General features: G+C 73.7%; 51 protein-coding genes, 1 tRNA gene and 1 pseudogene (2 of these 53 running past the window's edge). 25 read left to right on the top strand and 28 right to left on the bottom strand.

The genetic code is table 11. From position 1 onward, the window contains the following. Both ACFY23_RS30210 and ACFY23_RS30215 read right to left on the bottom strand, forming a co-directional pair. Positions 1-538 carry the beginning of a HAMP domain-containing sensor histidine kinase gene (locus tag ACFY23_RS30210; protein WP_350676847.1) on the bottom strand. Its footprint begins 737 nt before the window's first position, so only the first 538 of its 1,275 coding nucleotides appear in the window; the start codon lies at positions 536-538; the stop codon falls past the left edge of the window. Further along, positions 535-1,227, bottom strand: coding sequence for a response regulator transcription factor (locus ACFY23_RS30215; RefSeq protein ID WP_350676845.1), 693 nt, complete (start codon positions 1,225-1,227; stop codon positions 535-537). The genes ACFY23_RS30210 and ACFY23_RS30215 overlap by 4 nt, the downstream gene beginning before the upstream one ends. A gap of 103 nt (positions 1,228-1,330) precedes the next feature. Between ACFY23_RS30215 and ACFY23_RS30220 the strand changes: the two genes are divergently transcribed. The 3 genes from ACFY23_RS30220 (at position 1,331) to ACFY23_RS30230 (ending at position 4,424) form a co-directional block, all read left to right on the top strand. Beyond that, entirely contained in the window at positions 1,331-1,819 is a 489-nt protein-coding gene (locus ACFY23_RS30220; protein ID WP_350676842.1) for a septum formation initiator, read from the top strand. 278 nt (positions 1,820-2,097) lie between these two features. Next, a complete protein-coding gene (locus tag ACFY23_RS30225) occupies positions 2,098-2,502 on the top strand; it encodes a cupin domain-containing protein (protein WP_387038605.1) in 405 nt (134 codons plus the stop codon). 128 nt (positions 2,503-2,630) lie between these two features. Beyond that, positions 2,631-4,424, top strand: a complete 1,794-nt coding sequence (locus ACFY23_RS30230) for a glycoside hydrolase family 15 protein (RefSeq protein WP_350676837.1) — start codon at positions 2,631-2,633, stop codon at positions 4,422-4,424. 64 nt (positions 4,425-4,488) lie between these two features. Here the strand turns inward: ACFY23_RS30230 and ACFY23_RS30235 are convergent, their stop codons facing one another. Together ACFY23_RS30235 and ACFY23_RS30240 are read right to left on the bottom strand one after the other, a co-directional pair. Continuing rightward, positions 4,489-5,682, bottom strand: coding sequence for a threonine synthase (locus ACFY23_RS30235; protein WP_350676967.1), 1,194 nt, complete (start codon positions 5,680-5,682; stop codon positions 4,489-4,491). A gap of 98 nt (positions 5,683-5,780) precedes the next feature. Beyond that, on the bottom strand, positions 5,781-6,830 hold the full coding sequence (locus ACFY23_RS30240) for a DNA polymerase ligase N-terminal domain-containing protein (protein ID WP_350676835.1): 1,050 nt from the start codon (positions 6,828-6,830) through the stop codon (positions 5,781-5,783). Between the two features lie 96 nt (positions 6,831-6,926). On the opposite strand from ACFY23_RS30240, the gene ACFY23_RS30245 reads away from it, so the two are divergent. The 5 genes from ACFY23_RS30245 (at position 6,927) to ctaD (ending at position 12,432) form a co-directional block, all read left to right on the top strand. Beyond that, the gene (locus ACFY23_RS30245) at positions 6,927-7,715 is read left to right on the top strand and encodes an aldo/keto reductase (RefSeq protein WP_350676832.1); all 789 of its coding nucleotides are present in this window, start codon (positions 6,927-6,929) and stop codon (positions 7,713-7,715) included. 186 nt (positions 7,716-7,901) lie between these two features. Next, positions 7,902-8,066 (top strand): hypothetical protein, encoded by a 165-nt coding sequence (locus ACFY23_RS30250; RefSeq protein WP_350676831.1) that lies wholly within the window; start codon positions 7,902-7,904, stop codon positions 8,064-8,066. Beyond that, positions 8,066-9,028: an N-acetylmuramoyl-L-alanine amidase gene (locus ACFY23_RS30255; protein ID WP_350676828.1), complete on the top strand. Its 963-nt coding sequence runs from the start codon at positions 8,066-8,068 to the stop codon at positions 9,026-9,028. Before ACFY23_RS30250 ends, ACFY23_RS30255 begins: the two co-directional genes overlap by 1 nt. A 384-nt stretch (positions 9,029-9,412) precedes the next feature. Continuing rightward, complete coding sequence (locus tag ACFY23_RS30260) at positions 9,413-10,519, top strand: FAD-dependent monooxygenase (RefSeq protein ID WP_350676826.1); 1,107 nt, start codon at positions 9,413-9,415, stop codon at positions 10,517-10,519. Positions 10,520-10,674: 155 nt separating this feature from the next. Next, positions 10,675-12,432, top strand: a complete 1,758-nt coding sequence (gene ctaD, locus ACFY23_RS30265) for a cytochrome c oxidase subunit I (protein WP_350676823.1) — start codon at positions 10,675-10,677, stop codon at positions 12,430-12,432. Positions 12,433-12,957: 525 nt separating this feature from the next. On the opposite strand, the gene ACFY23_RS30270 is transcribed toward ctaD, so the two are convergent. From ACFY23_RS30270 to ACFY23_RS30285, 4 genes are all read right to left on the bottom strand, one after another. Then, positions 12,958-14,178: an MFS transporter gene (locus ACFY23_RS30270; protein WP_350676821.1), complete on the bottom strand. Its 1,221-nt coding sequence runs from the start codon at positions 14,176-14,178 to the stop codon at positions 12,958-12,960. A gap of 65 nt (positions 14,179-14,243) precedes the next feature. Then, positions 14,244-14,825: an isochorismatase family protein gene (locus ACFY23_RS30275; RefSeq protein ID WP_350676818.1), complete on the bottom strand. Its 582-nt coding sequence runs from the start codon at positions 14,823-14,825 to the stop codon at positions 14,244-14,246. Positions 14,826-14,838: 13 nt separating this feature from the next. After that, positions 14,839-16,125, bottom strand: coding sequence for a nicotinate phosphoribosyltransferase (locus ACFY23_RS30280; protein ID WP_350676816.1), 1,287 nt, complete (start codon positions 16,123-16,125; stop codon positions 14,839-14,841). A 16-nt stretch (positions 16,126-16,141) separates the two neighbouring features. Further along, complete coding sequence (locus tag ACFY23_RS30285) at positions 16,142-18,817, bottom strand: LuxR C-terminal-related transcriptional regulator (protein WP_350676813.1); 2,676 nt, start codon at positions 18,815-18,817, stop codon at positions 16,142-16,144. A gap of 202 nt (positions 18,818-19,019) precedes the next feature. On the opposite strand from ACFY23_RS30285, the gene ACFY23_RS30290 reads away from it, so the two are divergent. The 9 genes from ACFY23_RS30290 (at position 19,020) to rdgB (ending at position 25,885) form a co-directional block, all read left to right on the top strand. After that, on the top strand, positions 19,020-20,573 hold the full coding sequence (locus ACFY23_RS30290; protein ID WP_350676810.1) for a hypothetical protein: 1,554 nt from the start codon (positions 19,020-19,022) through the stop codon (positions 20,571-20,573). A 148-nt stretch (positions 20,574-20,721) separates the two neighbouring features. Continuing rightward, a complete protein-coding gene (gene clpS / locus ACFY23_RS30295) occupies positions 20,722-21,012 on the top strand; it encodes an ATP-dependent Clp protease adapter ClpS (protein WP_350676808.1) in 291 nt (96 codons plus the stop codon). A gap of 2 nt (positions 21,013-21,014) precedes the next feature. Further along, on the top strand, positions 21,015-21,509 hold the full coding sequence (locus ACFY23_RS30300) for a DUF2017 domain-containing protein (protein WP_176737528.1): 495 nt from the start codon (positions 21,015-21,017) through the stop codon (positions 21,507-21,509). Between the two features lie 53 nt (positions 21,510-21,562). Beyond that, positions 21,563-22,051: a M67 family metallopeptidase gene (locus tag ACFY23_RS30305; RefSeq protein ID WP_350676806.1), complete on the top strand. Its 489-nt coding sequence runs from the start codon at positions 21,563-21,565 to the stop codon at positions 22,049-22,051. 73 nt (positions 22,052-22,124) lie between these two features. Then, on the top strand, positions 22,125-22,460 hold the full coding sequence (locus ACFY23_RS30310; protein ID WP_350676803.1) for a MoaD family protein: 336 nt from the start codon (positions 22,125-22,127) through the stop codon (positions 22,458-22,460). Between the two features lie 10 nt (positions 22,461-22,470). Continuing rightward, positions 22,471-23,436: a pyridoxal-phosphate dependent enzyme gene (locus ACFY23_RS30315; RefSeq protein ID WP_350676800.1), complete on the top strand. Its 966-nt coding sequence runs from the start codon at positions 22,471-22,473 to the stop codon at positions 23,434-23,436. Positions 23,437-23,729: 293 nt separating this feature from the next. Beyond that, the gene (locus tag ACFY23_RS30320) at positions 23,730-24,476 is read left to right on the top strand and encodes an MBL fold metallo-hydrolase (RefSeq protein WP_350676798.1); all 747 of its coding nucleotides are present in this window, start codon (positions 23,730-23,732) and stop codon (positions 24,474-24,476) included. Positions 24,477-24,542: 66 nt separating this feature from the next. Further along, positions 24,543-25,268 (top strand): ribonuclease PH, encoded by a 726-nt coding sequence (gene rph / locus ACFY23_RS30325; RefSeq protein WP_350676796.1) that lies wholly within the window; start codon positions 24,543-24,545, stop codon positions 25,266-25,268. Then, positions 25,265-25,885, top strand: coding sequence for an RdgB/HAM1 family non-canonical purine NTP pyrophosphatase (gene rdgB, locus ACFY23_RS30330; protein ID WP_350676793.1), 621 nt, complete (start codon positions 25,265-25,267; stop codon positions 25,883-25,885). The genes rph and rdgB overlap by 4 nt, the downstream gene beginning before the upstream one ends. 49 nt (positions 25,886-25,934) lie before the next feature. Here the strand turns inward: rdgB and hutH are convergent, their stop codons facing one another. The 6 genes from hutH to ACFY23_RS30360 are packed head-to-tail and all read right to left on the bottom strand — an operon-like array spanning position 25,935 to position 33,881. Then, positions 25,935-27,473, bottom strand: a complete 1,539-nt coding sequence (gene hutH / locus ACFY23_RS30335) for a histidine ammonia-lyase (protein WP_350676791.1) — start codon at positions 27,471-27,473, stop codon at positions 25,935-25,937. Next, positions 27,470-28,672: an imidazolonepropionase gene (gene hutI, locus ACFY23_RS30340; protein ID WP_350676789.1), complete on the bottom strand. Its 1,203-nt coding sequence runs from the start codon at positions 28,670-28,672 to the stop codon at positions 27,470-27,472. The genes hutH and hutI overlap by 4 nt, the downstream gene beginning before the upstream one ends. A 58-nt stretch (positions 28,673-28,730) precedes the next feature. Next, entirely contained in the window at positions 28,731-30,113 is a 1,383-nt protein-coding gene (locus ACFY23_RS30345) for a formimidoylglutamate deiminase (protein WP_350676787.1), read from the bottom strand. After that, entirely contained in the window at positions 30,104-31,324 is a 1,221-nt protein-coding gene (locus ACFY23_RS30350) for an allantoate amidohydrolase (RefSeq protein WP_350676784.1), read from the bottom strand. The genes ACFY23_RS30345 and ACFY23_RS30350 overlap by 10 nt, the downstream gene beginning before the upstream one ends. A gap of 11 nt (positions 31,325-31,335) precedes the next feature. Next, a complete protein-coding gene (gene hutU, locus ACFY23_RS30355; RefSeq protein WP_350676782.1) occupies positions 31,336-33,015 on the bottom strand; it encodes a urocanate hydratase in 1,680 nt (559 codons plus the stop codon). 14 nt (positions 33,016-33,029) lie between these two features. Then, the gene (locus ACFY23_RS30360) at positions 33,030-33,881 is read right to left on the bottom strand and encodes a MurR/RpiR family transcriptional regulator (protein WP_350676779.1); all 852 of its coding nucleotides are present in this window, start codon (positions 33,879-33,881) and stop codon (positions 33,030-33,032) included. A 197-nt stretch (positions 33,882-34,078) separates the two neighbouring features. On the opposite strand from ACFY23_RS30360, the gene ACFY23_RS30365 reads away from it, so the two are divergent. After that, entirely contained in the window at positions 34,079-35,431 is a 1,353-nt protein-coding gene (locus tag ACFY23_RS30365) for a hypothetical protein (RefSeq protein ID WP_350676777.1), read from the top strand. A gap of 272 nt (positions 35,432-35,703) precedes the next feature. Here ACFY23_RS30365 and ACFY23_RS30370 read toward each other — a convergent pair whose 3' ends face one another. From ACFY23_RS30370 to ACFY23_RS30390, 5 genes are read right to left on the bottom strand one after another with little or no spacing between them, the layout of a single operon-like run. Next, positions 35,704-38,379, bottom strand: coding sequence for an O-antigen ligase family protein (locus ACFY23_RS30370; RefSeq protein WP_350676774.1), 2,676 nt, complete (start codon positions 38,377-38,379; stop codon positions 35,704-35,706). Further along, positions 38,379-39,575: a glycosyltransferase family 4 protein gene (locus tag ACFY23_RS30375; RefSeq protein WP_350676772.1), complete on the bottom strand. Its 1,197-nt coding sequence runs from the start codon at positions 39,573-39,575 to the stop codon at positions 38,379-38,381. The genes ACFY23_RS30370 and ACFY23_RS30375 overlap by 1 nt, the downstream gene beginning before the upstream one ends. Then, positions 39,572-40,831 (bottom strand): glycosyltransferase family 4 protein, encoded by a 1,260-nt coding sequence (locus ACFY23_RS30380; protein ID WP_350676769.1) that lies wholly within the window; start codon positions 40,829-40,831, stop codon positions 39,572-39,574. The genes ACFY23_RS30375 and ACFY23_RS30380 overlap by 4 nt, the downstream gene beginning before the upstream one ends. A gap of 2 nt (positions 40,832-40,833) precedes the next feature. Further along, on the bottom strand, positions 40,834-42,030 hold the full coding sequence (locus ACFY23_RS30385) for a glycosyltransferase (protein WP_350676767.1): 1,197 nt from the start codon (positions 42,028-42,030) through the stop codon (positions 40,834-40,836). Continuing rightward, the gene (locus tag ACFY23_RS30390; RefSeq protein ID WP_350676765.1) at positions 42,017-43,072 is read right to left on the bottom strand and encodes a glycosyltransferase; all 1,056 of its coding nucleotides are present in this window, start codon (positions 43,070-43,072) and stop codon (positions 42,017-42,019) included. Before ACFY23_RS30390 ends, ACFY23_RS30385 begins: the two co-directional genes overlap by 14 nt. 351 nt (positions 43,073-43,423) lie before the next feature. On the opposite strand from ACFY23_RS30390, the gene ACFY23_RS30395 reads away from it, so the two are divergent. Both ACFY23_RS30395 and ACFY23_RS30400 read left to right on the top strand, forming a co-directional pair. Continuing rightward, positions 43,424-44,692: a DUF1800 domain-containing protein gene (locus ACFY23_RS30395; protein ID WP_350676762.1), complete on the top strand. Its 1,269-nt coding sequence runs from the start codon at positions 43,424-43,426 to the stop codon at positions 44,690-44,692. Between the two features lies 1 nt (position 44,693). Continuing rightward, positions 44,694-45,941 (top strand): DUF1501 domain-containing protein, encoded by a 1,248-nt coding sequence (locus tag ACFY23_RS30400; protein ID WP_350676760.1) that lies wholly within the window; start codon positions 44,694-44,696, stop codon positions 45,939-45,941. A 61-nt stretch (positions 45,942-46,002) separates the two neighbouring features. On the opposite strand, the gene ACFY23_RS30405 is transcribed toward ACFY23_RS30400, so the two are convergent. Together ACFY23_RS30405 and ACFY23_RS30410 are read right to left on the bottom strand one after the other, a co-directional pair. After that, a complete protein-coding gene (locus tag ACFY23_RS30405; protein ID WP_350676758.1) occupies positions 46,003-47,553 on the bottom strand; it encodes a sugar transferase in 1,551 nt (516 codons plus the stop codon). Positions 47,554-47,664: 111 nt separating this feature from the next. Next, entirely contained in the window at positions 47,665-48,618 is a 954-nt protein-coding gene (locus ACFY23_RS30410; protein WP_387038641.1) for an LCP family protein, read from the bottom strand. Positions 48,619-48,859: 241 nt separating this feature from the next. Between ACFY23_RS30410 and ACFY23_RS30415 the strand changes: the two genes are divergently transcribed. The 3 genes and pseudogenes from ACFY23_RS30415 to ACFY23_RS30425 all read left to right on the top strand — a co-directional run bounded on the left by ACFY23_RS30415 (position 48,860) and on the right by ACFY23_RS30425 (position 51,309). Next, positions 48,860-49,693 (top strand): class I SAM-dependent methyltransferase, encoded by an 834-nt coding sequence (locus ACFY23_RS30415; protein ID WP_350676755.1) that lies wholly within the window; start codon positions 48,860-48,862, stop codon positions 49,691-49,693. 4 nt (positions 49,694-49,697) lie between these two features. Beyond that, a pseudogene (locus ACFY23_RS30420) lies at positions 49,698-49,811 on the top strand (MOSC domain-containing protein); the annotation flags it as partial. A gap of 268 nt (positions 49,812-50,079) precedes the next feature. Next, positions 50,080-51,309: an acyltransferase gene (locus tag ACFY23_RS30425; protein WP_350819483.1), complete on the top strand. Its 1,230-nt coding sequence runs from the start codon at positions 50,080-50,082 to the stop codon at positions 51,307-51,309. 45 nt (positions 51,310-51,354) lie between these two features. On the opposite strand, the gene ACFY23_RS30430 is transcribed toward ACFY23_RS30425, so the two are convergent. The 7 genes from ACFY23_RS30430 to ACFY23_RS30460 form a co-directional block, all read right to left on the bottom strand. Continuing rightward, positions 51,355-51,873: a GNAT family N-acetyltransferase gene (locus ACFY23_RS30430; protein ID WP_350676750.1), complete on the bottom strand. Its 519-nt coding sequence runs from the start codon at positions 51,871-51,873 to the stop codon at positions 51,355-51,357. A gap of 92 nt (positions 51,874-51,965) precedes the next feature. Further along, positions 51,966-52,048 (bottom strand) — tRNA-Leu (locus ACFY23_RS30435). A 99-nt stretch (positions 52,049-52,147) separates the two neighbouring features. Then, a complete protein-coding gene (bcp, locus tag ACFY23_RS30440; RefSeq protein WP_350676747.1) occupies positions 52,148-52,624 on the bottom strand; it encodes a thioredoxin-dependent thiol peroxidase in 477 nt (158 codons plus the stop codon). A gap of 120 nt (positions 52,625-52,744) precedes the next feature. After that, positions 52,745-53,827: a hypothetical protein gene (locus ACFY23_RS30445; protein ID WP_350676745.1), complete on the bottom strand. Its 1,083-nt coding sequence runs from the start codon at positions 53,825-53,827 to the stop codon at positions 52,745-52,747. Further along, entirely contained in the window at positions 53,824-54,540 is a 717-nt protein-coding gene (locus ACFY23_RS30450) for a thioredoxin domain-containing protein (protein ID WP_350676742.1), read from the bottom strand. The genes ACFY23_RS30445 and ACFY23_RS30450 overlap by 4 nt, the downstream gene beginning before the upstream one ends. Beyond that, positions 54,533-55,060, bottom strand: a complete 528-nt coding sequence (locus ACFY23_RS30455) for a MauE/DoxX family redox-associated membrane protein (protein WP_350676740.1) — start codon at positions 55,058-55,060, stop codon at positions 54,533-54,535. The genes ACFY23_RS30450 and ACFY23_RS30455 overlap by 8 nt, the downstream gene beginning before the upstream one ends. A gap of 43 nt (positions 55,061-55,103) precedes the next feature. Then, the gene (locus ACFY23_RS30460) at positions 55,104-55,685 is read right to left on the bottom strand and encodes a sigma-70 family RNA polymerase sigma factor (RefSeq protein ID WP_350676738.1); all 582 of its coding nucleotides are present in this window, start codon (positions 55,683-55,685) and stop codon (positions 55,104-55,106) included. A 107-nt stretch (positions 55,686-55,792) separates the two neighbouring features. Here ACFY23_RS30460 and ACFY23_RS30465 point away from each other — a divergent pair, with 107 nt between their 5' ends. Together ACFY23_RS30465 and ACFY23_RS30470 are read left to right on the top strand one after the other, a co-directional pair. Continuing rightward, positions 55,793-56,437: a zf-HC2 domain-containing protein gene (locus ACFY23_RS30465; protein WP_350676735.1), complete on the top strand. Its 645-nt coding sequence runs from the start codon at positions 55,793-55,795 to the stop codon at positions 56,435-56,437. A gap of 108 nt (positions 56,438-56,545) precedes the next feature. After that, positions 56,546-57,039 carry the 5' end (the start) of a copper resistance protein CopC gene (locus tag ACFY23_RS30470; protein ID WP_350676733.1) on the top strand. Its footprint extends 1,171 nt past the window's final position, so only the first 494 of its 1,665 coding nucleotides appear in the window; it begins with the start codon at positions 56,546-56,548; its stop codon lies beyond the right edge, outside the window.

Below are 57,039 nucleotides of genomic sequence, written 5' to 3' on the forward strand. Positions count from 1 at the left end.
ACACCGTGGACAGCTCGCCGATCGGCCGGACCAGGGTGCGGGCCAGCCGGTCGGCGACGGCCATTCCGATCAGCACCAGCACCACGCCGAGCAGGGCCAGGACCAGCCAGGAGCGGGTCACCCCGGCGGTCAGCTCCTCGGGCGGGACCACCGTGCGGATCACCCCGGTGCCGTCGGGGCGGCCCTGCACCGCGATCACCACCTCGCGCCCCCGCCCCGACTCGGCGGTGAAGCTCTGCCCCCGGGCGGCCAGCGCCACCGCGGGCGTCCGCGGGGCCGGGGCGCCGAGCACGGTGCCGTCGGGCAGGAAGACGCTGACCGGGCGGTCGGACTCCGCCGCCAGTTGCTCCACGGTCAGCCGGATCGCCGCGGCGTCGGCGGTGCCGACGACGGTGACGAGACTCTGCGCGTCGGCCGTGGCCCGCACCGTGGCCCGGTCCTCGGCGACGGTACGCACCAGCAGCGCCAGCGGCACCAGGAAGGCGACCAGGGTGAGCACGCTGACCGCGGCGACCAGCAAGGCCATCCGCGCCCTCATCCGGCGCTCCCGGGCGCCTCGAGGCGCACCCCGACGCCCCGCACCGTGTGCAGGTAGCGGGGCGCCTGGGCGCTCTCCCCGAGCTTGCGGCGCAGCCAGGACAGGTGCACGTCCACGGTCTTGTCGGCACCGCCGTACGGGATCTGCCACACCTCGGCGAGCAGCTCCCGCTTGGTGACCACCTGGCCCGGCCGGCCGGCGAGGTGGTGCAGCAGGTCGAACTCGCGCGGGGTCAGCTCGACGGGCTCGCCGTCCAGGGTGACCTGCCGCGACCTCGGGTCCACCCGCAGCCCGCCGACCACCAGCGCCGGGTCCTCGGGGACGGAGCCCGCCCCGCGCCGGAGCACCGCCCGGATCCGCGCGTCGAGCTGCGCCGCCGTGAACGGCTTCACCACGTAGTCGTCGGCCCCGGCGTCGAGCACCCGGACGATCTCGGTCTCGTCGTCGCGGGCGGTGGCCACGATCACCGGTACGACGCTGACGGCGCGCAGCATCCGCAGCAGCTCCCGGCCGTCCAGGTCGGGCAGGCCCAGGTCCAGCACGACGAGGTCGGGTCGGTCGTCCAGCGCGTCGCGCAGGCCGGCCATCGCCGTCGAGGCGGCGGCTACCGCGTGCCCCCGTTCGCGCAGCGCCCGCAGCAGCGGCGTACGGATCGTCAGGTCGTCCTCGATGAGCAGCAGGCGGGCCACAGGTGGCAAGGCTAGCCGCCGCCGGATGCGCCGGCCCGGTCCTTAACCGTCTCTTAGCGTCGTCCATAGCTCGGCCCAACCCGGGATCGGGGACACTCGGTGGATGCGCCGCCGTTCGTTCCTCGCCGTCGCCGGTTGGTTGGCCACCGCCGTCGTCGCCACCCTGATCGGAGTGGCCGCGATCCGGTGGGTGGGGGAGAGCATCGCCGGCACCCCGGGCGGCGTCGTGCTCAGCCAGGAGGAGGTCGAGCGCGCTCTGGCGTCGCCCGAGTCGACCGCCACCGGTGCGGGGCCGTCGTTCCCGGCACCGACCGCCACCGGCGCGGCGCCGTCGTCGCCGGCACCGACCGGCCCCGCCCCGCAGGGCGAGCGCCGGGCCCTCTCCACGACGGGTGGCACGGCGGTGGCCGAGTGCAGGCCGGACGGGGTGTGGTTGGTCTCCTGGACGCCGGCGCAGGGCTACCGCGTCTCCGACGTCGACCGGGGGCCGGACGACGACGTGGAGGTCACGTTCGCCGGCCCGGCCGGCGAGTTCGAGCTGAAGGTGCGCTGCGTGGGCCGGGAGCCCGTGGTGGAGGCCGACGACGACTGAGCGCGGCGGCCGGGCGACCGCCGACCGGCCCTCCCACCCGGCGGTGCTCCGGACACGAGCGCGCGGCGCCGCTCGGATCCCTCGGGATCGGAACGTCGCCGCGCTCTGGCCGTCTCCCACCACCGCAGCCGTACGGCGGTACGTCAGCGGGGACCTGGCTCGACCGGCGCCATGCGCCCGTCCCTGTCTCGATCCCCGTCCACGGGGGCACCAAACCTGCGATCAGTGGGGAATTCCACCATCTGCACGTCTCGGCGTGGCGTCGCGCCGGAGCGGGTATGTGCGTCGGCATGGAGCATTACACGATCGCGACCGTCGCCGAGAAGAGCCCGGATTTCCGGCGGGTGCTGTGGACCGGTGAGCACACCCAGTTGGTGATCATGACGATTCCGCCGGGCGGTGAGATCGGCGAGGAGGTCCACGAGGACATCGACCAGATCCTCACCTTCGTCAGCGGCACCGGCGAGGCCCGCGTGGCGGGGGAGAAGCGCGAGGTCGTCCAGGGCGACCTGGTGGTGGTGCCGGCCGGCACGAAGCACAACTTCGTCAACACCGGCCCGAACCCGCTGGTGCTCTACACCGTCTACGGTCCCCCCGAGCACGCCGACCAGGCGGTGCACCGGACGAAGGAGGAGGCCGACGCGGCGGAGGAGGCCGGCGAGGACGAGCCGCCCACCTCCTGATCCCGTCCACCGGCGGTGCCGCCCGCCCGGCCGCCTGCCGGCGGCGCCGCCCGCCCGCCTGCCTGACGGGCCGATCGGCGCGCCGGCGGTGCCCGTCTGAGGCGGGCCGAACGGGGTACCCCCGGCGGGTGGACCAGCCGGCGATCTCCGACTACGGATTCCTCTCCGACTGCCGCTCGGGCGCCCTGGTCAGCCGGGACGGCTCGATCGACTGGTGGTGCCCGGACCGGTTCGACGCCCCGTCGGTGTTCGGTCGGCTGCTCGACCCGGCGGCCGGCCACTGGCGGCTGGCGCCCGTCGCGGCCGGGCTGCCCGGGCACCGGGCGGAGCGGGCGTACTTCGCCGACACGCTGGTGCTGCGCACCGTGCACCACACCCCGGAGGGCAGCGTCGCGGTCACCGACGCGCTCGCCGCCGAGCACGGCGCCCGGGGCCACGAGTTGGGGATGAACTCGCCGGCGGTGCTGCTGCGGGTGGTGGAGGGGCTGACCGGGCGGGTGCGGATGTCGCTGGACTTCCGCCCCCGCCCGGAGTACGGCCTGCTCACCCCCTACCTGCACGAGCGGCCCGACGGGGTGCTCGCCGCGGCCGGCCCGGTGGTGCTGGGCCTGCGCGCCGGCGGGATCCCGCTGACCGTCGAGCGGGACCGCGTCCGGCAGGACTTCGAGGTCGCCGCCGGGCAGGTGGTCGGCTTCGACGTGGCGTACGGGCGGGCGTACGGGGCGGCTCCGGTCCGGCTGGACCCGGTGACCGCGCTCGCCGAGACGGTGCGGGCGTGGCAGGCGTACCGGGAGGCGCACCACTACGACGGCCGCTACCCCGACCAGGTCCGGCACAGCGCGACCGTGCTCACCGGCCTCACGTACGCCCGCAGCGGCGCCGTCGCCGCGGCCCTGACCACGTCGCTGCCGGAGCGGATCGGCGGCGACCGCAACTACGACTACCGCTACTCGTGGCTGCGCGATTTCGCGATGACTATGCGTGCCCTCTGGGTGGCCGCGTGCCCGACGGAGGCGTCCCGCCTCTTCGCCTGGGCGGCCCGGTCGATCGGCCGCGTCGGCCCCGACCCCGTGCCGGTGCTCTTCGGGCTGGAGGGGGAGCGGGACGTCTCCGAGTACGAGTGCCACCACCTGCGCGGCTACGCCGACAGCCTGCCGGTCCGGGTCGGCAACGACGCCTGGCGGCAGCGCCAGCTCGACGTGCCGGGCGAGGTGGTCTCGGCGGTCTGGCGGCTGCGGGACCGCCTGGGCGAGACGTTCGACGAGGAGCTGCGCGAGATGGTGCTCGACCTGACCGAGCAGGTGGCGGCCACCTGGCACCTGCCCGACCGGGGGATCTGGGAGACCCGGGACGCCGACCGGCACTACCTGTCGTCGAAGGTGCTGTGCTGGGTGGCGATGGAGCGGGCGGTGACGCTCGCGCCCCGGCTCGGCGACCGGGCCGACCCGCGGCGCTGGGCGGGCATCCGCGACGAGATCCGCGCCGCCGTGCTGCGCGAGGGCTGGGACGAGCGGGTCGGCGCGTACACGGGGGCGTTCGGCTCGTCCGAGCTGGACGCCTCCGCGCTGCTGCTGCCGTTGGTGCGCTTCCTGCCGGCGACCGACCCCCGGATGCGCGCCACCATCGAGGTGGTCGCGCGGGAGCTGGGCGCCGGCGACGGTCTCCTCCGGCGGTGGGGCACCGACCCGGCCGGCTTCCTGCTCTGCTCGTTCTGGCTGGTGGAGTGCCTGGTGATGGTCGGCGAGCGGGGGCGCGCCGAGGCGCTCTTCGAGCGGCTGCTCGGGCACGCCAACGACGTCGGCCTGTTCAGCGAGCAGATCGACCCGCGTACGGGCGCGCAGCTCGGCAACACCCCGCAGGCGCTGTCGCACATCGGCCTGGTCAGCGCCGCCTGGCGCCTCACCGACCCCACCACCGACTGACGGCGGTGTGAGGAAGGGCCCCCTCCTGTCGCAGTTTGTAGAGGAAGGGGCCCTTGCTGCACCGTCAGGCCGGTAGCACCGGGACGTCGGCGACGTCCACGGTCTCCGGGTACTTCAGCCCGGACCCGGTGTTGAGCACCACCACCCGCTCGCCGGCCCGGATCCAGCCGCCGGCGCGCAGGTGTCGGGCCGCGGTCAGGCAGGCGGCCCCTTCCGGGCAGAGCAACAGCCCCTCCCGGGCCGCGAAGTCCCGCAGGTCGGCCAGGATCTCGGCGTCGTCGACCGCGATCGCGGTGCCGGCGCTGGCCCGCAGCGCGTCGAGGATCAGTTCGTCGCCGAGCGGGGCGGGCACGGTGATGCCGAACGCCACGGTGTGCGCGTCGGCCCAGGGCCGCGCGCGCTCCTCCCCGGCGGCGAAGGCCCGGACGATCGGGGCGCAGCCGGTCGACTGCACCGCGACCAGGCGGGGCAGCCTGTCCTCGATCCAGCCCAGCTCGCGCAGCTCGTGCAGCGCCTTGTGGATGCCGATCAGGCCGACCCCGCCCCCGGTGGGATAGACGATCACGTCCGGCACCTGCCAGCCGAGCTGCTCGACGATCTCGTACCCCATCGTCTTCTTGCCCTCGAGCCGGTACGGCTCGCGCAGCGTGCCGGCGTCGAAGACCGCGCCGCCGGAGTCGGCGACCAGCCCCGCGACGTGCCGGCCGGCGTCGCCGATCAGCCCGTCGACCAGGCGCAGGTCGGCCCCGGCGGCCACGCACTCCCGCCGGCAGATGGCCGGCGCGGACAGCGGCATGACGATCGTCGCGCCGAGCCCGGCCCGCGCGGCGTACGTCGCCCAGGAGGCGCCCGCGTTGCCGTTGGTCGGCAGGGCGATGTGCTCCACGCCCAGTTCCCGGGCCCGGCTGACGCCCACCGCCGCGCCGCGCGCCTTGAACGAGCCGGTCGGCGTCAGACCCTCGTCCTTGACCAGCAGGTCCGGGATGCCGATCTCCGCGCCGTAGGCCGGGGTGCGCAGCAGCGGCGTCCAGCCCTCGCCCAGCGTGGTCGTGTGCCGCGGATCGGCGACCGGCAGCAGCTCCCGGTAGCGCCAGAGGTCGGCCGGGCGCAGCGGGAACCGCTCGGGGGTGAGCACCTTCGCCACCGCGGCCAGGTCGTAGCGGGCCAGCAGCGGCGAGCCGCAGTCGCAGAGGTTGACCAGCTTGCCGGCGTCGTGCTCGCGCCCGCAGCGCGGGCACTCCAGGTGGGTCAGGTACACGCTGCTCCTCACCGTCTCGACTCGTGTCGCGGATCGTGGCCCGCTCGTGTCGCGGATCGTGGTCCCGCTCGTGCCCGGCTTCCGGCCGCCCCCGTTCCTCAGCCCGCGTCGATGCTCAGCCAGCGTCGGCTGCGGCGGCCGGGCTCGTAGGTCGAGTCCAGCCGCTTCGCCACCACCCCGGGCAGCCCCTGCTCCCGGCCGGCCCGCAGCGCCTCGGGGCCGGCGCCGGGGAACCAGGGCGGAGTTTGCCAGTGCGGGCCGGCGAGCGCCAGACCGTCGAGCAGCTCCCGGCGCTGCGCGTACGGCAGGTCGGTGCTGGTCACGCCCTCCAACCAGAGCAGGTCGAAGATCAGGTACTGCGCGTCCGGGGTCCGGCGTCCGCCGCGCGCCGGGCGTACCCTCCCGGCGGTGTCGATGCGGACCAGGACGCCGTCGAGCACGGCCTCCGTCGGGGCCAGCTCCTCGGCCATCTCGCGCAGCCAGGGGTACGTCCCGGAGATGTCCTCGTCGTCCTCCGAGACCAGCCGCAGGCGTCCCCCGGAGACGTACGCGACCGCGCGCACGCCGTCCCAGCGCAGCTCGTAGCCCCACTCCGCCTGGTCCCTCGGCAGCTTCGCCGCCGGCGTGGGGCGCATCGGGCGGACCAGCTCCGGCATGCTCGCCCAGCCCTCCGGCGGCGGGTCGGTGCGCCGGACCATCCAGTCCCGGCCACCCTTGCCGCCGGTGGCGAAGAGCACGTACCGCCCGGCGGTGCGCTCCCCGTCGAGCACCACGATGACCTCGTCGTCGCGCCACTTCTCCAGGCGGTACGTGCCCCGGTCGTGGATGGTCATCCGGCCGCCGCCGTACTCGCCGGCCGGGATCTCGCCGTGGAAGTCCAGGTATTCCATCGGGTGGTCCTCGGTGTGCACGGCGAGGTGGTTGCGGCCGTTGTCGCGGGGCAGCCCGCGCGGCACCGCCCAGGAGGCCAGCACGCCGTCGTGCTCGAGCCGCAGGTCCCAGTGCAGGCTGCGGGCGTGGTGCTGCTGGATGACGAACCGGGCCGCCCCCTCGGCGGCCTTCTTCCGCCGCGGGGGCCGCTTCGGCACCGGCTCCGGGGTGCGCGCCGCGTCCCGTTTGCGCCGGTACTCCTCCAGCCGGTCAGCCACCCCCGCATTCTCCGGCAAACCGCGCCGGCCCGCTGGGTGCCCGGTTGTCCGGATCGGCGGAGCATGCCGGGGGTCAGCACGGGTAGACCCGTCGGCATGGACCACCAGGAGCAGCCCTCCGTTCCGCTCCCGGGCGAGGTGCGGATGCCTCTGCTCGGCTTCGGCACGTGGCAGGCCACCGGCCAGGCCGGGTACGACGCCGTGCTCGCCGCGCTGGACGCCGGCTACCGGCACGTCGACACCGCCACGATGTACGGCAACGAGAAGGAGGTCGGCCGGGCGGTACAGGAGAGCGGGCTGCGCCGCGAGGACGTCTTCCTCACCACGAAGCTGCCGCCGGACCGGGTCGGCCGGGAGCGGGAGACCCTCGAGGCGAGCCTGACCGCGCTCGGCATCGACTGCGTCGACCTGTGGCTGGTGCACTGGCCGCCGTCGAACCCGGCCGACAGCATCCCCGTGTGGCGGGAGATGCTCGCCGCCCGGGACGAGGGGCTCGCGCGGGCGGTGGGGGTGAGCAACTACAGCACCGCCGAGATCGACGAGCTGATCCAGGCGACGGAGGAGAACCCGGCGGTCAACCAGATCCGGTGGAGCCCGTCGCTGTACGACCGGCAGCGGCACCGGGAGCACCGGGACCGGGGCGTGGTGCTGGAGGGTTACAGTCCGTTCAAGACCAGTGACCTCGCCGACCCGGTGCTGACCCGGATCGCCGTCGCGCACGACGTCTCCCCGGCCCAGGTGGTGCTCCGCTGGCACGTCGACCACGAGATCGTGGTCATCCCCAAGTCGGTGACCCCGGATCGGATCCGCGCCAACGCCGACATCTTCCACTTCTCGCTCACCGCCGAGGAGATGCGCGACATCGACGCCCTCGGCAACCCCTGACGCCCCCCTCGGCACCCCTTGATCGCGGGCCCGCGGGGCGCCGCACAGGGTTCGACGTTGCCAAATTCCTTCAGCCTGAATAGGGGCGATGAAGGGTATCGACATAGATGCTCGTGACGATATAGCGTGCGCGTCACCAGTTCATCGGTCGGTCGGAACCCCTCCGCCCTCGCTGAAGGAGCCCCCATGAACGCGTCACGACCCGCCCGCCTGCGCCGCCGCAGGCTGCTGGGCATGTCGGCCCTGGCGGCCACCGCGGTGGCCGTCGCCGCCAAGCCCGCCGCGGCCAGCGCCGCCCCGATCGCCGCGCCGAAGGCCGAGTGCCTCGCCGACCTGTTCGGGGAGTCCTGATGGCCACGATCCCCTGGCTGGTGGACGTCCTTCGGGGGGCGGGCGTCCAGGTCGTCACCCATGGCGACTGGCTCAACCGGATGCGCCCGGGGGACTTCAACCCGATCGGCGTGCTCTGGCACCACACCGCCGCCACCTCCAGCGCCACCAACCCGCACCCGGCGCTCAACGTCTGCATCAACGGCCGCTCCGACCTGCCCGGCCCGCTCTGCCAGGCCCTCGTCGACTACCACGGCGTCTTCCACGTCATCTCCGCCGGCCGCTGCAACCACGCGGGCGTCAGCGGCGGCAGCGGGCCGATCCCGGCCGGCGACGGCAACACCCTGATGATCGGCTGGGAGATCGACTACAACGGGGTCAGCCAGGAGATGACGGCGGCGCAGTACAACGCGTCGATCGCCGCCACCGCGGCCGTGCTCAAGCGGCTGGGCAGGGACGCCAGCTACGCCCGCGGGCACCGCGAGACGAGCACCACCGGCAAGATCGACCCGTCGTTCATCGACCTGAACAAGATGCGCTCCGACGTCGCCGCGAAGATGGCGGGCGGCACCGCCTGGACCTCCACGGTGGACAACTCCACCGCCGGCCGGTTCACCGCCAGCGCCAACTGGGGCACCTCGACGTACTCGACGCAGCGCTACGGCGCCGACTACCGGTACGCGAACCCGGTCGCCGCCAGCGACGCCGCCTGGTACAAGTTCAACGTCCCGGCGACCGCGAGCTACCGGGTCGACGCCTGGTGGCCGGCGAACGCCGGCTACAACGCCGCGACGCCGTACATCGTGTCCACCACCACCGGTAACCGGACGATCATCGTCGACCAGCGGATCACCGGCGGGCAGTGGCGCACGCTCGGCACCTTCACCCTGCCGGCCGGCGACGCCAACCGGGTCGCCGTCAGCCGGTGGAGCTCCGCCAGCGGCCTGATCATCGCCGACGCCGTCCGGCTCACCCGGGTCTGACCGCCGGTCCGATCCACGCGGCGTCCGCCAGGCCCCGGGGGAGGCATGGCGGACGTCGCGCGTCCGGCGCGGTGCTCAGGAGCGCCGGCAGGCGACCCCGCCGGGTGTGAAGCTCGTCGGTGACGCGCGGGGCGCGGGAACCTGCGGTGCCTGTCGGCGCATTTACGTCTTTGAAACCTGCACGTCCCAGGGCTGGGGTATTGGGCGGGTAGGTGAGGTTTGTCACGCCCGAGCCCTGCGGTGGGCAGGTGGTCCCCCGTGCAACGTGGTGCGCCCTCCGAGGAATGTTTCGGAGTGGGACGATTGACTCTGGTGTGTGCCGATTGCGCCGAGTAGTGTCTTGCCTCCAACGCGTTCCGCACCCCTCCGGAGGCGTACACCACCATGGGTGGCTTCCCCCTGCGCATCCTCGTCGTCGGCGCGGGCATCGCCGGCCTGGCCGTGGCCCGGGCGCTGCGGATGGTGGGCTTCCGGCCCGACGTCACCGAGCGGCTGCCCCCGGGCGAGAACCCCGAGACCGGGCTCTACCTGCCCGGCAACGCGGCCCGGGCGCTGCGCCGGCTGGACCTCGACGGGCCGGTCCGCCCGCTCGGGCAGGTCATCCACCGCCAGCGGTTCCTCGACGCGGCCGGGGCGCCGCTGTGTGAGGTGGACCTCGACGCCCTCTGGGCCGGCGTCGGCGAGTGCCGCGCCCTGCCCCGGTCGGAACTGCACCGCGTGCTGCTCACCGGGGCCGGCGGCGCCGTCCGGCACGGCGCCGAGGTGCGCACCCTCGACCTGCTGCCGCGGTCGGTCGGCGTCACCTTCGTCGACGGCACCGCCACCGAGTACGACCTGGTGATCGGCGCCGACGGGCCGCGCTCCACCGTCCGCGCCCTCGCCGCGCTCGGCGGCCCGCCCCAGCCCGCCGGCCAGGTCGTCTACCGCAGCGTGGTGTGCGGCGGCCCCCGGCTCGCGGAGTGGACCGCCCTGCTCGGCCAGCGTGCCGGCTTCCTGGCCGTGCCGCTCGGCGCCGGGCGGCTGCACTGCTACGCCGACGAGGCGGGCACGCTCGCGCCGGCCGACCCGGTGGCCCGGCTGCGCGAGCTGTTCGGCGACTACGGCGGGCCGGTGCCGGAGGTGCTGGAGGTGCTGGACCGGGTGCACGTCGGGGTCACCGAGGAGGTGGAGCTGGGGCGCTGGTCCCGGGGGCGGGTGCTGCTCGTCGGGGACGCCGCGCACGCCACCGCCCCGACGCTGTCCCAGGGCGCGGCGATGGCGCTGGAGGACGCCGTCGTGCTCGCCGAGTCGCTGCGGGCGGCCGGCGACGTCGAGGCGGCGCTGGCCGCGTACGAGAGTCGTCGTCGCCCGCGTACGCGATGGGTGCGGGACCGGACCCGCGACCGCAACCGGACCCGGGACGTGCCGCCGGCGCTGCGCGACCCGCTGCTGCGCGGGCGCGGCGGGCGGATCTTCGGCGAGCACTACCGGCTGCTGCTCGGCCCGCTCTAGGAGCGGTGTGCGCGCGCCCTCCGGACCGGGTGGCGCAGGTTACCCGACCACCCCACGCGGCGCAGCCACCTGCCGGGGACTATCCTCCTTGCGGATGACGGCCCGCCGATAACCAGCGCGTGCCGAGCGGGACAACCCAGAACCGGAGGCCACTCGTGACCACCGTCGCACCCAAGCCGGTCGTGACCCGGCCCTGGCCGGTCCGAGCACCGGTCAAGGGGTCGGCCATCGCGCGGCTGCTGCGGACCACGGACGCGAAGCAGATCGGGATCATGTACATGGTCACCGCGTTCGCGTTCTTCATGATCGGCGGCCTGATGGCCCTGATCATGCGGGCCGAACTCGCCCGACCCGGGCTGCAGTTCCTGTCGCCCGAGCAGTACAACCAGCTGTTCACGATGCACGGCACGATCATGCTGCTGTTCTTCGCGACGCCGATCGTGTTCGCCTTCGCGAACTACATCGTGCCGCTGCAGATCGGCGCGCCCGACGTGTCGTTCCCCCGGCTGAACAGCTTCGCCTACTGGCTGTTCCTCTTCGGCGGCACGATGGCGACCCTCGGCTTCATCACCCCGGGTGGCGCCGCCGACTTCGGCTGGACCGCCTACACGCCGCTGAGCAACGTCGAGCACTCCCCGGGCGTCGGCGGCAACCTGTGGGTGGTCGGCCTCGTCATCTCCGGTCTGGGCTCGATCCTCGGCGCGGTCAACCTGATCACCACGATCCTGACCCTGCGCGCGCCCGGCATGACCATGTTCCGGATGCCGATCTTCACCTGGAACATGCTGGTCACCAGCCTCCTGGTGATCCTGGTCTTCCCGCTGCTGGCCGCCGCGCTGATGGCGCTCGCCGCGGACCGCATCATGGGCGCCCACGTCTACGACCCGGCGACCGGCGGGCCGATGCTGTGGCAGCACCTGTTCTGGTTCTTCGGCCACCCCGAGGTGTACATCATCGCGCTGCCGTTCTTCGGCATCATCAGCGAGATCATCCCGGTCTTCTCCCGCAAGCCGATCTTCGGCTACAAGGGCCTGGTCGCCGCGACCATCGCCATCGCCGCGCTGTCGATGAGCGTCTGGGCGCACCACATGTTCTCCACCGGCCAGGTGCTGCTGCCCTTCTTCAGCTTCCTGAGCTACCTGATCGCCGTGCCGACCGGTATGAAGTTCTTCAACTGGATCGGCACCATGTGGCGGGGCCAGGTCAGCTTCGAGACGCCGATGCTCTTCTCGATCGGCTTCCTGGTGACGTTCCTCTTCGGTGGTCTCACCGGTGTGCTGCTGGCCAGCCCGCCGCTCGACTTCCACCTGCACGACTCGTACTTCGTGGTGGCGCACTTCCACTACGTGCTCTTCGGCACGATCGTGTTCGCCGTCTTCGCCGGCATCTACTTCTGGTTCCCGAAGATGTTCGGCCGGATGCTCGACGAGCGGCTGGGCAAGGTGCACTTCTGGCTGACCATGATCGGCTTCCACACCACGTTCCTGGTGCAGCACTGGCTGGGCAACGAGGGCATGCCGCGTCGGTACGCCGACTACCTGCCCACCGACGGTTTCACGACGCTGAACATGATCTCCACGATCGGCGCGTTCATCACCGGTATCTCGACGCTGCCGTTCATCTGGAACTGCTGGAAGTCGTACAAGGCCGGGCCGGTCGTCGAGGTCGACGACCCGTGGGGCCACGGCAACTCGCTGGAGTGGGCGACCACCTCGCCGCCTCCGCTGCGGAACTTCGACCGGATGCCGCGGATCCGCTCCGAGCGGCCGGCGTTCGACCTCAAGTTCCCCGAGCTGGCCGCCGGGCAGACGCTGGCCGGCCCGCCGGAGGGCGGCGCCAAGCCGCTGACCAGCGAGTCCGACGGCGGCGCGAGCTACCAGGAGGACATCGCCTCCGACATCGACCGCCGCTGACGATCGAGCACCACGTACGACGGGCGCCACCCCCACCGGGGGTCGGCGCCCGTCGCCGTTGTCGGGGGTGACGCCGTCCGGTGCGGCAGCGGCGCGGACAGCCGACCGGACGGAGGTACGGTCCGCAGCGCCGTTCGGCGGCCGACCGGACGTGCGGGCCCGGCCGCCGGGAACGCCGTACCGATCCGGCGCCGAGATCGAGGCGGGAACTCGAACGGGATCATGCGGCCCCGCCCGGCCCACAGCACGAAGCCGTCGGCGACGGTCGCCTGGTGGGACTGCGCCGGGCGGATGGACGTGGGGTGCGTCGACGCCGAGTACGGCGGCCGGCCGCCGCATGGGGCATCCCGTTCCGACGGCCCGTCGACGGAACCCGAGCCGCACCGGCAAGAGGTGCCGCCCGGCGTCGAGGGACCACGGACCGCTGCGCCGGGGGAGGCCCTACAACCCGTCCGCGCCGTACACGGCAGGATTCCGCCGTGTCGCCGGGCGGAGGGCACACCGACGGCGGGGCCGCCGGGTGGGTCAGTTGGCGGTGGCCGGGGCCAGGTCGGGCTCGGGGGCGACGACCGGGGCGGTGGTCCGGCGGCGGCGCAGCTCGATCGGGAGCACGGCCAGCGCGACCAGCGCGCCGATCGCGCCGGTGACCGCGAACCCCCAGGCGGGGGCGGAGGCGTCGATCACGGCGCCGGCGAGGGGGGCGCCCACCGCGATGCCGACGGTGACGGCCGAGCCGTGCAGGCCCATCGCCTCGCCGCGGACGGACGCGGGGACGAGCCGGCTCACCGCGTCGGCGGTGGCCGCGAGGGTCGGCGCGCAGAGCGCCCCGGCGGGGATCAGCGCCAGGCAGAGCAGCCACCAGTGTGCCCCGCCCAGCCCGACCGGGATGGTGCAGAGACTGAGCGCGGCCATCAGGGCCAGCGGCGAGAAGGAGCGGCTGACGGCCCCGTACGCGAAACCGCCGACCAGCGAGGCGACCGCCCACCCGGCGAGTACGGCGCCCGTCCACCCGACGTCGCCGCTCTCCCGGAGCACGGCGACCACGGCCACGTCGGTGCCGCCGAGCACCAGCGTGCCGGCGGCGCTGATCGCCAGCACGGCGAGCAGCCGCGGGGTGAGCCACGCCCGGCGGGGCACCTTGAGCTGTGGCCCGGTCGGCTCGTCGCCGCCCCGGGTGGGCGGGTTCAGCAGCCAGAACACAACGGCGGTGGTGACGATCCCGGCGCCGACCAGGTAGAGGGTCGTCCGGGCGGAGATCGCGGTGACCGCCGCCACGGCCAGCGCCGGGCCGACCATGAACGACAGCTCCACCGACATCGAGTCCAGCGCGTACGCGGGGCGGCGCCGCTCCGGCGGCACCATCGCGGCGATGGACTGCCGGACCACCGAGAAGATCGGCAGGGCCAGCGAGCCGGCCAGGAACGCGGCCGGCAGCAGCAGCGGGTAGGGCAGCGTCGGGGCGGTGGACCAGAAGAGCGCCTCGGCGACCCCGGTCAGCACGAGCACCGGCCGCAGGCCGCGCCGGTCGACCAGCCGGCCGAGCAGCGGGCCGCCGATCGCGGCGCCCACGGTGACGGCCGCGCCGACGAGCCCCGCCGCCCCGTAGCCGCGCCCGAGGTCGAGCACGACGTAGAACGTCAGGGTCACCCCGGTCGCGGTGAGCGGGACGCGGGCGAGCACCGACACCAGCAGCAACGACCGGAGACCGGGCAGGGCGAGCGCCTCCCGGTAAGGCTTCAGGTTCATGTCGGTGCGTACCTCCGCGGGACATCCTCGGCCCGGGGTACGACACCCGCCAGCGATTTACCGCCTCATGCGGCCCTGATCACAGGCTTCCCGCGCATGGCGACCCCGGCCCCCTCCAGCGACCGCAGCGCCACGTCGGTGGTCTCCGCGGCGACGGCGGCGGTGAGGTCCAGCAGCACGGTGGTGGCGAAGCCCTCCCGGGCGGCGTCCAGGGCGGTGGCCCGGACGCAGTGGTCGGTCGCGATGCCGACCAGCTCGACCGTGTCGACCCCGTGCCGGCGCAGCCAGTCGGCCAGGCACTCGCCGTCGTCGGCGTGCCCCTCGAAGCCCGAGTACGCCGCCGCGTGCTCGCCCTTGTGGAAGATCGCCTCGATCCGGTCGGTCGCCAGCTCGGGGTGGAACTCGGAGCCGGGGGTGCCCACCACGCAGTGCCGCGGCCAGGAGTCCACGAAGTCCGGCGGGTCGCCGAAGTGCGCGCCCGGGTCGACGTGGTAGTCCTTCGTCGCCACCACGTGGTCCCAGCGGTCCGGCTCGGCCGCGAGCAGCCGGGTGATGCCGGCCGCCACGCCGGCCCCGCCGCCCACGGCCAGCGAGCCGCCTTCGCAGAAGTCGTTCTGCACGTCCACGATGATCAACGCGTTGCCCACCGGAGTGCTCCTTTCAGTCGGCCGGTACGACCGTGACGGGGACGGCGGGGTCGCCGCCGGAGAGCTTCAGCCCCTCCCAGGGGATGGAGATGAGGCACTGCCGCAGGTGCTCCCGCGACTCGTCCAGGGTGGGCCGGTCGACCGGCTCGCCCCCGACCAGGAACGGCCGCTGCAGCAGCCGGTCGTTGGGCTGCCGGTCGGGCACGCCCTGCGGCACGATCACCTCTTCGGTGGCGGTGCCGGTCGGCTTGTGCCGGCGTACGGCCACCTTCCGGCCGCCGATGGTGCCCTTGCGCTCGGAGCGCTTCACCACCGCGCGGCCGTCGACCTCGACCAGCTTGTAGACGAGACCGGCGGTGGGCGCGCCGGAGCCGGTGACCACGGAGGTGCCCGCGCCGTACATGTCGACGGGCTCGGCGGCGAGCGCGGCGATGGCGTACTCGTCGAGGTCGCCGGAAACGATGATCTTCGTCTCGGTGGCGCCGAGCGAGTCGAGCAGCTCGCGGGACTGCTGGGCGATCACCGCGAGGTCGCCCGAGTCGATCCGGATGGCCCGCAGGTCGGGCCCGGCCACCGCGATCGCGTTGCGGATGCCCTGGCTGATGTCGTACGTGTCGACCAGCAGCGTGGTGTCCTTGCCCAGCGTGGCGACCTGCGAGGCGAACGCGGCCCGCTCGTCGTCGTGCAGCAGGGTGAACGCGTGCGCGGCGGTGCCGGCGGTCGGGATGCCGTACCGCTGCCCGGCGGCGAGGTTGGAGGTGAACCGGAACCCGGCCAGGTACGCGGCCCGCGCCGCGGCCACCGCGGCCTCCTCGTGCGCCCGCCGGGAGCCCATCTCGATCAGGGCCCGGCCGCGGGCCGCGGTGACCATCCGCGCGGCGGCTGCCGCCACGGCGCTGTCGTAGTTCAGCACCGAGAGGACCAGCGTCTCCAGCACGACGCACTCGGCGAAGCCGCCGGAGACGGTGAGGATCGGCGAGCCGGGGAAGCACAGCTCGCCCTCGGCGTAGCCGTCGACGTCGCCGGTGAAGCGGTAGTCGCGCAGCCAGGCGGCGGCCTGCTCGTCGACCACCCCGGTGCGGCGCAGGAAGTCGATCTCGTCGGCGTCGAAGCGGAAGTCGCGGATCATCTCGACCAGCCGGCCGGTGCCGGCGACCACGCCGTAGCGGCGGCCGGCGGGCAGCCGGCGGTTGAACACCTCGAAGACGCAGCGGCGGTCGGCGGTGCCGTCCCGCAGGGCGGCACTGACCATCGTCAGCTCGTAGTGGTCGGTCAGCAGCGCGGGGCGAAGGGTGTTCACCGCCCCAGCCTAGAGTTCACTCGGACGACCCGCCCTCGTGGCCCGGGATCGCCCGCAGGGCGGCCCGCAGCTCGGCCCGGCCGGTCACGCCGAGCTTGCTGTAGATCCGTTGCAGGTGGTTCTCCACGGTGCGGGCGGAGAGGTAGAGCCGCTCCGCGATGACCCGGCTGGTCACGCCTTCCGCCGCGAGCCGGGCCACCTGCCACTCGCGCTCGGTCAGCGCGGGCGCCCCGGCCTGTAGCGCCGGCGTGCGGATGAGGTCGCAGCGGCCGAGCAGGGCCGCCAGGCGCTCCCGGGCCGCGCCCGCCGCCGGGGAGCGCTGCCGGCGCAGCCGGTCCAGGGCGGCGGCGGTCGCCTCCGCCGCGTAGACGGCCAGGTCCAGCGCCTCGAAGCCGTCGGCCACCGCCAGCAGCTCGTCGGCGGAGCCGGCCGCGGCGGCCCGGGCGTGCCGGGCCAGCAGCGGCGGGAGCAGGCCGTCGACGCGTTCGGAGAGCTCCGCCAGCCGCTGCGTGACGGTGCGCCGGCTGCCGTCGGAGCAGGTCGGGCCGATCGGGGCGGTCGCCCGGTCCAGCCGGACCAGCTCGTGCAGCACGTGCACCTCGTGGCCGGCGAAGCCGTCTGCCCGGAGCCGGTCGGCGAGCTGGACGAGGTGTTTGGCGGCGCCCGGCACGTCGCCACCGGCGGCGAGCACCGCGCCGCGCGCCTGCTCCAGCCACGGGTACAGCACGGCCATGCCCGGGGCGTGGGTGCGGTCGGCCTCCGCCATCGCCTCGGCCGCCTGCGCGGCGTCGCCGCGCAGGGCCGCCGCCTGGGCCCGTTCGGCCTGGGCCAGCCCGGCGTAGACCCGGCTGGTCGCGAGCACCGCGCACGCCTCGAGGCTGGTCCGCAGCGCCGCGTCGCTCTGGCCGCGCAGGCGGGCCGCGTACGCCTGGAGGATGGCCAGGTAGCCGGTGCCGAGCCGGAAGTCGCCGGCGCCGGCCAGGTCGGCGAACTCGTCGGCCACGATCGCGTCGATGCCGGCCAGGTCGCCGGCGAGCGCCAGCCGGGTGCCCCGGGCCAGCTCCAGGGCCAGTTGCAGGTACGGCATGTCGGCCCGCCACCGGCCCGCCTCGGCCTGCACCTGGTCGATCGCGGCGGCGCTGCGGTGCAGCTGCCCCTGCGCCGCCTGGAGGTATGCGATGGTGCTGCGCGCCAGCTCCCGGGCGGAGACGCTGGCGGCCGGCCGGTCCAGCACCGTCTGCCCGAGCCGCAGCGCGAGGCCGGTGTCCAGCCGGTGCAGCCGCATGATGCCCTCGAAGGCCAGCACCCGGGCCTGGTCGGCGGAGTCCTCCAGCGTCGAGCCGCGGGCCGCGATCTCCTCCACGGTGGACTCGCGGCTCAGGCCCCAGTAGCTGACCATGCCCCGCACGGTGAGCCAGCGGCTGAGCCGCCGGTCGCCCCGGATCTCGGCGGAGACCGCGTCGAGGACGGCGACCGCCTCCTCCGGCCGGTCGGCGAACATCAGGATGGTGGCCAGCAGCTCCGCGGCGTCGAAGCCGCCGCCGGCGTCGAGCGCCGCGCGGGCCAGCCGGGTCGCCAGCGGTACGTCGTAACGGGTGAACGCCTGCCCGGCCGCGTCGAGCAGCAGGGTGGGGTCCTGGGCGGTGCCGGAGTCGAGTCGCCAGACCGCCACCCGGAGCAGGTCGTCGCGGCGTCGCTTGCCGACCTGCTCCAGCAGTTCGGCGAGGCGGGCCTCCAGGCGGCGGGTCCGGCTCACCGGGCAGCGGCGGCGCATCACCTCGCCGTAGAGCGGGTGCGCCAGCCGCACGTTGGCGCGCCGGTCGTCGCGCACCACGACGATCAGCCCGCGCTCCTCGGCGTGCTCCACGTCCGCCGGGTCCACGGCCTGGTTGAGCAGGTGCAGGCCGAGCGGCTCGCCGAAGGCGACCAGCTCGACCACCGCGCGTACGCCCGGGGTGAGCTGCCCGATGCGGGTGTCGATCAGGTCGGTCAGGTTGGGCGCCAGCTCCAGCCGGCCGGTCCACTTCCAGATCCCGTACGTGCGGGTCAGCTCCCCGCGGTCGGCGGCGAACACCAGCTCGCGCAGCAGCAGCGGGTTGCCCGCCGAGAGCCGGCCCAGCCGGTCGGCGGAGGTGGCGTCGACCGGGCCGTCGAGGATCTCGGAGAGCAGCCGGGTGGTGTCGGCCGGCGCCAGCGGGTTCAGCTCGACGTGGTCGACGAGGTCGTCGGTCCACAGCGCGCGGATGGGCAGCGGGAGCTGCTCGCCGTCGCGCAGCGTGCCGATGACCGTGGCGTTCTCCGAGCGGGCGACGAGGTGCACCAGCGCGGCCGAGGGCGGGTCGAGCAGGTGCGCGTCGTCGATCGCGAGGACGATCCGGCGACCGGCCGCCTGCTGTTTCAGCACGTCCACCGCCCAGCGCAGGATGCCGGCGGGGGACAGGCCCTGCGGCTGCTCGGCCGGGAGCACCTGGACCAGCCCGCCGAACGGCAGCGCGGCGGTGGTGGCGCTGGCCGCGATCCACCACACCGCGTACCCGTCGCGGGGCAGCGCCGCCACCCCCTCGCGCAGCAGGCGGCTCTTGCCGATGCCGGCGCTCCCGCTGAAGAAGAGGCCCCGCCCCTCCGTGCCGGTCACCGCCGACAACAGGCGGTTGAGCTCATCCGTCCGGCCGACGAAACTCCACCGACTCATCGAGGCAGCATATCCATCGAAATCCGTCCGCGCCCGCATCGTCACGCAGCGAAGTTGAGTAATCTCGTGATTACTCCTAAGTATCCGAGGTGTTCGGGTCGGGGCCCTGGTCGCCCGTAATCTTCCGGCAGCCGGGGGTGCGACCCGGACGATTCCACGCGACCGGCGGCGCCGGTCGCCCGCCCTGGGAGGCCGCCCTCGAATGCAGTCCGGTCCTCTCCCCGCGGTCGACGTGCCCGACGACATTCCCGACGCCGCGAAGCTGCCCCGCCGAGGTCCCCTGCCCACCAGGCTCGGGGTGACCGAGCCGGGGCTCGGGGAACCGCTGGCCGTGGTCGCCGTCGGCCCGGCCGGCGCGGGCCGGCCCGAGGTGCTCGCCGACGTGCTCCGGCTGGATCCCGGCATGCTGACCGTGCCGGCCGGGAGCTGGCTGGTGGTCCGGCACTCCCGGGTGCCGACCCGGGCCGCCTACGTGCCCGGCTACCGCCAGCCGCATTCGTACGGGGCCGACCGGTTCGCCGCCGGGCCGGCGCTGGCCCGTCCGCCGCGCCGCGTCGAGCTGAGCGTGCCCGAGCCGCTGCTGCGGCACTTCAGCCTCGTCGACACGCCGGACACGGGCGCCCTCGGGACGGCCGGCACCCGGCTGCTGCTCGACGCGGTGGGCCGGTCCGGGGCGGTGCTCTTCGTGATCGCCGCCGACCAGGCCTTCACCGCCGTCGAGCTGAACCTGCTCGCCGAGGTGGCCCGCGCCCGGGTGGAGGTCTTCTTCGCGGTCACCCCGGGCGCGGCCGGCTGGTCGCCGGTGTCCGACGTGCCGGCGTCGACGGAGGGCACGGGGGCGTCCGTCGCACCGGTCGGGTCGGGTGCCGCGCCGGCCCCGGTGGACCCGGTCGCGATCACCGTCGAGGCGCACCGGGCGGCCCTGCTCGCCGCGGTTCCGGGGCTCGCCCGCGCCCGCTGGTTCGCGGCCGCCGACGGCGACGGGGCGGACCTGCGCCGGGCCCTGGTGGGCTGGGCCGCCGACGAGGGGCTGTGGCGGGCCAGCGCCGACCCGCCGGTGCTGCCCGGGGCGCACGGCCGGGTGCCGGTGGCCGCCGACCCGGGCAACTGGTCCGAGCGGCTCGACGGCCAGGCCCGCTCGTGGGCCCAGCGCATCCGCCAGCACCTCGCCCTGGAGTTGGCCAACGCCCACCTGCGCGTGGTGCAGGAGATCGTCTTCGGCGTCGGCTGCGCCGGCCTGCCGCAGCTGCTCGACCGGGAGATGGAGGCGCTGTCACTGCTGGCCACCGCCCAGTGCGACCACGCGGTCAACCGGCTCGTCGAGGACGCCGCCGGCCGCGTCCTCGGCGCGCCGCTGTCCGCGGGCGTACGCCGGCGCCTGTCCTTCGCGGTGCGCTGGGGCCTGGCCGACCACCCCGCCGGTCACGAGCTGGACCGCGTGCTGCTGGTCACCAGCACCGGGGGCGTGGCCGGGCTGACCGGCGCCGGCGCCACCGACGCGCTGGCGAGCTGCCCGGGCGCCGAGCGCGAGGAGGTGCTCCCGCCCGTCGCGGTGGCCCTCTCGGGCGGCTGCTGGCAGCACTGGCGCAGCCCCGGCAACCACGATCCCAACGCCGCCCGCGCCTGGGCGCAGCGCGCACTGCGCGAGATCGAGCTGGAGCTGGCCCGGGAGGTGTCCCGGCGGCTCGAGGTGGTCCGCCTCTCGCTGGACGGGGTGCTCTCCGATGCTGTCGACCACGGCATCCTGCTCGCCTGACGGCGACCGGGCCGACCGCGCCACCGGCCCCGCGCCGGGGCCGCCGCGGGCTGCCTCCGACGCGCCCGGCCAGGCCGGACGCGGTGATCCACGGCGGGCCGGCGTTCCGGTTCCTCGGTTCGCCGGATCCGGTGGCACGATGGGGGGCATGGCGGCTCCGCAGGTTGCACCGGTCGAGACGCCGGACACCGAAGAGGTGCCGGCGTCCGACCGGCCGTGGGTGACGATCGTGTGGGACGACCCGGTCAACCTCATGACCTACGTGACCTGGGTGTTCCAGAAGCTCTTCGGCTACAGCCGGGAGAGGGCCGAGCAGCTCATGCTCGACGTGCACCACAAGGGGCGCGCCGTCGTCTCCAGCGGCGCCCGGGAGCGGATGGAGCACGACGCGTCGCAGTTGCACGCGTACGGGCTGTGGGCGACGGTGGACCGGTCGTGAGCATGTTCCGTCGCCAGGGCGACCGCTACGTCGCCACCTTCGCCGTCGACGAGGTCCGGGTGCTGCGCAAGGTCGCCTCCGAGGTGGTCGGCCTGCTCACCGACGGCTTCGACCACTCCGACCCGGTGGTCGGCCGGCTCTTCCCCGACGTCTACCCGGAGGACCCGTCCGGCACCGCGGAGTTCCGCCGCTACACCGAGGGCGACCTCAAGACCGGCAAGATCGACCAGGCCGGGGCGATCCTCGCCGCGTTGCCCGACTCCGCCGGCGGCGAGGTGCGCCTCGACGCGGAGGCGGCCGAGGCGTGGCTGCGGGCGCTCAACGACGCCCGGTTGGCGATGGGCGTGCGGCTGGAGATCAAGGACGGCACGGACCTCGGCGAGGAGCTCGACGACGCGGTCGCCGAGGATCCGACCTCCAGCCGGGTGTTCCAACTGTCGGTCTACGCGTACCTCGGGTATCTCCAGGAGTCCCTGCTCAACGCCTTGATCGACTAGGGGTGACCGGCACCACCTTAAGCTGCTGCCCCACACGCGTTAGGCTGGAGCACGTGCTGAGCATCGACCGGTCGATCGTCGACGCGATCGTCGCCCACGCGCGTCGGGACCACCCCGACGAGGCGTGTGGCGTGGTCGCCGGTCCCGCCGGCAGCGACACCCCCACCCGGCACATCCCGATGGACAACGCCGCCCGCTCCATGACGTTCTACGAGTTCGACTCGATGGAGCAGTTGCGGGTGTGGCGCGAGATGGACGACCGGGACGAGGAGCCCGTCGTCATCTACCACTCGCACACCGCCACGGAGGCCTACCCGTCCCGGACGGACATCTCCTTCGCGGGTGAGCCGGGCGCGCACTACCTGCTGGTCTCCACGCGCGAGCCCGACACGGAGGAGATCCGCTCCTTCCGGATCGTCGACGGCGTGGTGACCGAGGAGCCGGTGCGCATCCTCGACGCGGGGGTGGACCCGCACGCCGTGCAGTCCTACATGTTCGGGCAGAGCCCGGCGACGGTCGACTACGAGTGTTCCGGCCGCTGACCCAGCGCCGCGTCACCCGTCCACGTCCCGTCACCTTCCGGCACACCCGATCATCACCGAGGAGCACGACATCATGGCCATCGAGGTTCGCATCCCCACCATCCTGCGCAGCTACACCGGCGGCGCGAAGGTCGTCGAGGGCGCCGGCGACACGCTCGGCGACCTGCTCGCCGACCTGGACTCCCGGCACGCCGGCCTCCGCGCCCGGCTGGTCACCGACACCGGGGCGCTGCACCGCTTCGTCAACGTCTACGTCAACGACGAGGACGTCCGCTTCCTCGGCGCGCTCGACGCCAAGCTCAACGACGGCGACAGCGTGACCATCCTGCCGGCCGTCGCCGGCGGCGCGTTCGGCTTCGCCGCCGCCGCGGCGATCGCCGGCCAGCGCGCGTCCGTCGCCGCCGGCTGAGGCGGCCGCGATGGCGCGGTACGACAGCCTCCTCGACGCGTGCGGGGGCACGCCCCTGGTGGGCCTGCCCCGGCTCTCCCCGACGGTGCCCGAGGGGGCGCCGCCGGTGCGGCTCTGGGCCAAGCTGGAGGACCGGAACCCGACCGGCAGCATCAAGGACCGGGCGGCCCTGTTCATGGTCCGCGCGGCCGAGGAGGCCGGCCGGCTCCGGCCCGGCGACACCATCCTCGAACCGACCAGCGGCAACACCGGCATCTCGCTGGCCATGGTGGCGAAGCTGCGCGGCTACCGGCTGGTCTGCGTGATGCCGGAGAACGTCTCGACCGAGCGGGTGCAACTGCTCCGGATGTACGGTGCGGAGATCATCTTCTCGCCGGCGGCGGGCGGCTCGAACCAGGCGGTGGCCACGGCGAAGCAGATCGCGGCTGAGCACCCCGACTGGGTGATGCTCTTCCAGTACGGCAACGAGGCGAACGCCCGTGCGCACTACGAGACGACCGGCCCCGAGCTGCTGCACGACCTGCCCACGATCACGCACTTCGTGGCCGGCCTCGGCACCACCGGGACGCTGATGGGCACCGGGCGCTACCTGCGCGAGAAGGTCGACGGGATCCAGGTCGTCGCGGCCGAGCCGCGCTACGGCGAGCTGGTCTACGGGCTGCGCAACATCGACGAGGGATACGTCCCGGAGCTCTACGACGCCACCGTGCTGTCCCGGCGCTTCTCCGTCGGCACCCGGGACGCGGTGCTGCGGACCCGGCAACTGGTGGAGGTCGAGGGCATCTTCGCGGGCTTCTCCACCGGCGCGATCCTGCACGCCGCCCTCGCGGTGGCGCACGAGGCGGTCCGCGACGGCCGCCGCGCCGACGTGGCGTTCGTGGTCGCCGACGGCGGCTGGAAATACCTCTCCACCGGCGCGTACGGCGGCACCCTGGCCGACGCCGAGGAGGCGTTGGAGGGCCAGCTCTGGGCCTGAGGAAGCCGCCGCAGGGTCACCGCCGCGCGCCGGTGGCCCTGCCGGCGGTTGCCGGCCGCGGTGGCCGCCCCGCTCACGCAGCGCTACCGTCGGGTCCCGGCTCGTCACGCACCGGGAGCGCGTGGCGCGGCGGGCGCGGGGCGGGTGTCACGTTGGTGACAACTTCCTGTGGATGATTCTTGCCGCCCCGCGTGCCGGCGTAGGCTGCGCAGCGTGGCGCACGCGTCGGTAGAGATCATCGAGAGAGTGGCCGTCGGCGCGATCACTACGCAGTGTGACAGCGAGACCACTCGATGCGCCTGACCGTGCTGGGCTGCGCCGGCAGTTTTCCCGGCCCCGAGTCCCCCTGTTCGGCCTACCTGGTCGAGGCCGACGGGTTCCGACTCCTGGTCGACTTCGGCTCCGGGTCGCTGTCCAACCTCCAGCGCTACGCCGGGCTGCACGCCCCCGACGCCATCCTGCTGACCCACCTGCACTGCGACCACATCCTCGACGCCGCGTCCTACGTGGTGGTCCGCCGCTACGCCCCGGACGGGCCCTACCCGCCGCTGCCGGTCTACGCCCCGTCCGGCGCGCCCGACCGGCTGGCGGCCGCGTACGGGCAGGAGGACAGCACGGTCGAGGACGTGTACCAGTTCTACGCCCTCCAGCCCGGCACCTTCCCGATCGGCCCGTTCAGCGTCACCGTCGACCGGGTCAACCACCCCGTCGAGACGTACGGCGTCCGGCTGGAGCACGACGGCCGGGTGCTCTGCTACTCCTCGGACACCGCGCCCTGCGACGCGCTGCTCCGGCTCGCCCAGGACGCCGACGTCTTCCTGTGCGAGGCGAGCTACCTCGACGGCGTGGACAACCCGCCGGACCTGCACCTGACCGGCCGGGAGGCCGGCGAGGCGGCGACCAAGGCGAGCGTGGGCCGGCTGCTGCTGACCCACCTCGTGGCCGCCTGGGGCAGCGAGGCGCACACCGTCGAGACGGCGGGCGCCGCGTACACCGGCCCGCTCGAGGTGGTCCGGCCCGGCGCCAGCTACGAGATCTGACCGCGCGTGCCCGCGCGTCGGGACACCGCGGGGCGGTTCGATCACGGCATTGCATAGGGTGCAGGCATGGCGCGACCTGACGGGCGGCGACCCGACGAACTCCGACCTGTGACGTTGACCCGGGGCTGGAGCACCCATCCGGAGGGCTCGGTGCTCGTGGAGTTCGGCGGCACCCGGGTGCTCTGCACCGCCAGCGTGACCGAGGGGGTGCCCCGCTGGCGCAAGGGCTCCGGGCTCGGCTGGGTCACCGCCGAGTACGCGATGCTGCCCCGCGCCACCAACACCCGCTCCGACCGGGAGAGCGTGAAGGGGCGCGTCGGCGGGCGTACGCACGAGATCTCGCGGCTGATCGGCCGGAGCCTGCGGGCCTCGATCGACCTGAAGGCGCTCGGCGAGAACTCGATCGTGCTCGACTGCGACGTGCTCCAGGCCGACGGCGGCACCCGCACCGCGGCGATCACCGGCGCGTACGTGGCGCTGCACGACGCGGTGACCTGGCTGGCCGGGCGCAAGGCGCTGACCGGCAAGCCGGAGAAGGTGATGCACCGCTCGGTGGCCGCCGTCAGCGTCGGCGTCATCGGCGGCGAGCCTCGGCTCGACCTCGACTACGCCGAGGACGTGACCGCCGAGGTCGACATGAACGTGGTCTGCACCGGCGCCGGCGAGTTCGTCGAGGTGCAGGGCACCGGGGAGGCGGGCGTGTTCGCCCGCGAGCAGCTCGACGCCCTGCTCGACCTGGCCGTGGCCGGCTGCGTGGAACTGGCCGAAGCCCAGCGGAAGGCTCTCTCATGAACAAGGTGCTGCTCGCCACCCGTAACCGCAAGAAGCTCATCGAGCTGCAGCGGATCCTCGACGGCGCGCTCGGCGCGCACCGCGTCGCCCTGCTCGGCCTCGACGACGTCGAGGAATACCCGGAGCTGCCGGAGACCGGCCTCACCTTCGGCGAGAACGCCCTGATCAAGGCGCGGGAGGGCTGCCGGCGCACCGGCATGCCGACGATCGCCGACGACTCCGGCCTCGCCGTCGACGCGCTGAACGGCATGCCGGGGGTGTTCAGCGCCCGCTGGGCCGGCCGGCACGGCGACGACCAGGCCAACCTCCAGCTCGTGCTGGACCAGATCGCGGACCTCGCCGACGAGCACCGGGGGGCGTCCTTCGTCTGCACGGTGGCCCTGGTGCTGCCCGGCGGCAAGGAGCACCTGGTCGACGGCCGGCAGACCGGACGGCTGCTGCGTTCGCCGCGCGGCGACGGCGGCTTCGGCTACGACCCGATCTTCCTGGGCGACGGCCAGGACCGGACCAACGCCGAGCTGACGCCGCAGGAGAAGGACGCGGTCAGCCACCGCGGCAAGGCGCTGCGCGAGCTGGCCAAGCTGGTGGCGAAGGTGCTGCCCCCGGCCACCGCCTGAACGCCGGACGGGCGGGCCACCGGCCCGCCCGTCCGTCAGCTTCCCCGATTCAGGCGAGGGGCCCGGTCTCGCGCTCGATGGCGGCGCGCAGCTCGGGCCCGGCCACCACGGCCCGGGCGGCCTCCATCAGCGGGGCGAGGAACACGTCCGGCCCCGGCTCCCCGGCGATCCCGCCGAGCGCCGCGACAGCCGCCCGACCCGCCGGCGACGGGTCGAGCGGGGCGCGTAGCTGGAGACCGCGTACGGCGGCGAGCAGCTCGACCGCGAGCAGGCTGGTCAGGTTGTCCAGCACCGTGCGCAGCTTCTTGGCCGCCGCCCAGCCCATCGAGACGTGGTCCTCCTGCATGCCGCTGGTGGGCAGCGAGTCCACCGAGGCGGGCGCGGCGAGCCGACGGTTCTCCGCGACGATCCCGGCCGCCGTGTACTGGGCGATCATCAGCCCGGAGTTGACCCCGGCGTCGGGGGAGAGGAACGCCGGCAGCTCCCGGGACCGGGTGACGTCGAGCAGCCGGTCGACCCGGCGCTCGGCGATCGCGCCGACCTCGGCGGCGGCGATGGCCAGGAAGTCCGCGGCGAAGCCGAGGGGCGCGCCGTGGAAGTTTCCGGTCGACTCGACGCGGCCGTCCGGCAGCACCACCGGGTTGTCCACCACCGAGACCAGTTCCCGGTCGGCCACCGTGCGGACGAAGTCCAGCGTGTCCCGGGCCGCCCCGGCCACCTGGGGGGCACAGCGCATCGAGTACGCGTCCTGCACCGCGTGCGCCAGGTCGTCGCGGTGCGAGTCCATCACCCGGGAGTTCTGGAGCAGCCGGTGGATGTTCGCCGCCGAGGCCGACTGCCCGGGGTGCGGCCGGATGGCGTGCAGCTCGGGCAGGAACGGCCGCTCCGAGCCGAGCATCGCCTCGATGGCGAGGGCGGCGGTGACGTCGGCCATGGTGAACAGGTGCGCCGCGTCGTGGATCGCCAGCAGCAGCATGCCGAGCATGCCGTCGGTGCCGTTGATGAGCGCCAGCCCCTCCTTCGCGGCCAGCTCGATCGGCGTCAGACCGGCCCGGCGCAGCGCGTCGGCGGCGGGGACGCGCTCACCGGCCGGGCCCAGCACCCAGCCCTCGCCCAGCAGCACCAGCGCGCAGTGCGCCAGCGGCGCCAGGTCGCCGGAGGCGCCCAGCGAGCCGTGCTCCGGCACCCACGGCGTCACCTCGTGGTTGAGCAGGTCGACCAGCGCCTCGGCGACCAGCGGCCGGACCCCGGAGCGGCCGAGCGCCAGCGAGCGGACCCGCAGCAGCATCATCGCCCGCACCACCTCGCGCGGCATCGGCGCGCCCACGCCGGCGGCGTGCGAGCGGATCAGCGCGTGCTGCAGCTCGGCCCGCCGCTCCGGCGCGACGAAGGTGTTGGCGAGGGCCCCGAACCCGGTGGAGACGCCGTAGACCGGCCGGCCGGCGGCCTCGATGTCGTCCACGATGGACCGGCTGGCGGTCATCGCGTCCACGGCGGCCGGGTCGAGCACGACCTTGGCGGTGCCGCGCGCCACGGCGAGCACGTCGGCGGGGAAGATCCCGGTGGGCTGGATGGAAACAGACGTCATTGCGGTGCTCCGTTGTGCAGGACCTGGCGGATCAGTGGCACACCCGGCCGGTAGGCCAGGTGCAGGTGGGACGGGGCGTCGAGGATCACCAGGTCGGCCCGCGCCCCGGGCCTGAGCACCCCGACGTCGTCGCGGCGCAGCGCCCGCGCGCCGCCGGCGGTCGCGGCCCAGACGGCCTCCGCCGGGGTCATCCGCATCTCGCGTACGGCGAGCGCGACGCAGAACGGCATCGACGAGGTGTACGACGAGCCGGGGTTGCAGTCGGTCGCCAGCGCCACGGTGACGCCGGCGTCGAGCAACCGGCGGGCGTCCGGGTACGGCGAGCGGGTGGAGAACTCGGCGCCCGGCAGCAGGGTCGCGACGGTGGCGGTGTGCCCGCCCTCGGCGCACCCGCCGTCGACCCGGCTGGAGGCCAGCGCGTCGACGTCGGCGTCGGTCAGGTGGGTGCAGTGGTCGACGCTCGCCGCGCCCAGCTCGACGCCGAGCTGGACGCCCGGCCCCGGGCCGAGCTGGTTGGCGTGCACCCGCACGCCGAGCCCGACGGCCTGGCCGCAGGTCAGGATCGCCCGGGTGTGGTCCGCGTCGAACGCGCCCCGCTCGCAGAACACGTCGATCCAGCGCGCGTGCGGGGCGGCCGCGGCCAGCATCGGCCCGCAGACCAGCCCGACGTAGTCGTCGGGGCGGTCGGCGTACTCGGCGGGGACGACGTGGGCGCCGAGGAACGTGGTCTCGTCGCTGACCTCGGCGGCGATCGCCAGGGAGCGGGCCTCGTCGGCGACGGTGAGGCCGTACCCGCTCTTGATCTCGATGGTGGTGGTGCCCTGCCGCATCGCCTCGTCGCGCAGCCGGCGCACCGTGGCCCGCAGCTCGTCGTCGGAGGCGGCCCGGGTGGCGCCGACCGTGGTCCGGATGCCGCCGCCGGTGTACGGCTGCCCGGCCATCCGGGCGGCGAACTCGGCGGCCCGGTCCCCGGCGAACACCAGGTGGGCGTGGCTGTCCACGAAGCCGGGGAGCACGGCGGCGCCCCCGGCGTCGACGCGCCGGTCGGCGGCCGGCGCGTCCCGGGCCGGCCCGACCCAGGCCACCCGGCCGTCCTCGACCAGGAGGGCGACGTCGCGGCGGATGCCCAGCGGGCCGCCCTCGCCGCCGCCGTCGTTGGTCACCAGCTCGCCGATGTCGTCGACCAGCAGACTGCTCACGCGGTGCTCCCCTCCGGTCGCGACTGCGGGGCTCGCAGGACCGGCTCACTCCTCGCGCTCACCGCGTCACCTCCTCGATGGCCGCGGTCAGCTCGGCCGGCACGTCGATCGTCAGGTGGCGGCCGTCGCGCACCACCACCCGGCCGTCCACCACGACCTGCGCGACGTCCGCGGCGCCCGCCGCGAACCAGACCCCCACCGGCGGTACGCCGGCCGTGCGCGGGCTGTCCAGCCGTACCGTCACCAGGTCGGCGCGGGCTCCCACGGCGAGCCGCCCGGCGTCGCGCCAGCCCAGCGCGGCGTGGCCGCCCACGGTGGCCGCGTCCCGCAGCTCGGCGGCGCCGAAGTGGCCGCGGCGGCGGGTGCGCAGCCGCTCGTCCAGCTCGACCGCGCGCGCCTCCTCGAAGAGGTCGACCACGGCGTGGCTGTCGCTGCCCAGGCTGAGCGGCAGCCCGACGTCGACCATCCGCCGGGCCGGACCGATCCCGTCGGCCAGGTCCCGCTCGGTGGTCGGGCAGAGGCAGACGCCGGTACCGGCGTCGCCGAGCAGCGTGAGGTCGCCGCCGGTCAGGTGGGTGGCGTGCACGGCCGTGGTGTCCGGGCCGAGCGCCCCGTGGTCGGCGAGCAGCCGGGCCGGGGTGCGGCCGTGCACGGCCCGGCAGGCGTCGTTCTCGGCGGGCTGCTCGGACAGGTGCACGTGCAGGGGCGCGCCCCGCCGGTCCGCCCAGTTGGCCACCGTGGCGAGCTGCCCGGCCGGCACGGCGCGCACCGAGTGGATCGCGGCGCCCACCCGGGCGTGGTCGTCGGCGGGCGTGAACGCGCCGGCCCGCTCCGCCCAGCGCAGCGCGTCGCCGTCGCCGAACCGCCGCTGCGGCCCGGTGAGCGGCCGCCCGTCGACGGTGGCGGTGAGGTAGCAGGTGTCCAGCAGGGTGATCCGGATCCCGGCGTGCGCGGCGGCCTCGACCAGCGCCGCGCCCATCGCGTTCGGGTCGGCGTACGGGGTGCCGTCCGGGCCGTGGTGCAGGTAGTGGAACTCGCCCACGCAGGTGACGCCGGCCAGCGCCATCTCGGCGTAGACCGCCCGGGCCAGGGCCAGGTACGAGTCCGGGTCCAGGCGGGCGGCGACCGCGTACATCCGGTCGCGCCACGTCCAGAAGTCGCCGCGGCCGCCGTGGGTGCGCCCGCGCAGCGCCCGGTGGAAGGCGTGCGAGTGCGCGTTGGCGAGCCCGGGCAGGGTCAGCCCGGGCAGCCGGACCGCGTCGCCGAGCACCTCCACGCCGGCGGGTGGTTCGCTCCCGGCGGTCAGCGGCGTGACGCCCGTGATCCGCCCGCCGGCCGTCTCGATCAGCACGTCGGCGGTCGGTTCGGCGTGGTCGGGCAGCCACGCGTACTCGGCGAGCCAGCGGGTCCCGGTCGTCTCGTGCGCCCCGCTCACCGGCATGCCAGCTCCTCCAGCACCCGGGCCAGGGCGGTCACCCCGGCGGCGCAGTCGGCGTCGGTGGCCGACTCGGCCGGGGAGTGCGACACCCCGGTCGGGTTGCGCACGAACAGCATCGCCGTGGGCACGTGCGCGGCGAGCACCCCGGCGTCGTGGCCCGCCCCGGTCGGCAGCACCGGCGCGTCGAGCAGGGCCGCGAGCCGGCCGGCCAGCCCGCCGTCGAAGGCGACCAGCGGGGTGGCGGACTCCTCGGTCAGCGCCACCTCCGTGCCGTCCCGGCGGGCCCGCTCGGCGGCCTTGGCGCGCACCGCGTCGACCAGCCCGGTCAGCGTGTCCGGCTCGGCGGCGCGGGCGTCCAGCCACCCGGTCACCTTCGACGGGATCGCGTTGGTGGCGTTCGGCTCCACCGACACCCGGCCGACGGTGGCGTGGGCGTCGCGCAGCCGGGCCTCCTTGTTCGCCGCCAGCACGGTGAAGGCGTACGTCAGCATGGGGTCGCGGCGGTCGGCCATCCGGGTCGTACCCGCGTGGTTGCCCTCGCCGGTGAACTCGAAGCGCCAGCGGCCGTGCGGCCAGATGGCGCTGGCGACCGCGACGGGCGCGTCGCCCTCGACCAGCGCGCGGCCCTGCTCGACGTGCAGCTCGACGAAGGCGGCGAAGCGGCCCACCAACTCCGGCCGGGCGCCCGCCGGCCGGTCGCCCAGCGCCTCGGCGAAGCTCACCCCGGCGGCGTCGCGCAACCCGGCCGCGCGGTCCACCGCGATCTCCCCGGTGAGCAGCCGCGACCCGAGGCACGGTACGCCGAACCGCGCCCCCTCCTCCTCGACGAAGGCGCCGACCACCAGCGGGCGGGCCGGCGCGACGCCGGCCGCGCGCAGCTCGTCGACGGCGAGGAACGCGCTGACGATGCCGAGCGGCCCGTCGTACGCCCCGCCGTGCGGCACCGAGTCGAAGTGGCTGCCGGTCAGCACCGCGCCGCCGGCCTCCGGCTCACCCCACCAGGCGAACAGGTTGCCGTTGCCGTCGTCGGTGACCGGCATGCCGCGCCGGCCGGCCTGGTCGCGGAACCACTCCCGCAGCCGCAGCTCCGGCTCGGTCAGCGCGTACCGCAGGTAGCCGCCGCTGCGGTCGTCCCGCCCGACCGGCGCGATCTCGTCCCACAGCGCCCGGAACCTGTAAGGAAGGGACCCTTCCTCTACCAAATCCGTTAGCAAGGTGCCCCGCCTCACGCCTCGGCCATGGGGGTGCGGACGCCGGTGCGCGTGGCGACCTCGCGGGCGGCGTCGTAGCCGGCGTCGACGTGCCGGATCACACCCATCGCCGGGTCGTTGGTGAGCACCCGCTCGATCTTCTGCCCGGCCAGGGCGGTGCCGTCGGCGACGCAGACCTGCCCGGCGTGGATGGACCGGCCGATGCCGACCCCGCCGCCGTGGTGGATCGACACCCAGGAGGCCCCGCTGGCGGTGTTGACGAGCGCGTTGAGCAGCGGCCAGTCGGCGATCGCGTCGGAGCCGTCGGCCATCGCCTCGGTCTCCCGGTAGGGGCTGGCGACGCTGCCGCAGTCCAGGTGGTCCCGGCCGATCACCACGGGCGCGCTCAGCTCGCCGGAGGCGACCATCTCGTTGAACCGCACCCCGGCCTTGTCTCGCTCGCCGTAGCCGAGCCAGCAGATCCGCGCCGGCAGGCCCTGGAACGCGACCCGCTCGCCGGCCATCCGGATCCACCGCGCGAGGGACTCGTTCTCCGGGAACAGCTCCAGGATCGCCCGGTCGGTGGCGGCGATGTCGGCCGGGTCGCCGGAGAGCGCCGCCCACCGGAACGGGCCCTTGCCCTCGCAGAACAGCGGCCGGATGTACGCGGGCACGAAGCCGGGGAAGTCGAAGGCCCGCTCGAACCCGCCGAGCTTCGCCTCGCCCCGGATCGAGTTGCCGTAGTCGAAGACCTCCGCCCCGGCGTCGAGGAACCCGACCATCGCCTCGACGTGCTTCGCCATCGACGCCCGCGCCCGGTCGGTGAACTCGGCCGGCTTCGCCGCCGCGTAGTCCCGGGCGTCGGCCAGCTCCACCCCCTCGGGCAGGTACGACAGCGGGTCGTGCGCGCTCGTCTGGTCGGTGACGATGTCGACGGCGACCCCCCGGCGCAGCAGCTCGGGGAAGACGGTGGCCGCGTTGCCGACCACGCCGACGCTCAGCGCGCGGCGGTCCCGCTTCGCGGCGAGTGCCCGCTCGACGGCGTCGTCGAGGGAGTCGGCGACCTCGTCGAGGTAGCGGTCGTGCACCCGGCGGTCCAGCCGCGTCCGGTCCACGTCGACGATCAGGCAGGCGCCCCCGTTCATGGTGACGGCGAGGGGCTGTGCCCCGCCCATCCCGCCGCACCCGGCGGTCAGCGTCAGCGTGCCGGCCAGGGTGCCGGCGCCCACCTCCTGCCCGTCGCCGCGGGCGCCGGCGAGCTTCGCGGCGACGGCGGCGAACGTCTCGTAGGTGCCCTGGAGGATGCCCTGGGTGCCGATGTAGATCCAGGAGCCGGCCGTCATCTGCCCGTACATGGTCAGGCCGAGCTGCTCCAGCCGGCGGAACTCCGGCCAGGTGGCCCAGTCGCCGACCAGGTTGGAGTTGGCCAGCAGCACCCGCGGCGCCCACTCGTGGGTACGCAGCACGCCGACGGGCCGGCCGGACTGCACCAGCATGGTCTCGTCGTCGCGCAGGTCGGTCAGGGTGCGCACCAGCGCGTGGTACGACGGCCAGTCCCGCGCCGCCTTGCCGGTGCCGCCGTAGACCACCAGGTCCTCGGGGCGCTCGGCCACCTCCGGGTCGAGGTTGTTCATCAGCATCCGCAGCGCGGCCTCCTGCGGCCAACCACGGGCGGTGCGTTCGGTGCCGCGCGCGGCGCGGACGGGCTGGGACATCTCGGGGTCTCCTCTCAGCCGAGGAACAGCTGGCGGCGGGCGGCGGACGCCTCGAAGGCCTCCAGCCGGCGTTGGGTGTCGGCGGGGTCGGCGTCGCAGATGGCCTGGAGCAGCACCATGGCCAGGGTCATCGGGGCGGTGTGCAGGTCGAAGACGAGCTGCGCGCCGACCGCGGCGGGCAGCACCACGTCGGCGTGCTCGGTGGCCGGGCTGACCGGCGAGTCGGTGATGGCCACCACACGCAGGCCGGCGGCGCGCGCCTCGCACAGCGCGTCCAGGGTCTCGCGGGGGTAGCGGGGGAGCACGAAGGCGAGCAGGGCGCTCGCCCCGGCCGCGGCGGCCTGTTCGAGGCGGTCGGTGAGCAGGCTGCCGCCGTCGTCGAGCACCCGCACGTCGGGGTGCACCTTGGCGGCGAAGTAGGCGAAGTACGCGGCCAACGGCGCGGCGGCCCGCAGGCCGAGCACCGGCAGGGGACGGCTGGCGGCCAGCAGCCGCCCGGTCTCGGCGATCCGGTCCCGGTCGGCGAGCTGCCCGGCGAGCCGGTCGAGGTTGCCGATCTCGGCGCGTACCGCCTGCTGGAGCTCGTTGCCCGCACCGGCGGGGCCGCCCGGCGTGCCGGCGGTCAGCTCGCGGAGCCGGCGGCGCAGCGCGGGGTAGCCGTCGTGGCCGAGCGCCACCGCGAACCGGGTGACCGACGGCTGGCTGACCCCCGCCAGCTCGGCCACCTCGGCCGCCGACAGGTACGCCGCCGTCGGCGCGTGCTGCACCAGGCAGTGCGCGATCCGGCGCTGGGTCGGGGTGAGCCGGACCCCCTGGAACAGGTCAAGCACCTGCTCGGTGGGCGCCGCGACAGCTCCGTCATTCACACGCCGACTCTATGCATAGAAACTTTCAGAGGGCAAGGGACCTGCCCGAAGGCTCGCGGTGCGGGACGGACGAGTGACGTGGCGACGCACAGCGGGCCCGTCGCGCGTCTCAGCACGTGTCGGGCCCGCGACGGGTGGGCGGAAGCACTGGCGCCACCTCTGTAGGATCCGCACGGCGGTTGAGCAGAGGAGTAGGCATGCAGCCGGCAGGTCCCTACAGGTTCACCCACGTGCTGGGCGGGTCTCCGGTGGGTAAGGCGTGGGCGGCGATCGACGAGCAGGGACGCCTCGTCACCGTGGCCGTCCTGGACGCCAACGTCGCCGCTGCGCCTGGTTGGCGGGAGGCGTTCGTCGGGATGACGAACTCCCTGGCGCAGGCGGCGGACCCCCTGCCCTACGCGTACGCCGACTTCTCGGCCACCGCGCCCTGGGTGGCGTACTCCTCGGAGGTCGGACCGGGGGCGGAGAAGCTGTTCCGCGCGCTCGGTGTGGAGTACACCCCGGTGCCGGCCGAACGCCCGGTCTCGGGCATGCCCCAGCCGGTCAGCGGGGTGGCTTATCCCGTCTCCGGTGTTCCGCACCAGGTCTCCGGGGTTCCCCAGTCCGTGTCGGGGGTGCCGCACGAGCCCTGGGCGGTGCAGGTGAACCCGGTCTCCGGCCAACCGGTGTCGGCGTCCCCGGCCCCGGTCTCGGCCACTCCGGCCTCGCCCGCCGCGTCCCAGGGTGTCCCGGCGCCGGCGGCCGGCGCCACGGTCCAGATGCCGGTCGTGCAGCCCCGCCCGTCCACCGGGTTGCCGCCGAACGACCCGTTCGCTCCGCCGGAACGCCGCATCACGCCCTCGAAGCCGCGCCGTCGGCGCACCGGGCTCCTGGTCGGGATCGCCGCGCTGGTCCTGGTGGTGCTCGCCGGCGCCGGTGGCGTGTTCCTCTGGTCCGGGTCGGACGACCAGGAGGCGCCGCCGGTGGCGGCGTCGCCGAGCAGCAGCAGCAGCACGGCCGCGCCACCGGCGTTGCCGACGTCGCCGCCGCAGTCGCCCGGTATCGAGCCGCCGAAGTCCGGCTCGTGGCCGGCCCAGTGGCCGAAGTTCGGTGCGCGCGACAACGTCCGCACCCTGACCGGTCTGGAGGGTCTCGCCTTCCCGGTCAAGGTGCCGGTGGACTGGGACTGCACCCTCGCCGGCAGAGGCGAGGGGTTCGTCAAGTACAACTGCGGTACGCCCGCGACCGGGGCCGACGCGATCGGCGGCGAGCTGATCGTGCGGGACTGCGAGCAGCCCTGCGACGCGAAGCGGCAGACCGCCATGCGCCAGGCGGAGGAAGCCTGGAACCTGCAGTGGACGCGTGCTGGGGAGAACGTCACCTTCGCCGAGTCCAGCCAGCTGCAGATCGACGGTGAGCAGCGGTACGGCCTGGTGATCGTCGCCTACTGGCGAGGCGGCGACAGCGGCCGCGTCGACCGTCAGCTCGTGTTCCGGATGACGTCGCCGGTCGATGGCGCCAACCGGCTGCGCCGGGTCGCCAACTACCTCCGCAACGTCGCCGTCTTCTGACGCGCCACAGCCGGCATCCGCTGGCCCGCTGGCCCTGAGCACTCCCGGCGGGCCTTCCCGCCCAAGCCGGGAGTGCCGCGTCCGTTTGGCCGCCGGTCCCCCGGCATTCCCCGGACGGGGCTTCCCCGCCCCGGCCGGCCCGGGCACTCTGGACCGGCGACACCGTCGGTGGCGGGGTGGTCGCCGGCAACCGGTGCCGGCGGTCGGGCGGCCACCCCGTGAGCCTGTGTCGGGCGGGGGCACGCCGAGGCCGTGCCGGTCAGAATGAGGCGCTACGGCAGGAGCGCCTGCCGCTCGGCGGTCGTGGGCATCGGCACCGGCATCCGCCCCCGGGCGATCGCCGGCCGTTCCGACGGCGGCGCAGGGCGCGGACCCGCGTCCGGAGAGAGCGGTGCCGCCGGTCGTCCGACGAGCGCGATCGCCAGCAAGGGCAGCCAGGTCACGTAGCCGGTCAGCGTCGTCGATACGTGGGACGCCTCCAGCCATGACACCTGCGCGAGCGCGACGAGGAAGAGCAGTGGAGCCGGCTGACCGTCGGCGGTGAGCGCGGCGGCCCGCTTCCAGACCACGGCACACAGCAGCACGAACGGCACGAGGGCCACCAGGCCGCCGACGACGAGTATCTGCACCATGACGTTGTGGCCGTGGTTGAACTGGCCGCCGATCTCGGCGGTGACCGCCGGATCCTGGAAGATCTCCGGTCCCCACCCGATCAACGGGCTCTCGGTCCACCGTTCGAGCAGGGCGCTCCAGATCTGGCCTCTCTCGCTGAAGCTCGCCGGGTCGCTGGTGATCAGCGGCACCACGCCCACCAGCAACGCTCCGGCGGCGAACACCGTGGAGGCCGGCCAGCTCCGCCCCCGGAACAGGCGGATCACGAGGTACGACCCGACGACCGCGGCTGCGGCGAGCTGGCTGGTTCGCGAGCCGGTCCAGATCAGGGCGCCGAAGATCAGGACGAGGCTGGTCCAGCGGAGCGCGGGGTGGCGTAGGTAGAAGACGAAGGCGACACTGAGCGCCAGTGCGAGACCGAGCACGTTCGAGTGCAGGTACGGCCCGGTGAGCAGGCCGCCGAGCAGGACCGTCTTGTCGCCCGCCGCCGCCCCTCTGAGGAGCGCCAGGTCGGGCCGTACGACGGCGAAGAGCATCGACCCGAGGGCGGTCACCCCAGCCAGGACGCCGATGACGCCCAGCACCTCCGTCCGAGGCCGCTGCGCCCAGATCGCGATCGCCGTCAGCGGGAAGGCCGCCGCGACGGCGCCGGGCGTCTGCCCGTGCACCAGACCAGCGAGCTCGATCGCCAGCAGCGCGGAGAGGGCGACGGCGAGCCACCGGTACCCGGTTGGCCGGTGCCGCCAGACCCCGTGCGCGGCGAGGCCGGCGGCCAGGAGCAGGTACAGCAGCGTGAGACCGTCGCCGATCAGGTCGGCCACGGCCGACCCGCTCACGTCGCGGGAGTTGAACTCCAGCCGCCCGGCGGTGAGGAGCTGCATCGTCTGCGCCGACACGATCCGCAGCCAGGCCAAGATGATCAGCGCGGCCACCCCGACGGTGCCGAGGCCGAGCCGGTGGTACGTGGCTACGGCACGGCCTACGAGCGAGGTGTCCCGCGGCACTGCCGGCGTCCCCTCGGTCGGGCCGTGGCCCGTCACCTCTGACTGGCGTGGACGAGCCGTCATCCCAGCGACCCTTTCCCGGATCAGACGCACATCGTCGTCGTACGGCACCGTCAGCATGCGTAGCGAGCGCAGCTCCGGCACCCGCCCGACCCCCACCGCCGCGATGATCATCGTGACGGTATAGCCGATGAAGCTCGCGACCGCTGCCCCGACGGCGCCGAACGGGGCGAGTGCGAGCAGCGCCACCACGCCGGCCAGGGAACCCGTCACCAGCGCGGTGGACGACCAGGCGGGACGGTTGTGTGCCAGCAGCGCCGCCGAGTAGATGGTCATGCAGGCGTACAGGACGGTGGCGGCGCAGAGGATGATGGTCGGCACCACGGCCGGCGTGAAGGCGGTGCCGAAGACCAGCGGCACGGCGAACCCGGCGGCCAGCGCCAGCATGCCGCACGCGACCGCGGACGCCAGCACCGCGAGCCGGGCGACCTGGGTCGCCGCCCGGGCGTCCCCACTGGCCTGGCGGCCCATCATCATCGACCTGGCGGCGGTGGCGATGACCATCGGGATCTCCGCGACACTGACCGCGACCGCGTAGTAGCCGAGCTCGCGGGCGCCGATCAACGGGAGCCCGATGATCTGGCCCAGCCGGGCGCTGGAGACCGCGGCCAGCACACCGGGCAGGCAGGCCAGGGCGTAACGGATGAGCGAGCCGGTGGGTGCCCGCGGCGGCGCCGCCTCCACCGTGGTCGCGTCGGGCGCCGCCCAGAGCCGCACCAGCCCGAAGACCAACCCGGCCAGGACCGAGCCGGCGAAGATGAGCCCGGCCTGGTACGCGTTCACGTCGAACGCCAGGCAGGCGAAGATCACCAGACCGGTCCGGACCATTGCCGGCACGACCTTCACCAGGTTCAACCCGTTGATGTCGGAGTTGCCGGTCAGCGCGCCGATGAACAGGTTCGCCAGGACGTGCAGAGGGGCGAACAGCGCCAGAACCAGGAACTCACGGTACTGGTCGGCGTCCGGGAACAGGAAGAACCCGAGCACCGTCAGCAGCCCGACGGCGAGCGCGCTGAGCGGCGCCATCGCCACCAGGCTCACCCTCGCCGCGGTGCGAGCGGACAGCTTGCCCTGCCGGATGTGGTAGCTGAGCGCGTCCTGGAGGCCGAATGTCCCGATCCAGCCCCACACCACGATCGGCAGGGTCAACGCCGCGTACACGCCCCGACCCTCGGGACCCAGCTCACGGGAGAGGAACGGGCTGACCAGCAGGCCGCTGATCGGGATCAACAAGTTCGCGAAGGACGCGGACACCAGCTTCCGCGCCGACATCATGGACCCTCGTGCGGCACGGAGTCGCCCAGCAAGCCGTACCGGCTGAGCGAGCCCACCAGTTGGCCCGCGAAGTGCGCCTCCGAGAACCGTTCCCGCACCAGACGCTGCGCATCGGCGGCCATCCGGTCGAGCTGCGCGGGGCTGGCCGCGAGGAGCGCGGCGGCGAGCCCTTCCGGGGTGTCGGCCGCGCGGACCGCGTCGGTCGGAGGGACGCCCTCGAGGCCCACCGGCGTGCTGAACACGGGAACCGCGTGAGCCAGGAGGGTGAGGGTCTTCAGCTTCACCCCAGCCCCGCTCCAGAGCGGCACCACCGCTGCCCTGGCCCGGGCGAGCACAGGGCGGAGATCGGGGGCCCAGCCGGTGATCTCCAGACCTTCGAACCCGGTCAAGCTGTCACGGACCGGGTCGGTGAGACCCGAGCCGACCAGTTCCAGAGTGAACCCGGCACGGCTCAACCGCGGCCAACCCTCGGCAAGGAACCGGTGCAGGCCGAGCAGGTTCGACTGGTACGAGAAGCTGCTGAGCCAGACCAGTCGCCGGTCGAGCGGGCGGGGCGCGTGGCCGTCGGGCAGCGGCACGCAGCTGGGAAGGATGAAGTCGGCCGTCCGACCGTGCGCCTGTGCCAGGCGCGTCGCCTCCTCGTCGCTGGTGACCGAGACCGTCGTCGCGTTCGCCAGGGCCTGCTCCTCGAAACGGGTGGAGATCCGGGCCAGGTACTGCGCCCTGAGGTGGTGCGCCACACCGGCCGCCTCGTCGACGTCCTGGCGACTGCTGGCGGCCAGCACGTTCGCCTTGTCCCAGTGCCACCGAAGCGAGGTGTCCCGGACGTACGCCCCGGCCGCCTCACCGATGGCCAGGCCGGCCCCGGTACGGGACCGGAGCGCCTCGTGCAGCTCCTGGCTGTAGCGCGTGCGTACCCACGGTGGCATGCCGTCGAGCAGGGATTCCTGGTAGCGACCGACCGGCCCGAGCCGGTTCAGCCGGTACGGCGTGGCGCCGAAGTCCCGAACGGTGACACCGGGCAGCAGGGCACGCAGGTGAGTCACCTGCTCCGGAGTGGTCTCCGGGCGGCGGACCACGAACAGCGTGTAGGGCCGCACCCGCGCCAGGGCGCGCAGCATCATCAGAACCCGGATCGGGTCGCCCCGGTCCTGCGGGAGTGGGAAGAAGGTGACGACGACCGTCAGGTTCATCTCCCCCCGGCCTCCCCGGCGGTAGCGCCCTGCGGGTCCGTCCCGATCCCCGGCCCGGTGCCGAAGCCCTTGGAGTCGGTGGCCACCGCGGCGCCGTCTCCGCGGCTCGCGAGCCGACCCCACACGGCGAGCAGCCGCTGGGCCTGCAGCGCGGGAGAGAACTCCTCGCGGAGCCGGGCCGCGAGGTCGACCGCCCGTCGCCACCGCTCCTCCGGGCTGTGGATGAGCTGCCGCACCGCGTCGGCCAGGGCCTGCGGATCGTCCGGTGGCACCTGCCAGCCGCCGGTCGGGCCGATCAACTCCGGGATGCCCGACACCGCGGTCGTCACGACCGGCACTCCCCGGCTGGCGGCCTCCATGAGGAAGACGGGGATGCCGTCCAGGTCACCATCCGCCGCCCGGCGGCACGGCAGCACCGCGACGTCGGCGTCGCCGAGCGCCGCAGTCGCCACCCGGTGGGTGACCGCACCGTGGAAGGTGACCACGTCGGCGAGGCCTGCCGCGCTCGCCCGCTCCTGCAACGTCGCCTGGAGTGGTCCGTCGCCGTACACGTCGTACCGCACCGGAACGCCGTTCCGGACCAGTCGGGCGACGCCGTCGATCGCCGTGTCCACACCCTTCTTCTCCACGAGCCGCGCGATGGTGACCAGGCGGGTCACGTCGCCGCTGGGACGTGGCCGTGGCTCGACGATCTCGCCGTCGAACGCGGCCCGGACCACCCCGTGCGGGATCGTCGACAGATTCGCGCCCCGCTCGGTCAGTTGCCCCGCGGTGGCCTGCGAGATGACGAAGAGGTGGCTGAGCAGCTGGAGCCGGCGGTCCAGGGCGGGGCCGTTCGGGTCCAGCAGAAAATCGGCGGCGTGCGCCATCGCGGTCACCGGGACCCCGAGCCGACGGCCGAGCAGGGCGGCGACGGCGGTCGGCAGGTTCACGAAGTGCGTGTGCAGCACGTCCGGGCGGAAGCTGGCGATCGGACCGGACAGCCGGTCCGCATGGCCGGCCGCGAGAACGGCCCGGGGCAGGTACGACGTGCCGAGCGCACGCACCTCCTCCTGGAAACGGAGCGGGTGCCGCAGGGCAGTGCTGGCGACTTGCTGCATCTCGGCGTCCCGGCCGCCCTGCCGCGCGACGAAGACCTCAACGGTCGCACCGGCCGCCCGGACCGCCTCGATCTCGGAGGTGATGAAGGTCTCACTGTAGGCCGGGTCGCGCAGGAGGACGTACGCCACCCGCAGTGGGTAACCGGGAGCGCCCATGCCTACCGCCTTTCCATGGATGAGGAGCCCGCTGCCGGGGTGAACACCTGGAAGAAGGCGGCATGGGCCTGGGCGCACTCGGCGTCGGAGAGAATACCCGGCGTCGCGGCGGCGCCGGCCGCGAGTTCCCTACGCGTGTCGCGGGACTCGGCGAGCTTGCGCAGGGCGGCCGCGAGCGCCTCCGGCCGGTCCGGCGGTACGAGCAGGCCGTTGACTCCGCTGCGGATCCACTCGCTCGGCCCGCCGCCCTCGGTCGCGACCACCGGCTTGGCGCGGGCCAGCCCCTGAAGCACGGTCTGGCCGAGCGGCTCGGGCCGGACGGACGCGTGCACCAGCACGTCGACCGAGTCGACGAAGGCGGGCACGTCGTCCACGTGCCCGAGGAAGTCGACCTGCCGCGCGATGCCCAACTCGACGGCGAGCGCCCGCAACTCCTGCTCGTAGGCGGCCTCTTCGAACAGGGGCGCCCCGGCGAGGCAGGCGCGGACGTCAGTGCCACGGAAAGCGTCGGCGAACGCGCGTAGGAAGACGTGCTGGCCCTTCCACCGTTGCAGGCGGCCAACCATGCCGATGGCTCGGACCTGGTCACGCACGTGCGGCTGGGTGACCCGCTCCCGAAGACCGCTGGGGCTCTGGAGCACCACCTGGCGGACCTCGGCCGGAAGTCGGTCGGTGGCGGAGGCGAGGGTCGTCTGAGAGTTGGCGATCACCCCCGCAACGTGCGGGAGCGCCAGCCGGGTGAAGGCGGCGTACCCGAACCGACCCATGCTCTCGGGGGTGATCAGGTCCCGGAGGTGAGCCACCAAGGGAACCGGTCGGCCCCGGTTCGCCAGGGCCGAGATGATGGCGGCGGCGGCGGTGTTCGCGTGGATCAGGTCGGCCGCGCCGAACAGCGCACTGCGCCGCAGGGCGCCGGCGGCAGCCCGCAGCGACGTCAGGTAGCGCGCCGCGAGCATCGGGCTGCGGCTGCGGGTCCCGCCGACCGGAAGCTGCGGCAGCCGCGGGTCGAGGGTCACCCCGTGCTCGGCCAGCCCGTCGAAAGCATCTCCGGCCGGCGGACAGCAGAGCGCCGCCGTCCAGGACGGTCCGGCCGCGAGGAGCCGGGCGAGGGCCAGCTCGGCGCCGCCCCGGTGCCCGGTGTGACTGACATGCAGGATCCGCACCGGCCGCGCCGGGCGATCCCGGTCAACGGCACTCATCGTCGATCCACGCGGTCATCTCCGCTGCGAAGCGGGCGGAGGAGAACCCGGTGGCGTGAGCAGCGATCCGGTCGGCGGACAGCTCATCGAGTCGCCGGACGAGGGCGGCGTGGTCAGCCGGGTCCGTCGAGTCCGCCAGGAAACCGGTCTCGCCGTCGACCACGGTCTCCAGCAGGCCGCCGCGACGCAGGCCGATGACCGGCGTGCCGCACGCCTGCGCCTCGACCGGGATGATGCCGAAGTCCTCGTGGACCGGGAACAGCAGGGCGCGGGCACCCCAGAAGAGCTGACGCAGCCGCTCCCGGTCGGGCCGAACCTCGAAGACGACCGGGACGTTCGTCCGCTCGGCGAGCTGGCGCAGCTGCGTCTCCTGCGGGCCGGAGCCGGCCAGGACGAGCGGCATCCCGGCGGCCTCCGCGATCGCGATGATGAGGTCGAAATTCTTGTACGGGATCCAGCGCCCCACTCCGAGCAGGTAGTCACGGGCCTGGGTCCGGTCGGCCGGCGGCGCGGCGGCGAACCACTCCACGTCCACGGGCGGATTGATGACGACCGCGTCGCGCCGCCAGTACTGCCGGATCCGCGTCTGCACCTCCCGCGAGTTGGCCGCGTAACCGCGCACGTGGTCGCTGAGGCGGACGTCGACGCCCTGCAGCAGGCGCCGGGGCACGCTCAGCAGCGGGTTGGAACCCCGGCCGTCGAACGCCGGGCTCCAGATGTACCGCGCCGGGGCGTGGACGTAGCTGAGGTGCGTGGTCGTCTCCGGGTCGCCCAGCTTCACGGTGTGCGCGAAGGCATGGCTCGACGAGATCACCACGTCGAATCGCTGCCGGCTGAGGGTGCGCCAGACCAACGGCATCAACGGCAACGCGACGGCTTTGCTGCGGCGCAACGGAGTCCGGGCCAGCCACGACTCCCGCAGCCCCGGCTCGCTGGCGTCGTGGTCCTTCCACAGCACGAACCGCTCGCCTTCGGGGACGAGGTCGGCGATCTGCCGGAAGACCTGCTCGGATCCGCCGGTCGCCCCGAACCACTCGTGCACCAGGGCCACCGAGCGGCCGACCAGCGTCGCTGGTGTCCGCCCTGCGGACGATTGCCGCGGGAGCGGTGCGGAGGCACCGGACACCGGCAATGGTTGTTCTGACATGACGATCCACCCATCACCGTTACGACCGGCACTCCGACGGCGGGATGCTACCGAATCCGAGTCTTCGCCGAGACTCCCACCAGACCCCTCAGGGGGTGCGCTCCCGGTGCTGGGCTTGCCTGCCTGGAATGCCTGGAACCGGGGCCAGGGCCAGGATCCCGCCGCCCTGCGTAATTGCTCGATCACCGGTCACCAACCAGATGAGACGCGGATTGCGTTCCGATCTTCGTCGCCTATGGTTGGCGTATGACCGAGGATGTGGCGCTGCTGCTCCGCCGCGCCGGCTTCGGACCCACGGCGGCGGAGCTGGCGGCGGCGACCAAGGTCGGCTACAAGGCCACAGTGCTGCGCCTGACCGCGCCGTCAGGCCCGGACATCGGCGCCATGAGCGCCCCGCTGCCGCAGTTCGGTCCCGACCCCTACGCCCACAATCCGAACCCGAGCGACGCGCAGCGGGCGGCGGCCGACAAGGTCCGCGAGGAGCAGGCCGAGCAGCTGACGCGGTGGTGGCTGGACCGGATGACCGCGGCCGACCACCAGGCGGTCGAGAAACTGATCTTCTTCTGGCATGGCCACTGGGCGACGTCCATCCGCAAGGTCAAGAGCCCGCAACTGATGCTGGCCCAGCACCGTACCCTCCGCCTGGCCCCGAACATTGCCGAGATGGCCCGTCGGATGGTGGTCGACCCGGCACTCGTGCACTGGCTGGACGGGCAGTACAACACCCGGAAGGCCCCCAACGAGAACCTCGCCCGGGAGCTTTGCGAGCTGTTCCTGCTCGGCATCGGGAAGTACACCGAGGCCGACGTCAAGGAAGCCGGTCGTGCGTTGACCGGCTGGCGACTCGACCTGCGCGGCGAGCGCGTGGTCCTGGATCACGACGCCTACGACAGCGGAAGCAAGACGATCCTCGGCGCCACCGACGCCTTCACCGCCCGCAGTCTCGTCGACCTCCTGCTCCGGCAGCCGGCCTGCGCCGAGTTCATCGCCACCCGCCTGTGGTTCCGGTACGCCTCATCCACCGACCCGATCCCACCGGCCACCCGGAACCGGATGGTCGCGGCGTTCCCGGCGCCGAACGCGATGCTGCGGGCCTTGTTCACCGACGACGCCTTCCGGGCCACCGCCGGCACGTTGGTCAAGCAACCGATCGAGTGGATGGTCGGCGCCATGCGCCAACTGGGGCTGCGGCCGGCGAAGATCCCCCGTGACACGTTCATCCAGCTCTTCGACGGGCTGGGCGGCCTGGGGCAACGGCCCTTCGCTCCACCGAGCGTCGGGGGTTGGCCCGCCGGCGCAGCGTGGCTCACCTCGGCGGCGGCCCGGCTGAAGCTCAGCCTCGCCGGCAAACTGGCCAGCCAGGTCCGACCCGGCCGTCTCACACCGGAGGAGCTAGCGGCCATGCTCTGCGTCGATCAGTGGACCAACCGGACGTACGCCGTTCTGCGGCGGGCGGACAATCCCCGCATGATGCTGACTCTGGGCCTGGTCAGCCCGGAATACGCGGTGACCTGAGATGGATGCGCTCACCCGACGTAGGTTCCTGCTCGCCTCCGGGGTGACCGGAGCGGCGGCGTTGGCCGCCGGAAGTGGCGCGCTCGCCTACTCTCGGCTGACCGGCACCGCCGAACGCGCGGAGGGACCACTCGGCGAGACGCTCGTGCTGGTCACGCTCTACGGCGGCAACGACGGCCTCAACACGGTCATTCCGTACGCCGACCCGGCCTACCACGACAGCCGGCCGGACCTGGCGTACCCCGCCGAGAAGACGTTGCCTCTGAACGAGACGCTCGCCCTGAACCCGGTGTTGACCGGTCTGAAGCGGCTGTGGGACGACCGACGCCTGGCGATCGTTCAGGGGGTGGGGTACCCGCGCCCCGACCGCAGCCACTTCCGCTCCATGGACATATGGCAGACCGGCTCGCCCGCGAACCCGGCTACCACCGGCTGGGTTGGCCGCTGGCTGGACGACATCGACGCGCCGGTGGGCACGGCGGTCAGTTTCGAACCGGTGCTGCCGCCGCTGCTGGTCGGGCGGCGACGGATCGGTTCCTGCGTCAGCTATCAGGGTCTGGACCTGCCGCCCTGGATCGACGCCGAGCTGGTGGCCGACCTCGGGCGGGTGGAGCCGGGTGAACCCGAGATGCAGGCCCGGGGCGCCGCAGCCTACGCCGACCTGCTCGCACTGCGTCAGGTCATCCGAGGTGCGGACGAGGCGACGGCAGAGCCGCAGGCAGACACGGAGCCCGCCGTCCCGGCGACCGGAACGGGCGGCGAAAGCGCCCTGTCGGCCCAACTCGCCCTGGTCGCCAGGTGCGTGGAGGTGGGAGTCCCCACCCGGGTCTACTCGGTCAGCCTGGGCGGCTTCGACACCCATGCCGACGAGCTCTCGACACAGGAACTGCTGCTCGGGCAGCTCGATGCCGCCCTGTCGTCGTTCGTCGACCGGATGGCCGGTTCGGAGGCCGGCCGTCGAGTCACCGTCGTCGTCTACAGCGAGTTCGGCCGCCGAGTACGGGCCAACGCCTCGGACGGTACCGACCACGGCACGGCCGGCCCGGTGCTCGTCCTGGGCCACCGCGTCGCCGGCGGGCTCTACGGCGAGCAGCCGAGCCTGACAGACCTGGACCAGGGTGACCTGAAGGCCACGGCGGACTTCCGGGACGTCTTCGGGAGCGTGCTCGAATCGGTACTGCACGCTGATCCGAGCCGTTACTTCGAGGGGTACCGGCCCCGTTCCCTGCCGCTCCTGGGCAGCGGCTGACGGTGCCGCACGGTCCAGCCGGCTCGGCCGACCGGACCATGCGGCGCGTGGTCCGCGGCGATCAGCGGCCGCCGCCCCGGAACACCTCCGTCACCGTGCGGAGCACCACCTTGACGTCGAGCCAGAGCGACCAGTTCTCGACGTAGTAGTTGTCGAACCGCGCCCGGTCGGAGATCGGTGTGTCGCCACGCAGGCCACTCACCTGGGCGAGCCCGGTCAGCCCGACGGGAACCCGGTGGCGCGCCGCGTAGGTCGGGTACTCCGCCGAGAACTTCTCGACGAAGTACGGTCGCTCCGGCCGCGGCCCGACCACGCTCATGTCGCCGCGCAGGATGTTCCACAGCTGGGGCAGCTCGTCCAGCGACGTGCGACGCATGAACCGGCCGATCGGACTGACTCGCTTGTCGTGCGCGATCGACCAGTTCGTCTGGGACTCCTGCTCGTTCACCGGCCGCATCGACCGGAACTTGATGACCTTGAAGGGCTTGCCGTACCGGCCGATCCGCTCCTGGTAGAAGAAGATGCCCCGGCCTCCGTCGATGAACGTGGCGATGGCGCAGAGCAGCAGCACCGGGCTCAGCGCGATCAGCGCGACCGAGGCGAACAGCACGTCGGAGGCTCGCTTGATGGCCCACCGCGGGCCGGAGAGCGAGATGTCGCCGATCTTGACGATCGGGATGGCGCCGATGTGGTCGGGGTATCCGCCCTGTGAGCGGGAGCCCCACAGACGCGGCACCGCCCAGAGGTCGCAGCGCGAGCTGCGCGGTTGCAGCAGGGTCTCCATGAGGGTGGACTCGAGGCAGTCCGGGTCGGCGATGACCAGCACCTCGCACTCCGACAGCCGGACCAGTTGTTCGAGGTCGCCGAGGGTGCCGATGAGCGGAAGCGACCCGGTGCCCTGGCGCGACGCGGCGTCGACACAGCCGACGAACCGCAGGCCGTACTGAGGGTAGCGGCGCAGCAGCCGGGCGAGCTCGAGCCCGATCGGACCGCTGCCGATGATGATGGCGTTGTGCTCCACCCACCGGCGCTTGCGCAGGAGGACGGTGAGCGCCCGGCTGAGCGCACGGCCGACGATCACCAGCCCGGCCGAGAGCGCGACGCCCCGCATGAAGCCGCCGACGTACGCCACCGAGGAGTGACGCTCCGCCGCGATGATGGCCACCACCGCGGCGGAGGCCAGCAGCCGCCCGCAGAGGCTGGGCAGCTCGTCGAGGATGCTCACGTGCCGGCGGGGCCGGTAGAGCCCGCCGGCTGCGAAGATGGCCACGGCGAGGGCGGCGTTGGCCAGGGTCCCGCGCCAGTAGTCCTGGCTCAGCAGCAGCGGAGCGAGTAGCGCGGCGACATCGATGGGGAGCACCATCATCCACGCCCGCAGCCCGCGCGTGCGCGACGAGGTCTTGGACCCGGCGTACGGCAGGACCGCGGTCGTGTCGAGACCAGCCCGGAGGGCCGCAGGCGCGGCCTCCGGCTCGCTGGTCAACGGGCCGGCGGACAACCGGGCCGCGAAACCCTCGCCGCCGATGCCTTTCTGCGGTGCGAACGCCTGCTGAGCCAGCCCGCCGAGGTGCGGCGGAGGCGCAGATTCATCGATCGCCGGTTGGCTTGACATCGTCGACCCTTCCCCGTGGAAGCCCCGTGGTCACGAACATGACTCACAGGGCGACCGCAGGATATGACCAGGCCGAACTCGGCGCCATAGCCGGCAAGTCAGTTCACAGTCCTACTTTGCGGCGGACAAGATCTCCGGCACCGCGTCGCGGCGGACCGCGTCGAAGAGGCGCTGAGCCTTCGCCGTGTCGGCGAGGACGACGCTCTCGTTGCCCATCCGGCCCGTTCCCTTCGTGGGGCACGTGAAGAAGCCCAGGTTGCCGCTGCGCAGGTGGCGGAGCTCCATCGCGAGGTCCAGGAGGGACATTGACTGGTCCACCGCCACCGCGTTCGTCGTGGCCTTGACGAACGAGTTCAGCTTCGCGGGGTTGGCGAGCACACCGCCCGAGGCCGCCTTGTCCAGGATCGCCTTGATCACCTGCTGCTGATGCTTGATCCGCCTGAAGTCGCCGTCGGCGAAGGCGTAGCGCTCTCGGGCGTAGTCGAGCGCGGCGGCCCCGTCCATGGTCTGCCGGCCCGCGACGAACTCCCGCCGGCCGCCCGGGTTCAGGGAGTGGGTCGAGGTGAAGCCCTTGTCGACGGTGATCTCGATCCCGCCCAGGGCATCCACGATCTCCTTGAAACCGGCGAAGTCGACCATCGTCACGTGGTCGATGCGGACGCCCGTGAACTTCTCGACCGTCTGCACCATCAGCGGAACGCCACCCCACGCGTACGATGCGTTGATCTTCGCGTCGCGGCCGCCGCGTCCCTGCGGGGACTTGGGCACGTTGACCCAGGTGTCGCGGGGGATCGAGATGAGCTGGGCGCTCGACCGGTCCTTCGGCAGGTGGGCCAGGATGATCGTGTCGGTCCGGGAGCCGGAGCTGTTCTCCGGGTCGCGGGAGTCGCTGCCCAGGATCATGATGTTCATGGCGCCCTGTGCCACGACCTGCGGTCGGGACTCCTCCGGCACTCCGTCGAAGGCGTCGACACGTTCGATGTCGGACTCGACGGAGCGCAGGTAGAGCCCGCCGGCGATCATGCCGCCGCCGCCGAGCACCGCCAACACCAGGCAGGTGATCAGGGCGACCCGCTGCCACCGCGGACGCGGACGCCGCCGACGGCGCCTGCCGGTCGGCTGCTCCGGTGTTGGGGAGAGGTCGAGAAACTCGGTCTCGGGCTCCGCGTACGACTGGCGATGGGGCATGGCGTGATGCTACTTATTCCGGTTCCGGCCCGCGTACCCCCGTCCGTGCCGCGTGAATAGACCTCTCGACCGAAACTTCGACGAGCGGCTGTTTCCCTTCGCCTGGTAGAACCCTCTCGTGGACGCAACGAAGCTCCGGCGAGCCATCGCCCGCACCCCCCTCGCCCCCGTCGCCGCCTTCCCCAAGCGCCTGGCCCGGGTCGCCCGCCACGACGCCAAGGTGCTGCGCACCTCGGCCCGGTGGCTGGTCACCTCCCGGGAGCACCACAACTACACGTACGACCTGACCAAGCTGAGCCGACACCACCTCGCCTGGTTCGTCAGCGTGGTCTGCGACGTGCCGGTCAAGCAGGTCCGCGCGTACTTCGCCGAGATCGAGTCGGACGACGTGCTGCGCCGGCACATCGAGTCCGCCACCGCCGGCGCGGCCCGCCGCGGCCTCGCCGACAAGCAGGTCCGCTACGCCCGTCGGATCGGCTGGTACGCGATCGTCCGCGCCACGCGACCGCAGCACGTCGTGGAGACCGGCGTCGACAAGGGGCTCGGCAGTTGCGTCCTGGCCGCCGCGCTGCTGCGCAACGCCGCCGAGGGACACCCCGGCCGGGTCACCTCGCTGGACATCAATCCCGAGGCCGGCTACCTCGCCCGGACCGCGCCCTGGTCGGAGGTGGTCGACCTGGTGATCGGCGACTCCATCGCCTCCATCGCCGCGCTGGACCGGCCGGTCGACCTCTTCCTGCACGACAGCGACCACAGCCGGGCCCACGAGAAGCGCGAGTTCGAGGCCGTCGAGGGCAAGCTCGCGCCCGGCGCGATCCTGCTCACCGACAACGTCACCGCCACCAACGTCCTCGCCGAGCACGCCGAGCGCACCGACCGCAAGTTCCTCGCCTACCGGGAGACCCCGGCCAACCACTGGTACCCGGGGGACGGCATCGGCGTGGCCTGGTGACCGGGTGCGGCTGAACGCCATCCACACGTACCCGGTCGAGGGTGGTCACCGGCTCGACCACGACGAGGCGCGCGTGCTGCCCTGGGGGCTGGCGGGCGACCGCCGCTGGGTGGCCGTCGGCGAGCCGGTGCGCGTCGACGGCTGACCTGATCGCACGGGCGCGCAGGCGGCCGGTGCGGTCGACATCGAGGTGATCGGGCGGCCGCCGAACGCCTGTGGCCGAGCCGCGTACACAGTCGGACTCACGTGGCTCGCCGCGGCGCTGCCGAAGCCCGGACTCAAGACCGGCTACGGCTGAGCGGTGGCCGAAACGACGATGGCGGTCACGGACGCCGGTGGCTACGCTGGCGCGGCTCACACGCGACGATAACGGGGGTCGGAGCGGCATGGCTGCGGAGAACGCGCTGGATGACGCGCCCACTGTCGTTCTGCCGCGCGTCGATCTCGCCGTGCAGCCCCCCATTTCTTCGGGGCGCGACACCACGCCGGCCGCGGCTCGTCCGGCCTCCGACCGGCTCTATGTCCTCGACGGGCTGCGGTTCCTCGTGGCGATGTCCGTCGTCAGCTTCCATGTCATCGCCGACTACGGCAGCCGCAACACGTGGGGTCGACCGGCCGCGGAGATCTTCGGATCGGCCGTGCTCGACGTGGCCGAGTACGGCTGGTTGGGCGTCGAGTGCTTCTTCGTCATCAGCGGCTTCGTCATATGCATGAGTTCCTGGGGCAGGCCGCTCTCTGAGTTCGCGATCTCGCGGGTCACCCGGCTCATGCCGGCCTACGTGTTCGCGGTGCTGGTGACCTCGGCGGCCCTCGTCCTCTTTCCGCTGCCCGAGGGGCGCCCGAGGCTGTCCGACGTGCTCGTCAACACGACGATGTTGCAACAGTTCTTCGGCATCAAGGACATCGACTTCGTGTACTGGACGCTCTTCGAGGAGCTGAAGTTCTATCTGCTCTTCGCCGTCCTGGCGTACTTCGGCCTCACCTACCGACGGGTGCTCTTCTTCTGCTTCGTGTGGATGGCAGCCGCGCTCTATGGGCAGTACACGAACTTCGCCCCGGTGGCGAAGACCGTGTCCTCGCAGTACGCGCCGTACTTCGTCGCGGGCATCCTGCTGTACCTGATCTATCGGTTCGGTCCGAACCTGTTCCTGCTGGGCGGCTTCGCCGTCGCGATCGTCACGACCGCGCCGGGCCTCATCAAGCGGGTTGCCTTTTACAGCAAGGGCGAGCACATCATCTCGTTCGACGTGGCGTTCGTCATCATGTTGTGCTTCTTCCTGCTCATGTTGGCAGTCGCACTGCGCTGGCTGGCGGGCGTCAGATGGCGTGCGTTGACGATCGTGGGCGCGCTGACCTATCCGCTGTACCTGCTGCACATGCAGCTCGGCCGGATCGTCGTCCATCGGCTCCATGATGTGGTTCCGCCGTGGTTCCTGGTCGCTGGTCTCGTCGTCGCGTTCGTGGCGCTCGCATACGTCGTCCAACGCTTCGTGGAGCGCCCCGCCGCCCGGGTACTGCGGGCGCGGCTGCGCGAGAGCTTCGCCCAGATCCGTGTGGCCGACCGGCATGACCGCTCGGTGGCCCGCCCGCGTGGCCCGGTGCGCGCCGAGCGCTGACGATCGGGAGTACGACACCGGCGACCAGATCAACTTCGCCGACGCCTACTTCAGGTCGAGCCACATGAGGATCTCGTCGCGGTCGTCGCCGGGAGCGACCCGCAGCGCGCCGGGCAGCCGCCCGACCTCCCGGTAGCCGAGGCGCCGGTAGAAGCCGTCCAGCCCCAACCCGTCCCGGACGGTCACGTGCAGCGCCTCCCGGCCAAGCTCGCGGCCGAGGCGCTCGGCCTCGCGCATCAGCGTCAGGCCGTATCCGTTGCCCTGGGTGTCCGGGTGGACCATCACCCGCTTCAGCACGCACCAGTGCGCCTTCAGGTTGAACCGGTTGTCGCAGAAGATCAGCGCGGCGACGAGACGGTCGCCCGCGTACCCGAGCAGGAGGCGGTCCGGGCCCTCGGCGATGCCGGCGAACGTCGGGTCCGCGGTACGCCGGACGTCGGCGGCGGTGACCGGCGGCACGAAGCCGACCGCCCCACCGGCGTTGGTGACGTCGACCCAGAGCGCGACGATCGCCTCGCGCAGTTCGGGGGTCAGTTCCGGGTCGAGGACGAAGCGCAAGGTCACCCGGCCATCCTGACCGGGCGGGGTCCGTGCCGACCCGTGATCGTGACGCGGCCAACAGCGGTGCCGGTGACACGGGCGGGTGGACCCGAAGGTGCGGGAGGGGGGATTCGAACCCCCACGTCCTTTCGGACAATAGGACCTAAACCTACCGCGGCTGCCGTTACGCCACTCCCGCCGACCCGCTGAGTCTAGAGCGTCGGGTCACGACGGTGCCGAGCCCGTCTCGCCGGCCGGGCGGCGAGACGGGCACGGCGCCGGTCGAGGGCGGTCGGCCTCAGTCGAGCCCGAGGTCGCGGCGCAGCTTGGCGACGTGGCCCGTCGCCTTGACGTTGTAGAGCGCGCGCTCGATCTTTCCGTCGGCGTCGATCACGAAGGTCGAGCGGATCACGCCGGTCACCGTCCGACCGTAGGACTGCTTCTCGCCGTACGCGCCGTACGCGGTCAGCACCGACTTGTCGGTGTCCGCGACCAGCGGGAAGGTGATGGCGTCGCGCTCCCGGAACTTCGCCAGCTTCTCCGGCTTGTCCGGCGAGATGCCGACGACCTCGTAGCCGGCCGCCTGGAGCGAGGCGAGCGAGTCGCGGAAGTCGCAGGCCTGCTTCGTGCAGCCGGGCGTCATGGCCGCCGGGTAGGCGTACAGCACGACCTTGCGGCCGCGCAGGTCGGCCAGCGAGAGCGTCTCGCCGGTGTCGGTGGGCAGGCGGAAGTCGGGCGCGGGGTCACCGGGGGAGAGGCGGTCGGGCGCGGTCATGGCCACGACCCTACCGCCGGCGGCGGCCCGCCGACCCCGGGCGACGCGCCGACGTCGGCCCGCTTCACCCGACTGCCCGCGCCCCGCACTGACCACCCAGCCCACCCGCGCCCCCGCCCGTCAGGGGCGGGGCGCCGTGGGGGCGGGGTGGCGGGAGGTGGCGTGGAGGCGGAGGGCACCGGCCGCCGTGGCGCCGACGCCGGTGACGAGGACCACGGCGACCAGGATCCGGGCCGCCGTCGCCGGCCACGGGACGGGGGCGACGGCGCGGGCGAAGACGGCGGCGTTCGCCACGCCGGCGAAGAGCGCCAGGCAGGCGCCGGCCAGCGCCAGCGCGAAGTCGGCGGCCGGCCGCCGGGCCAGCGCGTAGACCCCGGCGGCGATCGCGCCGAGCCCGGTCAGCAGCGCCCACACCTGCCCGCCGAGCAGGCCGGTCAGCAGGCCGCCGACGCCCCGCGCCCCGGCGTCGAGCTCCCGGCCCACGGTGAACGCCACCGCGGCCACCCCGCCGAGCACGAGCAGCCCGCCGAGCCCGGCCAGCGCCCGCGCGCCCGGCGCCGACCCGGCCGGCAGCAGCCCCGCCGCGCCCACCGCGAGCAGCCCGACCGTGGCGACCACCCACCAGGCGTACGCGTCCGGCGGCGGCACCCAGTCCAGGGTGCCGCGGATCTCCATCGGCTCGGCGCCGGCGCGCAGCGGCACCACCCAGTCCCGCACCCGGTGCTCCCGGTCGGGGGCGGCCCGCACCTGCGGCGGCGGCGCCGACTCGCGCCAGAGCGCCCGCTGGTCGTGCCAGCGCACCGTGGACGAGTCGTCGACCCGCCGCCAGTCCGGTGGCGCGGCCGGGTCCGCCTCGGCCGGCAGCCGGGTGTCCCCGGCGATGGTCCGGTTCAGGTACGTCGCGGGGGAGCGGACGTTCTCGTACACCCCGTCGGGGCCCACCCGCAGGTACGGCTCGCCGGAGTAGCCGATCACCTCGACGGCGCGCTCGCCGGTGTTGGTCAGCTCCAGCCGGGCGCCCGCCTCCACCACCCGTACGCTCAGCCCCGCCCGCGCCGGGGTGATCGCCGTCACCTCGGTGCGGTAGTCGGTGCCGTCGGGGGCGTCCGCCCCGTGCGCGGCCGCCGGCCCGGCGAACGCGAGCGTCGCGGTCAGCGCGGCGGCGAGCACCAGGCCGGCGCGGGCCAGCAGGTCACGCCTCACTTGCCGGCCGCCTCCACCGCCGCCTTGATCCCCTCGGGGCTGCGGTCGGCGACCTCCTCGCCGTCGACCAGGATGGTCGGGGTGCCGGTGATGCCGGCCTTGCTGGCCTCGTCGGTCACGTGCTCCGTCCACGGCTTGAAGGTGCCCTCCCGCAGGCAGGAGGCGAACCCGTCCCGGTCGATGCCGGCGCCCGCCGCGATGTCCACCAGCTCGTCGTCGCTGAGCCCGGCGCCGCCCTCCGGCGGCTGCCGGTCGAACAGTGCCTTGGCGTACTCCCGGTACCGGCCGCCCTCGGCGGCGCAGCCCGAGGCCGCCGAGGACCGGGTCGAGTACTCGGTGGTGGAGAAGCGGTTGAGGTAGGCCACCGGGTGGTAGACGACCCGCACCTTGCCCTCGCTGATGAGCTGGTCGAGCGTCGGGCCGCTGACCTGCTCGAACTGCTTGCAGGCCGGGCAGAGGAAGTCCTCGTAGACGTCCACCGTGACCGGGCCCGAGCCGGCGACGACGCCGGTGCCGGCCTCGTTAGACCCGGTCGGCGGGGTGAAGTCGTCGGCGCGCTGGCTGGAGTAGATGCTCCAGCCGATGAGGCCGGCGATCACCAGGACCGCGACGGCGGCCACGGAGACCCAGAGCGTCCGCTTGCGCCGCTGCTCCCGGGCGATCTGCTCGCGGACCACCCGCGCGGCGCCCTTCTGCCCCTTACGACTACTCATCCTCGTCGTCCTCCACAGGTGCGTCCCCCGCCAGCCAGCCGTCCACGGAGACAGGCGTGCGGGGCCAGATCAGCAGGAATCCGGCCAGTGCCAGGAATCCCAGGTCCCGGAGGATCTCCGGAAGGTAGCTCGGCGCCTGCCCCTCGGCGAGCTGGCCGCCGCTGCCGAAGCAGCCGCAGTCGATCGCCAGGCCCCGGCTCCAGGCCGAGGCGATGCCGGCGACGAAGACCACCAGCAGCGCCGCGGAGACCCCGGCGCTCAGCCGGGTGGCCAGCCCGAGGAGCAGCAGTACGCCCAGCGCCAGCTCCACGAAGGGCAGCGCCGCGCCGATCACCGTGGCGACGTCGTACGGCATGACCTGGTACGCGTTGACGGCGCGACCGGAGGCGGCCAGGTCACCGACCTTGCTGCCGCCGGCGAACAGCCACACGGCGGCCAGGCCCAGTCGGGCGGCCACGCCGAGCCAGGGGCGGACGGCCGGCCAGCGGGTGGCCCGGGGGTGGGGTGCTGTCACGATCATTGGACGTCCCGTCCGCCGTGGAAGTTCCCGGCCACGTTCCCGCTCATCCGGCGAGGGCGTCGCCGACCGCCTCGACGAGGTCGTTGCGGGCCCGCGCCACCCGGGAGCGGATGGTGCCCACCGGCACCCCCTCCACGGCGGCGGCCTCGGCGTACGACAGGCCGAGCAGCTGGGTGAGCACGAACGCGCCCCGCCGCTCGGCGGGAAGCCGGCGGACCAGGTCGGCGGCGCCGAGCTGGCCGGCCGGGTCCGGGTGCGACCGGACGGCCCCCGCGTCGGCCGCGAGCCGCTCGTCGAGCCGGCGGCGGCGCACGACGGTGCGCAGGTGGTCGGCGCAGGCCCGCCGGGCGATGCCGAGCAGCCAGGTCCGCGCGCTGGAGCGCCCCTCGAACGCCGGCAGCCCCCGGAACGCCCGCAGGTAGGTCTCCTGCGTCAGATCGTCGGCGCTGTCCGGGTCGACCAGCGCGGCGGCGAAGCGCCACACCTCGGCCTGGGTGAGCCGGACGAAGGCGGCCTGGGCGACGGGGTCCCCGTCGCGGGCGGCCAGCGCCCACCCCGTCGCCGACTCGCGCGCGGCGGCGTCGGTCGGAGCGACGGCGGAGGTGTCGCGCGGGGCGGGGATCACGACAACCCAGGTTACGCGGCACGGCAGGCGGGGGCAGGGTCCTTCGGCCCTTCCATGGCCTGCGCCACGCCGGGAACTTTTCCGGCACGCCGGACGACTACCCGCTCATGACATGCGACGACGTACGTACGGCGCTGTCGGCGCGGCTGGACGGCGAGGACCCGCAGGCGGCGCCGGCGGTGCTGGACGCGCACACGGAGCGCTGCCCGGGCTGCCGGGCCTGGCTGGCCCGGGCCGAGCAGGTGACCCGGCTGGCCCGGGTGCGGGCGGTGGCGGTGCCCGACCTGACGGCCTCGGTGCTCGCGGCGGTCGCCGCCGACCCGGTCGCGGCCCGGCGCGCGCCGGAGGCGACCCGGCGGGCCCGCCGCCAGGTGCTGCGGATCGCCGTCGCGGTCGCCGCCGTCGCCCAGTTGTCGATCGCGCTGCCGGTGCTGCTGGCCGGGCTGGGCGTGACCGTCGACCCGCACACCAGCCGCGAGATGGCCTCGTTCGACGTGGCGTTGGCGGTCGGTTTCGCGCTGGCCGCGTGGCGGCCGGAGCGGGCCCGCGCGTTCGTGCCGGTGGCGCTGGTGCTGGCGGTGTGCCTGGCCGGCACCAGCGCGGTCGACATCGCCAACTCCACGACCGCCCTGGTGCACGAGATCGGCCACCTGGCCGCCGTGGTGCAGGCGGGGCTGCTGTGGGCGCTGGGCCGGGTCAGCGGCGAGCCGGGCGGCCCGGCGTCGGCCTCACTCCGGGCCCGGCATGGCTGACCACCCTTCGGCCCGGTCGCGCACGGCCGAGCAGAGAGTTGCGCGGGCCGGTGGCTTCGGGCAGTTCCGGACGGTCGGAGTCGCGCCCGGCGGGTCGGGTCCGCGAGCATGACCGGCATGAGTGTCGCCAACCGTCGCCGGTTCGCCCGGCTGACCGCCGCCGCCGGCCTGCTGATCGCCGTCGTCGCCCTGCTGATCGCCCCCGCCAGCCCCGCCAGCGCCCACGCGGTGCTGGTGAGCAGCAGCCCGGTCGCCTCGGCGGTGGTGTCGAGCGGGCCGGCCGAGGTGGTGCTGACGTTCAGCGAGTCCGTCCGCAAGGTGCCGGGCAAGATCCGGGTCATCGCGCCGGACGGCTCCCGCGCCGACCGGGGCGAGCCGAGCTTCGAGGGCGGCGTGGTCACCATCCCGGTCGACGCGGCCGGGGGGCGCGGCACCTACCTGGTCAGCTACCGGGTGATCTCCGCCGACAGCCACCCGGTCTCGGGCGCGTTCACCTACTCCGTCGGCGCGCCCTCCACGCCCCCGGTCGACACCGGGGACGACAGCCGGGCCGACCCGGTGGTCGGTAACGCGGTCAAGGTCGCCAAGTACGTCGGCTACGC

Origin of the sequence: Micromonospora sp. NPDC000121 (assembly GCF_042899165.1) — a bacterium.
Classification (GTDB): domain Bacteria; phylum Actinomycetota; class Actinomycetes; order Mycobacteriales; family Micromonosporaceae; genus Micromonospora.

Bases quoted from the DNA above. Each gene is read 5' to 3' on its own strand.
- ACFY23_RS30220 (WP_350676842.1), top strand. From the start codon at position 1,331: ATGCGCCGCCGTTCGTTCCTCGCCGTCGCCGGTTGGTTGGCCACCGCC.
- ACFY23_RS30225 (WP_387038605.1), top strand. From the start codon at position 2,098: ATGTGCGTCGGCATGGAGCATTACACGATCGCGACCGTCGCCGAGAAG.
- ACFY23_RS30245 (WP_350676832.1), top strand. From the start codon at position 6,927: ATGGACCACCAGGAGCAGCCCTCCGTTCCGCTCCCGGGCGAGGTGCGG.
- ACFY23_RS30250 (WP_350676831.1), top strand. From the start codon at position 7,902: ATGAACGCGTCACGACCCGCCCGCCTGCGCCGCCGCAGGCTGCTGGGC.
- ACFY23_RS30255 (WP_350676828.1), top strand. From the start codon at position 8,066: ATGGCCACGATCCCCTGGCTGGTGGACGTCCTTCGGGGGGCGGGCGTC.
- ACFY23_RS30260 (WP_350676826.1), top strand. From the start codon at position 9,413: ATGGGTGGCTTCCCCCTGCGCATCCTCGTCGTCGGCGCGGGCATCGCC.
- ACFY23_RS30270 (WP_350676821.1), bottom strand. From the start codon at position 14,178: ATGAACCTGAAGCCTTACCGGGAGGCGCTCGCCCTGCCCGGTCTCCGG.
- ACFY23_RS30285 (WP_350676813.1), bottom strand. From the start codon at position 18,817: ATGAGTCGGTGGAGTTTCGTCGGCCGGACGGATGAGCTCAACCGCCTG.
- ACFY23_RS30290 (WP_350676810.1), top strand. From the start codon at position 19,020: ATGCAGTCCGGTCCTCTCCCCGCGGTCGACGTGCCCGACGACATTCCC.
- clpS (WP_350676808.1), top strand. From the start codon at position 20,722: ATGGCGGCTCCGCAGGTTGCACCGGTCGAGACGCCGGACACCGAAGAG.
- ACFY23_RS30300 (WP_176737528.1), top strand. From the start codon at position 21,015: ATGTTCCGTCGCCAGGGCGACCGCTACGTCGCCACCTTCGCCGTCGAC.
- ACFY23_RS30310 (WP_350676803.1), top strand. From the start codon at position 22,125: ATGGCCATCGAGGTTCGCATCCCCACCATCCTGCGCAGCTACACCGGC.
- ACFY23_RS30315 (WP_350676800.1), top strand. From the start codon at position 22,471: ATGGCGCGGTACGACAGCCTCCTCGACGCGTGCGGGGGCACGCCCCTG.
- ACFY23_RS30320 (WP_350676798.1), top strand. From the start codon at position 23,730: ATGCGCCTGACCGTGCTGGGCTGCGCCGGCAGTTTTCCCGGCCCCGAG.
- rph (WP_350676796.1), top strand. From the start codon at position 24,543: ATGGCGCGACCTGACGGGCGGCGACCCGACGAACTCCGACCTGTGACG.
- rdgB (WP_350676793.1), top strand. From the start codon at position 25,265: ATGAACAAGGTGCTGCTCGCCACCCGTAACCGCAAGAAGCTCATCGAG.
- hutH (WP_350676791.1), bottom strand. From the start codon at position 27,473: ATGACGTCTGTTTCCATCCAGCCCACCGGGATCTTCCCCGCCGACGTG.
- ACFY23_RS30345 (WP_350676787.1), bottom strand. From the start codon at position 30,113: ATGCCGGTGAGCGGGGCGCACGAGACGACCGGGACCCGCTGGCTCGCC.
- hutU (WP_350676782.1), bottom strand. From the start codon at position 33,015: ATGTCCCAGCCCGTCCGCGCCGCGCGCGGCACCGAACGCACCGCCCGT.
- ACFY23_RS30365 (WP_350676777.1), top strand. From the start codon at position 34,079: ATGCAGCCGGCAGGTCCCTACAGGTTCACCCACGTGCTGGGCGGGTCT.
- ACFY23_RS30370 (WP_350676774.1), bottom strand. From the start codon at position 38,379: ATGTCGGCGCGGAAGCTGGTGTCCGCGTCCTTCGCGAACTTGTTGATC.
- ACFY23_RS30375 (WP_350676772.1), bottom strand. From the start codon at position 39,575: ATGAACCTGACGGTCGTCGTCACCTTCTTCCCACTCCCGCAGGACCGG.
- ACFY23_RS30380 (WP_350676769.1), bottom strand. From the start codon at position 40,831: ATGGGCGCTCCCGGTTACCCACTGCGGGTGGCGTACGTCCTCCTGCGC.
- ACFY23_RS30385 (WP_350676767.1), bottom strand. From the start codon at position 42,030: ATGAGTGCCGTTGACCGGGATCGCCCGGCGCGGCCGGTGCGGATCCTG.
- ACFY23_RS30395 (WP_350676762.1), top strand. From the start codon at position 43,424: ATGACCGAGGATGTGGCGCTGCTGCTCCGCCGCGCCGGCTTCGGACCC.
- ACFY23_RS30400 (WP_350676760.1), top strand. From the start codon at position 44,694: ATGGATGCGCTCACCCGACGTAGGTTCCTGCTCGCCTCCGGGGTGACC.
- ACFY23_RS30405 (WP_350676758.1), bottom strand. From the start codon at position 47,553: ATGTCAAGCCAACCGGCGATCGATGAATCTGCGCCTCCGCCGCACCTC.
- ACFY23_RS30425 (WP_350819483.1), top strand. From the start codon at position 50,080: ATGGCTGCGGAGAACGCGCTGGATGACGCGCCCACTGTCGTTCTGCCG.
- bcp (WP_350676747.1), bottom strand. From the start codon at position 52,624: ATGACCGCGCCCGACCGCCTCTCCCCCGGTGACCCCGCGCCCGACTTC.
- ACFY23_RS30450 (WP_350676742.1), bottom strand. From the start codon at position 54,540: ATGAGTAGTCGTAAGGGGCAGAAGGGCGCCGCGCGGGTGGTCCGCGAG.
- ACFY23_RS30455 (WP_350676740.1), bottom strand. From the start codon at position 55,060: ATGATCGTGACAGCACCCCACCCCCGGGCCACCCGCTGGCCGGCCGTC.
- ACFY23_RS30465 (WP_350676735.1), top strand. From the start codon at position 55,793: ATGACATGCGACGACGTACGTACGGCGCTGTCGGCGCGGCTGGACGGC.